Annotated in this window: 52 protein-coding genes (1 of these 52 cut by a window edge); 6 read left to right on the top strand and 46 right to left on the bottom strand. The window is 69.9% G+C overall.

Annotated elements, in window-relative coordinates:
- Positions 1-646 precede the first annotated feature (646 nt).
- The 10 genes from tyrS to argC all read right to left on the bottom strand — a co-directional run bounded on the left by tyrS (position 647) and on the right by argC (position 11,259).
- Entirely contained in the window at positions 647-1,915 is a 1,269-nt protein-coding gene (gene tyrS, locus AB0B96_RS34555; RefSeq protein ID WP_350949190.1) for a tyrosine--tRNA ligase, read from the bottom strand.
- A gap of 141 nt (positions 1,916-2,056) precedes the next feature.
- Positions 2,057-2,689, bottom strand: coding sequence for a DNA-3-methyladenine glycosylase (locus AB0B96_RS34560; RefSeq protein WP_362905608.1), 633 nt, complete (start codon positions 2,687-2,689; stop codon positions 2,057-2,059).
- Positions 2,689-4,086 carry an argininosuccinate lyase gene (gene argH, locus AB0B96_RS34565; RefSeq protein WP_350949196.1) on the bottom strand — a complete coding sequence of 466 codons (1,398 nt, stop codon included), beginning with the start codon at positions 4,084-4,086 and terminating at the stop codon, positions 2,689-2,691. The genes AB0B96_RS34560 and argH overlap by 1 nt, the downstream gene beginning before the upstream one ends.
- A gap of 53 nt (positions 4,087-4,139) precedes the next feature.
- Complete coding sequence (locus AB0B96_RS34570) at positions 4,140-5,348, bottom strand: argininosuccinate synthase (protein ID WP_350949188.1); 1,209 nt, start codon at positions 5,346-5,348, stop codon at positions 4,140-4,142.
- A 67-nt stretch (positions 5,349-5,415) separates the two neighbouring features.
- Positions 5,416-5,922 carry an arginine repressor gene (locus AB0B96_RS34575; RefSeq protein WP_350949187.1) on the bottom strand — a complete coding sequence of 169 codons (507 nt, stop codon included), beginning with the start codon at positions 5,920-5,922 and terminating at the stop codon, positions 5,416-5,418.
- A 5-nt stretch (positions 5,923-5,927) separates the two neighbouring features.
- Entirely contained in the window at positions 5,928-6,929 is a 1,002-nt protein-coding gene (gene argF, locus AB0B96_RS34580; RefSeq protein WP_362905611.1) for an ornithine carbamoyltransferase, read from the bottom strand.
- Positions 6,919-8,070 (bottom strand): acetylornithine transaminase, encoded by a 1,152-nt coding sequence (locus AB0B96_RS34585; protein ID WP_362905701.1) that lies wholly within the window; start codon positions 8,068-8,070, stop codon positions 6,919-6,921. Before AB0B96_RS34585 ends, argF begins: the two co-directional genes overlap by 11 nt.
- Positions 8,071-8,126: 56 nt before the next feature.
- Positions 8,127-9,089: an acetylglutamate kinase gene (gene argB, locus AB0B96_RS34590; RefSeq protein ID WP_350949185.1), complete on the bottom strand. Its 963-nt coding sequence runs from the start codon at positions 9,087-9,089 to the stop codon at positions 8,127-8,129.
- Positions 9,086-10,240, bottom strand: coding sequence for a bifunctional glutamate N-acetyltransferase/amino-acid acetyltransferase ArgJ (gene argJ / locus AB0B96_RS34595; protein ID WP_362905613.1), 1,155 nt, complete (start codon positions 10,238-10,240; stop codon positions 9,086-9,088). Before argJ ends, argB begins: the two co-directional genes overlap by 4 nt.
- Positions 10,237-11,259 (bottom strand): N-acetyl-gamma-glutamyl-phosphate reductase, encoded by a 1,023-nt coding sequence (gene argC / locus AB0B96_RS34600; protein ID WP_362905615.1) that lies wholly within the window; start codon positions 11,257-11,259, stop codon positions 10,237-10,239. Before argC ends, argJ begins: the two co-directional genes overlap by 4 nt.
- A gap of 273 nt (positions 11,260-11,532) precedes the next feature.
- On the opposite strand from argC, the gene AB0B96_RS34605 reads away from it, so the two are divergent.
- The 3 genes from AB0B96_RS34605 to AB0B96_RS34615 all read left to right on the top strand — a co-directional run bounded on the left by AB0B96_RS34605 (position 11,533) and on the right by AB0B96_RS34615 (position 15,339).
- Positions 11,533-13,194, top strand: coding sequence for a class I adenylate-forming enzyme family protein (locus AB0B96_RS34605; RefSeq protein WP_362905617.1), 1,662 nt, complete (start codon positions 11,533-11,535; stop codon positions 13,192-13,194).
- Positions 13,195-13,424: 230 nt separating this feature from the next.
- Positions 13,425-14,678, top strand: coding sequence for an MFS transporter (locus AB0B96_RS34610; protein WP_362905619.1), 1,254 nt, complete (start codon positions 13,425-13,427; stop codon positions 14,676-14,678).
- 82 nt (positions 14,679-14,760) lie between these two features.
- On the top strand, positions 14,761-15,339 hold the full coding sequence (locus AB0B96_RS34615) for a Uma2 family endonuclease (RefSeq protein ID WP_362905703.1): 579 nt from the start codon (positions 14,761-14,763) through the stop codon (positions 15,337-15,339).
- Between the two features lie 112 nt (positions 15,340-15,451).
- On the opposite strand, the gene AB0B96_RS34620 is transcribed toward AB0B96_RS34615, so the two are convergent.
- From AB0B96_RS34620 to AB0B96_RS34700, 17 genes are all read right to left on the bottom strand, one after another.
- A complete protein-coding gene (locus AB0B96_RS34620) occupies positions 15,452-15,697 on the bottom strand; it encodes a hypothetical protein (protein ID WP_362905621.1) in 246 nt (81 codons plus the stop codon).
- A gap of 152 nt (positions 15,698-15,849) precedes the next feature.
- On the bottom strand, positions 15,850-18,420 hold the full coding sequence (locus tag AB0B96_RS34625; RefSeq protein ID WP_362905623.1) for a phenylalanine--tRNA ligase subunit beta: 2,571 nt from the start codon (positions 18,418-18,420) through the stop codon (positions 15,850-15,852).
- A complete protein-coding gene (pheS, locus tag AB0B96_RS34630) occupies positions 18,420-19,469 on the bottom strand; it encodes a phenylalanine--tRNA ligase subunit alpha (protein ID WP_362905705.1) in 1,050 nt (349 codons plus the stop codon). The genes AB0B96_RS34625 and pheS overlap by 1 nt, the downstream gene beginning before the upstream one ends.
- Positions 19,470-19,590: 121 nt before the next feature.
- Positions 19,591-20,673 carry an ATP-binding protein gene (locus AB0B96_RS34635; RefSeq protein WP_350949177.1) on the bottom strand — a complete coding sequence of 361 codons (1,083 nt, stop codon included), beginning with the start codon at positions 20,671-20,673 and terminating at the stop codon, positions 19,591-19,593.
- A gap of 79 nt (positions 20,674-20,752) precedes the next feature.
- Positions 20,753-21,568 (bottom strand): RNA methyltransferase, encoded by an 816-nt coding sequence (locus tag AB0B96_RS34640; RefSeq protein ID WP_350949176.1) that lies wholly within the window; start codon positions 21,566-21,568, stop codon positions 20,753-20,755.
- Between the two features lie 72 nt (positions 21,569-21,640).
- A complete protein-coding gene (rplT, locus tag AB0B96_RS34645) occupies positions 21,641-22,024 on the bottom strand; it encodes a 50S ribosomal protein L20 (RefSeq protein WP_012892552.1) in 384 nt (127 codons plus the stop codon).
- Positions 22,025-22,048: 24 nt separating this feature from the next.
- Positions 22,049-22,243, bottom strand: a complete 195-nt coding sequence (rpmI, locus tag AB0B96_RS34650) for a 50S ribosomal protein L35 (protein WP_362517752.1) — start codon at positions 22,241-22,243, stop codon at positions 22,049-22,051.
- Between the two features lie 130 nt (positions 22,244-22,373).
- Positions 22,374-23,027 (bottom strand): translation initiation factor IF-3, encoded by a 654-nt coding sequence (gene infC, locus AB0B96_RS34655; protein WP_350949193.1) that lies wholly within the window; start codon positions 23,025-23,027, stop codon positions 22,374-22,376.
- A 334-nt stretch (positions 23,028-23,361) separates the two neighbouring features.
- Complete coding sequence (locus AB0B96_RS34660; protein ID WP_362905708.1) at positions 23,362-24,186, bottom strand: shikimate dehydrogenase; 825 nt, start codon at positions 24,184-24,186, stop codon at positions 23,362-23,364.
- A complete protein-coding gene (gene mltG, locus AB0B96_RS34665) occupies positions 24,183-25,355 on the bottom strand; it encodes an endolytic transglycosylase MltG (protein ID WP_350949174.1) in 1,173 nt (390 codons plus the stop codon). Before mltG (AB0B96_RS34665) ends, AB0B96_RS34660 begins: the two co-directional genes overlap by 4 nt.
- Before the next feature lie 163 nt (positions 25,356-25,518).
- On the bottom strand, positions 25,519-26,556 hold the full coding sequence (mltG, locus tag AB0B96_RS34670; protein WP_362905626.1) for an endolytic transglycosylase MltG: 1,038 nt from the start codon (positions 26,554-26,556) through the stop codon (positions 25,519-25,521).
- Entirely contained in the window at positions 26,553-27,053 is a 501-nt protein-coding gene (gene ruvX / locus AB0B96_RS34675; protein ID WP_362905628.1) for a Holliday junction resolvase RuvX, read from the bottom strand. The genes mltG (AB0B96_RS34670) and ruvX overlap by 4 nt, the downstream gene beginning before the upstream one ends.
- A gap of 52 nt (positions 27,054-27,105) precedes the next feature.
- Positions 27,106-29,775 carry an alanine--tRNA ligase gene (alaS, locus tag AB0B96_RS34680; protein ID WP_362905630.1) on the bottom strand — a complete coding sequence of 890 codons (2,670 nt, stop codon included), beginning with the start codon at positions 29,773-29,775 and terminating at the stop codon, positions 27,106-27,108.
- Between the two features lies 1 nt (position 29,776).
- Complete coding sequence (locus AB0B96_RS34685; protein ID WP_350949170.1) at positions 29,777-30,031, bottom strand: hypothetical protein; 255 nt, start codon at positions 30,029-30,031, stop codon at positions 29,777-29,779.
- Positions 30,028-30,420, bottom strand: coding sequence for a DUF948 domain-containing protein (locus AB0B96_RS34690; RefSeq protein ID WP_362905633.1), 393 nt, complete (start codon positions 30,418-30,420; stop codon positions 30,028-30,030). Before AB0B96_RS34690 ends, AB0B96_RS34685 begins: the two co-directional genes overlap by 4 nt.
- Positions 30,421-30,551: 131 nt before the next feature.
- On the bottom strand, positions 30,552-31,862 hold the full coding sequence (locus AB0B96_RS34695) for a replication-associated recombination protein A (protein ID WP_362905635.1): 1,311 nt from the start codon (positions 31,860-31,862) through the stop codon (positions 30,552-30,554).
- A gap of 97 nt (positions 31,863-31,959) precedes the next feature.
- Positions 31,960-32,418 carry a DUF2231 domain-containing protein gene (locus AB0B96_RS34700; protein WP_350949167.1) on the bottom strand — a complete coding sequence of 153 codons (459 nt, stop codon included), beginning with the start codon at positions 32,416-32,418 and terminating at the stop codon, positions 31,960-31,962.
- A gap of 185 nt (positions 32,419-32,603) precedes the next feature.
- On the opposite strand from AB0B96_RS34700, the gene AB0B96_RS34705 reads away from it, so the two are divergent.
- Positions 32,604-33,515: a peptidylprolyl isomerase gene (locus AB0B96_RS34705; RefSeq protein WP_362905638.1), complete on the top strand. Its 912-nt coding sequence runs from the start codon at positions 32,604-32,606 to the stop codon at positions 33,513-33,515.
- Between the two features lie 420 nt (positions 33,516-33,935).
- On the opposite strand, the gene aspS is transcribed toward AB0B96_RS34705, so the two are convergent.
- Genes aspS through AB0B96_RS34720 form a run of 3 tightly spaced genes read right to left on the bottom strand, consistent with a single transcriptional unit; the run spans position 33,936 to position 37,666 of the window.
- Positions 33,936-35,672, bottom strand: a complete 1,737-nt coding sequence (gene aspS / locus AB0B96_RS34710) for an aspartate--tRNA ligase (protein ID WP_362905640.1) — start codon at positions 35,670-35,672, stop codon at positions 33,936-33,938.
- The gene (gene hisS / locus AB0B96_RS34715; protein ID WP_362905642.1) at positions 35,669-36,934 is read right to left on the bottom strand and encodes a histidine--tRNA ligase; all 1,266 of its coding nucleotides are present in this window, start codon (positions 36,932-36,934) and stop codon (positions 35,669-35,671) included. The genes aspS and hisS overlap by 4 nt, the downstream gene beginning before the upstream one ends.
- Positions 36,935-36,937: 3 nt before the next feature.
- On the bottom strand, positions 36,938-37,666 hold the full coding sequence (locus tag AB0B96_RS34720) for an MBL fold metallo-hydrolase (RefSeq protein ID WP_362905644.1): 729 nt from the start codon (positions 37,664-37,666) through the stop codon (positions 36,938-36,940).
- Positions 37,667-37,813: 147 nt separating this feature from the next.
- Between AB0B96_RS34720 and AB0B96_RS34725 the strand changes: the two genes are divergently transcribed.
- Together AB0B96_RS34725 and AB0B96_RS34730 are read left to right on the top strand one after the other, a co-directional pair.
- Positions 37,814-38,671, top strand: coding sequence for a peptidylprolyl isomerase (locus tag AB0B96_RS34725; protein ID WP_362905646.1), 858 nt, complete (start codon positions 37,814-37,816; stop codon positions 38,669-38,671).
- A 65-nt stretch (positions 38,672-38,736) separates the two neighbouring features.
- Positions 38,737-39,966 carry a DUF349 domain-containing protein gene (locus AB0B96_RS34730; protein WP_362905648.1) on the top strand — a complete coding sequence of 410 codons (1,230 nt, stop codon included), beginning with the start codon at positions 38,737-38,739 and terminating at the stop codon, positions 39,964-39,966.
- A 368-nt stretch (positions 39,967-40,334) separates the two neighbouring features.
- Here the strand turns inward: AB0B96_RS34730 and AB0B96_RS34735 are convergent, their stop codons facing one another.
- From AB0B96_RS34735 to AB0B96_RS34810, 16 genes are all read right to left on the bottom strand, one after another.
- Positions 40,335-42,530, bottom strand: coding sequence for a bifunctional (p)ppGpp synthetase/guanosine-3',5'-bis(diphosphate) 3'-pyrophosphohydrolase (locus tag AB0B96_RS34735; protein ID WP_350949159.1), 2,196 nt, complete (start codon positions 42,528-42,530; stop codon positions 40,335-40,337).
- A gap of 238 nt (positions 42,531-42,768) precedes the next feature.
- The gene (locus tag AB0B96_RS34740; RefSeq protein ID WP_350949158.1) at positions 42,769-43,287 is read right to left on the bottom strand and encodes an adenine phosphoribosyltransferase; all 519 of its coding nucleotides are present in this window, start codon (positions 43,285-43,287) and stop codon (positions 42,769-42,771) included.
- Positions 43,288-43,494: 207 nt separating this feature from the next.
- Positions 43,495-44,553 carry a protein translocase subunit SecF gene (gene secF / locus AB0B96_RS34745; protein WP_350949157.1) on the bottom strand — a complete coding sequence of 353 codons (1,059 nt, stop codon included), beginning with the start codon at positions 44,551-44,553 and terminating at the stop codon, positions 43,495-43,497.
- Entirely contained in the window at positions 44,553-46,307 is a 1,755-nt protein-coding gene (gene secD, locus AB0B96_RS34750) for a protein translocase subunit SecD (protein ID WP_362905651.1), read from the bottom strand. The genes secF and secD overlap by 1 nt, the downstream gene beginning before the upstream one ends.
- An 84-nt stretch (positions 46,308-46,391) precedes the next feature.
- Positions 46,392-46,757, bottom strand: a complete 366-nt coding sequence (yajC, locus tag AB0B96_RS34755) for a preprotein translocase subunit YajC (protein ID WP_362905653.1) — start codon at positions 46,755-46,757, stop codon at positions 46,392-46,394.
- Positions 46,758-46,983: 226 nt separating this feature from the next.
- On the bottom strand, positions 46,984-48,042 hold the full coding sequence (gene ruvB, locus AB0B96_RS34760; RefSeq protein WP_362905655.1) for a Holliday junction branch migration DNA helicase RuvB: 1,059 nt from the start codon (positions 48,040-48,042) through the stop codon (positions 46,984-46,986).
- 46 nt (positions 48,043-48,088) lie between these two features.
- Entirely contained in the window at positions 48,089-48,709 is a 621-nt protein-coding gene (gene ruvA, locus AB0B96_RS34765) for a Holliday junction branch migration protein RuvA (RefSeq protein WP_362905657.1), read from the bottom strand.
- On the bottom strand, positions 48,706-49,293 hold the full coding sequence (gene ruvC / locus AB0B96_RS34770; RefSeq protein ID WP_362905710.1) for a crossover junction endodeoxyribonuclease RuvC: 588 nt from the start codon (positions 49,291-49,293) through the stop codon (positions 48,706-48,708). Before ruvC ends, ruvA begins: the two co-directional genes overlap by 4 nt.
- Before the next feature lie 158 nt (positions 49,294-49,451).
- Complete coding sequence (locus tag AB0B96_RS34775; protein ID WP_362905659.1) at positions 49,452-50,729, bottom strand: cation:proton antiporter; 1,278 nt, start codon at positions 50,727-50,729, stop codon at positions 49,452-49,454.
- Between the two features lie 68 nt (positions 50,730-50,797).
- Positions 50,798-51,550 carry a YebC/PmpR family DNA-binding transcriptional regulator gene (locus tag AB0B96_RS34780; RefSeq protein WP_350949151.1) on the bottom strand — a complete coding sequence of 251 codons (753 nt, stop codon included), beginning with the start codon at positions 51,548-51,550 and terminating at the stop codon, positions 50,798-50,800.
- Positions 51,551-51,553: 3 nt separating this feature from the next.
- A complete protein-coding gene (pdxT, locus tag AB0B96_RS34785; RefSeq protein ID WP_362905661.1) occupies positions 51,554-52,144 on the bottom strand; it encodes a pyridoxal 5'-phosphate synthase glutaminase subunit PdxT in 591 nt (196 codons plus the stop codon).
- Positions 52,145-52,443: 299 nt separating this feature from the next.
- Positions 52,444-53,358, bottom strand: coding sequence for a pyridoxal 5'-phosphate synthase lyase subunit PdxS (gene pdxS, locus AB0B96_RS34790; protein WP_350949149.1), 915 nt, complete (start codon positions 53,356-53,358; stop codon positions 52,444-52,446).
- 152 nt (positions 53,359-53,510) lie between these two features.
- On the bottom strand, positions 53,511-54,527 hold the full coding sequence (locus AB0B96_RS34795; protein WP_362905664.1) for a DUF3048 domain-containing protein: 1,017 nt from the start codon (positions 54,525-54,527) through the stop codon (positions 53,511-53,513).
- 107 nt (positions 54,528-54,634) lie between these two features.
- Positions 54,635-55,177 (bottom strand): hypothetical protein, encoded by a 543-nt coding sequence (locus AB0B96_RS34800; protein WP_362905666.1) that lies wholly within the window; start codon positions 55,175-55,177, stop codon positions 54,635-54,637.
- The gene (locus AB0B96_RS34805) at positions 55,174-56,457 is read right to left on the bottom strand and encodes a glycosyltransferase family 4 protein (RefSeq protein WP_362905668.1); all 1,284 of its coding nucleotides are present in this window, start codon (positions 56,455-56,457) and stop codon (positions 55,174-55,176) included. Before AB0B96_RS34805 ends, AB0B96_RS34800 begins: the two co-directional genes overlap by 4 nt.
- Positions 56,454-57,052, bottom strand: partial view of a phosphatidylinositol mannoside acyltransferase gene (locus AB0B96_RS34810; protein ID WP_362905670.1) — the 3' portion only. The gene runs 325 nt beyond the window's last position; 599 of the gene's 924 nt are visible here — the last part of the coding sequence; the start codon falls outside the window, past its right edge; the stop codon is at positions 56,454-56,456. The genes AB0B96_RS34805 and AB0B96_RS34810 overlap by 4 nt, the downstream gene beginning before the upstream one ends.

Below are 57,052 nucleotides of genomic sequence, written 5' to 3' on the forward strand. Positions count from 1 at the left end.
GCGGGTAGGACGGGGTTGTGCTTCATGCACTGGCTTTTAACACACTGTTGAGTTCTCAAGAAACGGACGCGTACACCATCACCCTGACCCGACCAACCGGTCCGGCAGAACTCCGGGGCGTTCCATTTCGTATTTCAACCGTACAAGCCTATCAAGATTGTGTCAAATTGCTGACCGGCAGCCGTATTGTCACAAAACCTGTAAACTCGCTAGGATTCTCTCCGCCTCGCTCTCGAGGCAACCCACTGAACCAACCCTGCCATCCAGGACACAGCGAACTCAACCGGTTTTCCGGTGACCTACGCGGAGTCCGAACGCTCAGGTTCGTTCAGGTGGAGTGGCCCTGGGCCCGTCCGCCGATCGGCGTCCGGCTCGCTCCGGGGCATTGAAAAGATTATGCGCCCTTCGAAGCATCGTCAAATCAGCTGCTCCCAACAAAACCGCAGGTCAGCGCGGTTGCTTAGGAAAACCAGGAGCGTTCGCTACCGGAACGTTACTCAACAAGACGGCCGGTATCCCGGCCGGAGCCGGACGCCGACCACTCGGGATCTTCCGCGTTGACCTGACCAAAGGCCAAAAACCAACAAAGACCGGGACAACACGGAAGATCCACATCACACCAGTGCGCGGATGTGCGGAGGAAAAGTCAGGGCGCGAGGATCTCGACGCCGCCGACGGAACGCTTGCCACGGCGCAGTACCAGGAAGCGTCCGTGGAGCAGATCATCGGCGGACGGCACGTACGCCTCGTCGGTGACCTTGACGTTGTTGAGGTAGGCGCCCCCCTCCTTCACCGCTCGGCGCGCCTCCGACTTCGACTTGACCAGGCCACTCTCGGCGAGCAGGTCGACGAAGGACGCCCCCAAGGTGGGGACCTCCGCACGCGGCACCTCGGCGAGGGCCTCCCCCAGCGTGCGCGCCGGCAGCTCCTGCAGGGAGCCCTGGCCGAACAGGGCCGCCGAGGCGGCGATCACCGCGGCGCACTCGTCGGCGCCGTGCAGCAGCGTGGTGAACTCCTCGGCGAGCGCCCGCTGCGCCTCGCGCCCGGCGGGCCGCTCGGCGGCGGCCTTCTCCAGCCCTTCGATCTCCTCACGGGACCGGAAGCTGTAGATCTTGAGGAATTTCACCACGTCACGGTCGTCCGCGTTCAGCCAGAACTGGTAGAACGCGTACGGGGAGGTCATCTCCGGGTTGAGCCAGACCGCGCCGCCGGCCGTCTTGCCGAATTTGGTCCCGTCGGCCTTGGTGATCAACGGCACGGTGAGGGCGTGCACGTGGCTTCCTGTCACCCGGCGGATGAGGTCGGTTCCCGCCGTGATGTTGCCCCACTGGTCGCTGCCACCGATCTGGAGCGTGCAGCCGTGGCGCCTGTTCAGCTCCAGGTAGTCGTTGGCCTGCAGGATCTGGTAGCTGAACTCGGTGTAGCTGAGCCCTTCTCCGCCCAGTCGGGCCGAGACCGACTCGCGGGCGAGCATCCGGTTGACCGGGAAGTGCTTGCCGACGTCGCGCAGGAAGTCGATCGCGGACATGCCCTCGGTCCAGTCGAGGTTGCTGACGAGGATCCCGGTCTTCTCGTCCGAGAAGTCAAGGAACTTCTCCACCTGGACGCGGATCCGCGCCACCCATTCGGCCACGACGTCGGAGGAGTTGAGCGAGCGCTCGGTGCTCCGTCCGCTGGGGTCGCCGATCAGGCCCGTCGCGCCTCCCACCAGGCCGATGGCCCGGTGGCCCGCCCGCTGGAGGCGGGTGAGGGTGAGCAGCGGGACCAGATTGCCGACGTGCAGGGAGGGTGCGGTCGGGTCGAAGCCGCAATAGACCGTGATCGGACCCTCGGCCATCGCCGCGCGCAGGGCGTCGATGTCGGTGGACTGCGCGATCAGGCCGCGCCAGGCGAGGTCATCCAGAATGTCGGTCACGATCCTTGCTTTCCAATGCTCGAAGGGACATTTAGCGCTCTCGTACACCCTGCCCGATCACGGCACCACCGCGCCACTCGAAACCCTTCTCGCGCCCCAGGACAGTCGGGAGAAAGATCGGCAAGGGAGAGCATGCGCGGCCTACCGCCGGCGCGGGACATGCGGGCGGTGGGGTGAGACCGTGGGCTCGCCGTCGATCCAGAAGCGCCACGGGGTCTCCTTTCCTGACGAGACACCGGTGCGTGGCCCCGACAGGACGGACGACGCCTTGGCAGGTTCGCCCTCGATCACGGAGAGTGATCCCGGGGCGCAGGCGTCGAGCCCGTTGTGCTCGCGGGTGAATCCGAGCGACACCGCCAGTCGCGCCGGCCCCCTGGCGAGATCGACCTCCCTGACGGGCTTGGTGCTTCCCGCGCTCCGGCGGGCCAGGGCGGTCTCCACGCCGGAGATCACCTCTCCGGCCCGCAGCAGCACACCGGAGCCGATCATCTCGGGGAGGCACGTGAGGTTGGCGCAGAAGTGCATACCGTACGTGAAATAGACGTACAGGTGACCCGGTGGGCCGAACATCACCGCGTTACGTGGCGTCCGGCCCCGGTAGGTGTGCGACGCGGGGTCCTCACCCGGCAGCCCGTAGGCCTCTACCTCGGTGAGACGCAACGTGACCTGTCCGTGTACGAGCACCCGTCCCAGCAGGTCGGGGGCGACCTCGTGGGCGGGCCGGTCGAAGAAGCCGCGGGCCAGCGGCGTGTCGGACCGGTCCTCGCCCCGCATCAGCTTCCGCTCGCCCAGGCGGCCTGAGCGTCGACGATCTCCCGCAGCGCGATGAGCTGGTCGCGGACCCGGTCGGGTGCCGTACCGCCGTGCGCCTTGCGGGCCGCCAGAGCGCCGGGCACCGAGAGGACCTCACGGGAGTCGGGTGTGAAGTGCGGTGAGACCTTGGCCAGCTCCTCGTCGGTGAGCTCGCCGAAGTCCTTGTCGTTGACCTGGCACCAGACGACCAGGTGCCCGACCGCCTCATGAGCCTCGCGGAAGGCGACCCCCCTGCGGACCAGCAGCTCGGCCAGGTCGGTGGCGAGCGCGAACCCGTCGGGGGCCGAGGCCTCCAGCTTGGCGGTGTTGACGCGCATGGTCGCGACGAGTCCGGCCATCGCGGGAAGGACCAGCAGCAGGCTGTCGACGGAGTCGAACACCGGCTCCTTGTCCTCCTGCAGGTCGCGGTTGTAGGTCAGCGGCAGGCCCTTGAGGGTCGTCAGCAGCGCCATGAGGTTGCCGATGAGACGACCGCTCTTGCCTCGGGCCAGCTCGGCCACGTCGGGGTTCTTCTTCTGCGGCATGATCGACGAGCCGGTGGAGTAGGCGTCGTCCATCTCGATCCAGCGGAACTCCTGCGAGGCCCACAGGACGATCTCCTCGCCCAGCCGCGACAGGTGCACGCCGATCATCGCCGCGTCGAACAGGAACTCGGCGGCGAAGTCGCGGTCGGCGACCGCGTCCATCGAGTTGGGCGCGGCGGAGTCGAAGCCGAGCTCTCCGGCCACGGCCCGGGGGTCGAGCGGCAGGGAGGATCCGGCCAGCGCCCCCGCTCCCAGCGGGGAGACGGCGGCGCGCCTGTCCCAGTCGCGCAGGCGATCGATGTCGCGGGCGAAGGCGTGCACGTGCGCCAGGAGCTGGTGGCCGAAGGAGACCGGCTGCGCGTGCTGCAGGTGGGTCATACCGGGGGCCGCGGTCTCCGCGTGCTCCTCGGCCTGGCTCATCAGCGCGGTCTCCAGCTCCACCAGCCTGGACACGATGTGCCTGACGTGGTCGCGGAGGTAGAGCCGTAGGTCGGTGGCGACCTGGTCGTTGCGGCTGCGACCGGCCCGGAGCTTGCCTCCGAGCGTGCCGAGGCGTTCCAGCAGGCCGCGCTCCAGTGCGGTGTGGACGTCCTCGTCGGCGACGGTCGGCCGGAACTCGCCCGCCTTGCAGGCGCGCTCCAGGTCGTCCAGGGCGCCGATCATGCGCGCCAGCTCGTCGTCGCTCAGCAGGTTCGCGCGGTGCAGCACCCTGGCGTGCGCGCGCGAGGCCATCAGGTCGTACGGCACCAGCCGCCAGTCGAAGTGCACGCTCACCGAGAGCCTGGTCAGCGCGTCGGCCGGACCTCCTTCGAACCGGCCGCCCCAGAGCCGCATGGGCTTGCCACCATCAGTCACCGTTGTTCTCCCTCCCAGTTCAATCCGCGACCTTAGCCCAATCGGACCGGTCGGGCGTCACGGGCGGAGGCAATCTTGGAGGGCAGGCTCCACAGCTCGACGAATCCCCTGGCGAGGGACTGGTCGAAGGTGTCGCCGGTGTCGTAGGTGGCGAGGTTGAAGTCGTACAGCGACGCCTCGGAGCGGCGCCCGGTCACGGTGGCCCGGCCGCCGTGCAGGGTCATCCTGATCTCGCCGGTGACGTGCTCCTGTGCCTCGGCGATGAAGGTGTCGAGGGCCTTCTTGAGCGGGGAGAACCAGAGGCCGTCGTAGACGAGTTCGCCCCAGCGCTGGTCCACCGACCGCTTGAAGCGGGCGAGGTCGCGTTCGACGGTGACGTTCTCCAGCTCCATGTGGGCGGTGATCAGGGCGATGGCGCCCGGCGCCTCGTAGACCTCTCGGGACTTGATGCCGACGAGCCGGTCCTCGACCATGTCGAGGCGGCCGACGCCCTGGGCGCCCGCGCGGCGGTTGAGCTCCTCGATGATCCGGAACGGGGTGAGATGACGCCCGTCCAGCGCCACGGGGACGCCCTTGACGAAGCTGATGATGACCTCGTCCGCGTCGCGCGGCTGTGCCGGGTCGGCGGTGTAGGCGTAGATGTCCTCGATCGGGCCGTTCCAGATGTCCTCGAGGAAGCCGGTCTCGATTGCCCTGCCCCAGATGTTCTGGTCGATGGAGTACGGGTTCTTGCTGGACGTCTCGATCGGCAGGTTCTTCTTCTCGGCGTAGGCGATCGCCTTGTCCCGGGTCCACGCGTAGTCGCGGGCGGGGGCGATGACCTTGAGTTCGGGGTACAGGGCGGCCAGGCCGGCCTCGAAGCGGACCTGGTCGTTACCCTTGCCGGTGCAGCCGTGCGAGACGTGCGTGCCGCCGAACTCCTTCGCCGCCGCGGCCAGGTGCTTGACGATCAGCGGCCGCGACAGGGCGGAGACCAGGGGGTAGCGGTCCATGTAGAGGGCGTTGGCCTGCAGGGCGGGCACGCAGAAGTCGGTGGCGAACTCCTCGCGGGCGTCCACGACGACGGACTCCACGGCGCCGCAGTCGATGGCGCGCTTGCGGATGACCTCCATGTCCTCGCCGCCCTGGCCGACGTCCACGGCGACCGCGACGACCTCGGCACCGGTCTTCTCGGCGAGGAAGGGAATGGCGACGGAGGTGTCGAGTCCTCCGGAGAATGCGAGTACGACCCGGTCGGTCATGATGGATATCTCCAAGATCTTGTTGGCACAGGAGTCAGATGTTGCCAGGGATGACCGCCTGAGCAGGCTAAATACGTCGGTCGGCGTGCCGCAGCAATCCCTCGGCGACAGCTGCCCCGCCCATCGGGTCGCGGCTGATGACGAGAATCGTGTCGTCTCCCGCGACGGTGCCCAGGATGGACTCCCAGTCGGCGTGGTCGATGGCGGAGGCGAGGAACTGCGCGGCGCCCGGCGGCGTACGGACGATGACCAGGTTGGCGGAGGCCTCGGCGGAGACGAGGAGTTCCTCCGCGAACCTGCTGAGCCTGGCGGCGGGTGACTCTCCGGTGCCGAGCCTGGCGAGCCCTATCCGGCCGCCGCCCTCCCCTGGCAGGGCGTAGACCAGGGAGCCGTCCTCGGCGCGCAGCTTGAGCGCGCCGAGTTCGTCCAGGTCGCGGGAGAGGGTGGCCTGGGTGACCTCGACACCGCTCTCCAGCAGGAGTTTGGCCAGTTCGGGCTGGGATCTGACCGGTTGCCGCTGCAGGAGATCGGCGATCCGTGCCTGGCGGGCGACCTTGGTCATCGGGATCGTCACGCGGATCACCCGCCTCCGGGCGTGTCACCCGCGGGGTCGGCGTTCCGGGACCCGTCGCGGCCCGCCATCGAGACCAGCCAGTACAGCAGGGCCTTCTGGGCGTGCAGCCGGTTTTCCGCCTGGTCCCACACCAGGCTCCGCGGGCCGTCGAGGACCTCGGCGGAGATCTCCAGGTCGCGGTAGGCGGGCAGGCAGTGCAGGACGACGGCGCCGGGGGCGGCCCGGCTCATCAGCGCGGCGTTGACCTGGTACGGCATGAGGTCGGCGATCCGCTGTTCCTTGCCGTCCTGGCCCATGGAGACCCAGGTGTCGGTGGCGATCACGTCCGCGCCCGCGGCGGCCTCGGCCGGGTCGGCGAGGACGGCGACGGATCCGCCGGTCTCGGCGGCGACCTCGCCGGCCCGCCGGAGGATCTCGGCGTCCGGCAGGTATCCGGCGGGGGTGGCGATCCGCACGTGCATGCCCGCGACGGCCCCGCCGAGCAGGTAGGAGTGGGCCATGTTGTTGGCCCCGTCCCCGAAGTAGGCCAGGGTGAGCCCCGCCGTCCTGCCGAAGTGCTCCCGCACGGTTTGCAGGTCGGCGAGGATCTGGCAGGGGTGGAACTCGTCGGTGAGGGCGTTGACCACCGGCACCGAGGACGCCGAGGCCATGGCCTCGATCCTCTCCTGGCCCGAGGTGCGCCACACGATCGCGCCCACCTGGCGTTCCAGGACTCGGGCGGTGTCCTCGATCGACTCGCCCCGGCCCATCTGGGAGGATCCGGCGTCGAGGATGAGGGGGAGCCCGCCGAGCTCGCCGATACCGACCGCGAAGGAGACGCGGGTGCGGGTGGAGTGCTTGTCGAAGAGGACGGCGACGGTCTGCGGGCCCTCGAAGGGGCGGTAGGCGTAGCGGTCCTTCTTCACGGCCTCGGCCAGGTCGAGCACCTGGGCCTGCTCTGCGGGCGAGAGGTCGTCGTCCCTCAGGAAGTGCCTGACGTGCGCCTGTCCGGCGAGGTTACTGGGCATCTGCGGCCTCGTCGAGGATGGCGGGAAGGGCGGCCACGAAGGCCGCGACCTGGGCGGATGTGATCACCAGCGGGGGCGCGAGCCGTACCGCGTCGGGCTGGAGGGCGTTGACCAGGAAGCCCGCGCGCTGCGCGGCGGCCTGGACCTGGGCGGAGCGGTTATCACTCAGCACGACGGCCCGCCACAGCCCCCGGCCGCGGACACCGGCGAGCAGCGGGTGGTCGATCGCGGCGATGCCCTCCACGAGTTCGGCACCGAGGGTGCGGACGTGCTCCAGCAGGCCGTCCCTGTCGATGGTGTCGAGGACGGCGAGCGCGGCGGCGGCGGAGACGGGGTTTCCGCCGAAGGTGGAGCCGTGGTCTCCCTGGGCGAGGACGGTGGCCGCCGCGCCGAAGCCGACGCAGGCGCCGATCGGCATGCCGCCGCCGAGGCCCTTGGCCAGGGTGAGCACGTCGGGCAGGATGCCCTCGTGCTGGTGGGCGAACCAGTGCCCGGTGCGGCCGATCGCCGACTGGATCTCGTCGGCGACGAGCAGCGCGCCGGTGGCGTCGCAGATCTCCCTCGCGGCCGTGAAGTAGCCCTCGGGCGGGGGCACGACGCCCGCTTCGCCCTGGGTGGGTTCGAGGAAGACCGCCGCGCACTCGCCGGTGACCGCGTTCTTGAGCGCGTCCGCGTCACCGTAGGGGACGAAGCGGACATCGATCGAGAACGGGCCGAACTGGTCGCGGATCGAGGGCTTGCCGGTCAGGGCGAGCGCGCCGAGGGTACGGCCGTGGAAGGCGTTCTCCGCGGCCACGAAGTAGGTGCGGCCGTTCGACTTGCCGTACTTGAGGGAGAGCTTCAGCGCGGCCTCGTTGGCCTCGGTACCGGAGTTGCTGAGGAACACCTTGGCCGGGGCTTTGAGCAGGCCGAGCAGACGCTCGGCGAGCAGCACCTCGGGCTCGTGCAGGAAGAGGTTGCTGGTGTGGGCGAGCGTGGCGACCTGACGGGAGACGGCCTCCACCAGCGCGGGATGGGCGTGGCCGAGCGAGCTGACCGCGATGCCGCCGATCAGGTCGAGATACTCGCGGCCGTCGACGTCCCAGACCCTCGCGCCCTCGCCTCGGGCCAGCGCCAACGGGGGCACGCCGTAGTTGGCCATGAAGGCGGCCTCGAAGCGCCTGGCGAGCGCCTCTCCGGCGGGGCTTTCCTGCGTGCTCACTCGTCGTTCCCCTTCAGCTGGGCGGGGGCCTCGGGCCGCCGCCTGACCGGCTCCGGCGCGGCCGCCGCCTCGGCGGCGTCCGGCAGCACCATGGTTCCTATGCCCTCGTCGGTGAAGATCTCCAGCAGCACCGAGTGGGGCACCCTGCCGTCGAGCACGTGGGCCCGTGGCACGCCGCCCTGGACGGCGGTCAGGCACGCCTCCATCTTGGGGATCATGCCGCTGGACAGGCTCGGCAGGAGCTTCTCCAGCTCGGTGGCGGACAGCTGCTCGATGATCTCGTTCTCGTCGGTGCCGGGGCGCCAGTCGCGGTACAGGCCCTCGACGTCGGTCAGGACGATCAGCTTGGAGGCCTGGAGCGCCACGGCGAGCGCGGCGGCGGCGGTGTCGGCGTTGACGTTGTAGACGGTGCCGTCGTCGCTGCGCGCGACCGAGGAGATCACCGGGATCCGTCCGTCGTCCAGCAGCGCCCGCACGGCTCCCGCCTCGACCTTGACGATGTCGCCGACCTGGCCGATGTCGACGCCGACGCCGTCGACGACGGCGTGCTTGCGTACGGCGGTGAACAGGTGGGCGTCCTCGCCCGACATGCCGATCGCGAACGGCCCGTGCCGGTTGATCAGGCCGACCACGTCGCGGTTGACCTGGCCGACGAGGACCATCCTGACGACCTGCATGGCCTCGGGGGTGGTGACCCTGAGCCCCGCGGTGAAGGTGGACTCGATGCCGAGGAGGTCGAGCTGGGCGTTGATCTGCGGCCCTCCCCCGTGCACGATCACCGGCTTGAGCCCGGCGTAGCGCAGGAAGACGACGTCGGCGGCGAACTTCTCGCGAAGGTGCTCCTCGGTCATCGCGTTGCCGCCGTACTTGATGACGACGGTCGCGCCGTGGAAACTCGCGAGCCAGGGCAGGGCCTCGATCAGCGTGGTGGCCTTCGTCAGTGCCTCGGCGCGCCTCATGTGGAGTACGCCGAGTTCTCGTGGACGTACTCCGCGGTGAGGTCGGTGGTGTGGATCGTCGCCGAATGCGGTCCCGCCGACAGGTCGATGGTGATCGTCACCTCGCGCGGGGTGAGGTCGACCTTGGAGCGGTCGTCGCCCGCGGCGCCGCCCCTGCAGATCCAGATGCCGTTCATCGCCACGTTGAGCCTGTCGGGTTCGAACACGGCGTCGGTGGTGCCGACGGCCGACAGCACCCGGCCCCAGTTGGGGTCCTCGCCGTAGATGGCGCACTTGAAGAGGTTGGAGCGGGAAACGGTGCGGCCGACGGTGACCGCGTCGTCCTCGGAGGCGGCTCCGACGACCTCGATGGCGATCGCCTTGGAGGCGCCCTCGGCGTCCATCAGCAGCTGGCGGGCGAGGTCGGCGCAGACGGCGAGAAGCACCTGCTCGAACTCGGCGAGGTCGGGAACGACCCCGGAGGCGCCGCTGGCCAGGAGCAGCACGGTGTCGTTGGTGGACATGCAGCCGTCGGCGTCGAGGCGGTCGAAGGTGACCCGCGTCACCTTACGGAGCACCTCGTCGAGGTGCTCGGCGGGCAGGTCCGCGTCGGTGGTGATCACCGACAGCATGGTGGCGAGGCCGGGGGCGAGCATGCCCGCGCCCTTCGCCATGCCGCCGACCATGTAGCCGCCCTCGCCTTTTCTGAAGGAGATCTTCGAGACGGTGTCGGTGGTGCGGATGGCGTCGGCGGCGGCCAGGCCACCGTCCCTGGCGAGCTGGGAGACCGCGATGTCGACCCCGGCCAGCAGCGAGTCCATCGGCAGCCGCTCACCGATCAGGCCGGTGGAACAGACCGCGATCTCCCCCGCCGAGTCTCCCAGTGCTTCGGCGACCTTCTCCGCGGTGGCGTGGGTGTCCTGGAAGCCGAGCGGCCCGGTGCAGGCGTTGGCGCCGCCGGAGTTGAGGACGACGGCGTGGACCCGGCCTCCGGCCAGCACCTGGGCGGACCACAGGACCGGCGCGGCCTTCACCCGGTTGCTGGTGAAGACCCCGGCCGCGGCGCGCGAGGGGCCGTCGTTGACGATCAGTGCCAGGTCGCGGTCGGCGCTGGACTTGATCCCGGCGTCGACACCCGACGCCCGGAAGCCGAGAGGTGCGGTCACGCTCATGGGGCGACTCCATTGAGAGGTAGGCCGAACTCTTCCGGCAGGCCGAGGGCGAGATTGGCGCTCTGGATCGCGCCTCCGGCCGTGCCCTTGGTGAGGTTGTCGATGGCGACGACGGCGACGACGCGGCCCGCACGCTCGTCCAGGACGACCTGGAGAGCGGCGGTGTTGGCGCCGAGGGTCATCGAGGTCGCGGGCCACTGGCCCTCGGGGAGCAGCCGCAGGAACGGCTCGTCCTTGGTGGCGGTCTCGTACGCCTCGCGCAGGACCGCCGGGGTGAGGCCGGGCCTGGCGGGGGCGGTGCAGGTGGCGAGGATGCCGCGGCTCATCGGTGCCAGCACGGGGGTGAAGGAGACGGTGACCGGCTCACCCGCCAGGGGGGAGAGGTTCTGCTCCATCTCCGGGGTGTGCCGGTGGACGCCGCCGACACCGTACGCGCTGGCGGAGCCCATCACCTCGCTGCCCAGGAGGTTCGGCTTGGGCGCCCTGCCGGCCCCGCTGGTGCCGCTGGCGGCGACCACCACCACGTCGGGGCCGACGAGTCCGGCGGCGAAGGCGGGGAACATGGCCAGGGTGACGGCCGTCGGGTAGCACCCCGGCACGGCGATCCTCCGGGTGGCGCGCAGCTCCTCGCGTCGCCCCGGCAGCTCGGGCAGCCCGTAGGGCCAGGTGCCCGCGTGTACGCCACCGTAGAAGTGCTCCCAGGCGGCGGGGTCGGCGAGCCGGAAGTCGGCGCCGCAGTCGACCACGAGGGTGCCGTCGCCGAGCCGCTCGGCGACGGCGGCCGACTGCCCGTGCGGCAGGGCGAGGAAGACGAGGTCGTGGCCGCCGAGGGTCTCGGGAGTGGTCTCCAGCAGGACCCTGTCGGCCAGCGGGGCCAGGTGTGGCTGGTGGGCGCCGAGGGCGGTGCCCGCGCTTGAGGCCGCCGTCAGCGCGCCGATCTCGATGCCGGGGTGGGACAGCAGCAGGCGCAGGAGCTCACCTCCGGCGTAACCGCTGGCACCCGCGATCGCCGCTCTCATCCGACCCCTCTCGGTTTCTGCATATTCATGCACTACTTCTCATGGACTTACTAGAAAGATTATGCATCTTGAAGGATTGCCATGCAAGCCCGGCGAGGGCGACGGGCTTCCAGGCTCAGAAATACCCCACCCAGGCTGAAAGATCAGAAAATCACGCTTCGCGACTTGTGAATACGGGCACGAGGCCATCGGTCATGTTTCGGCCCTGTTGCACGTACCTACCGGTCGGTATCGTGGCGTTTCCGGCCCCTCGTCCTCCGGGAGTGCGAACGCATGACTGTCACCCATGACCAGCTCCAGGCCCGGCTCACCGCACCGGGGCAGCTTTTCGAGACGGAAGAGATCCTCAGCCACGGCGGGACCGTCAAAACCTGGAAGCACGCGCCCCGCGACTTCCGGGCACTTCTCGAGACGAGCAGGTTCCACGGCGACAAGGTCTTCCTGGCGTACGAGGACGAACGCATCACCTACGAGGAGCACTACCGGCTGGCCGCCACGCTCGCGCGACGCCTGGTGGACGACTACGGCGTGGTCAAGGGCGACCGGGTGGCCATCGCCATGCGCAACTACCCCGAATGGGTGATCGCCTTCTCGGCCGCGCTGGCCGCGGGGGCGATAGCCGTACCGCTCAACGCGTGGTGGACGCCGCAGGAGCTGGAGTACGGGCTTGCCGACTCGGGGGCCAAGGTGCTGATCGCCGACGGAGAACGGGCGGCCGGGCTCGCCGGGCCCGGCCCGGCGCTCATCGTGACCCGCGGCGAGACACCCGAAGGCGCCCGCTCCTTCGAGGACGTGCTGGGCGAGGTGGAGGCGGACGTGACGCTGCCACCGGTCGACCTCTCCCCCGAGGACCCGGCGACGATCTTCTACACCTCCGGCACCACCGGCCGCCCCAAGGGCGCGCTCGGCAGCCACCGCAACCTCGGGCAGTCGCCGATGACCGTCGCCTACGGCATGTACCGGGGCGCGATCAGGGCGGGCAAGGATCCGGGTGAGACCTCGGGGCAGCGGCGGATCACCCTGCTCACCGTGCCGCTCTTCCACGCCACCGGCTGCTTCGCGGTGCTGACCACCACCATGTTCAGCGGGGGTGGCCTGGTGCTGATGTACAAGTGGGACCCGGGCCGCGCGCTGGAGCTGATCGAGCGCGAGCGGATCACCGGTCTCACCGGCGTCCCCACCAACGTGTGGCAGCTCCTGTCGCACCCCGACCTGGGCAAGTACGACATCTCCAGCCTCAGCGGCCTCGGGTACGGCGGCGCCCCCGCCCCGCCGAAACTGCTGGAGCGCATCACCGAGCAGCTGCCCAACCGCTCCTCCTCCAACGGGTACGGCATGACCGAGACCACCGCGCTCGCCATCAGCAACACCGGAGCCGACTACCTGGCCAAACCCGACAGCATCGGCCTGCCGATGGCCGTGGTCGAGGTGCGGATCGCCGACCCGGGTGGCGGCGAGGTGCCGGTCGGCGCGGTCGGCGAACTCTGCCTGCGCGGCCCGAACGTCATCCTGGGCTACTGGAACCGGCCCGAGGCCACCGCGGAGACCATCGTCGACGGGTGGCTGCACACCGGAGACCTTGCCAGGGTGGACGAGGAGGGGTTCGTGTTCATCGTGGACCGGGCCAAGGACATGGTCATCCGCGGCGGCGAGAACGTCTACTGCGCCGAGGTCGAGGCCGCACTGTTCGAACACCCGGCGGTCGAGGACGCCGCGGTGATAGGAATCCCTCACGAGGAACTGGGCGAGGAGGTCGGCGCGGTGCTCCGCCTGTCGTCCCCGGCGAGCGACGAGGAACTGCGGGCCTTCCTGCGCGAGCGGATCGCCCCCTTCAAGATCCCGGTCAGGTTCTGGGTCCGCGAGACGGAGCTCCCCCGCAACCCCGGCGGCAAGATCCTCAAGACCCGCCTGCGCCAGGAGGTCCTCAACCTCTGACACACCGCTCCGTACCCGCAGGACACCCGCAGGAGACCCCGGGGGACCACATGCGGCCGGGCGTCCCGTCCTCATCGCCTTCCCCGCGCCGGAAACGGTTTTCCGATACCCCACCCCGACGGTGACCTGTTCGGAAAATGGTTTGCCCTCGCACAGGTCACCGTCGACACTGACTGCTCGTGCCGGAAAACGCCGATCGACCGATCAAATCCCTGCTTCGCCGTCTGGCGATGGATCTCAGCCCTCTGCGCGACTCGCGTGACTTCCGGCTGCTCTTCGGCTCCGGCGTCATCACGATGTTCGGCACCTTCCTGACACTGGTCGCGGTCCCGCTGCAGATGAAGGAGCTCACCGGCTCCTACCTGGCGGTCGGCCTGGTCAGCGTGGCCGAGTTCGTCCCGATGGTGGTGTGCGGGCTCTGGGGCGGGGCGATCGCCGACGCCCTCGACCGACGCAAGATCATTCTCCTCACCGAGGTGGGCCTCTGCCTCACGGTCGCGATCCTGACCCTCAACGCGCTGCTGCCGAAACCACAGGTCTGGGTGCTGTACGTGGTCGGCGCGCTCTCGGCCGGGCTGGGCAGCCTGCAGCGGCCCAGCCTGGAGGCGCTGCTGCCGCGCGTGGTCAGGCACGACCAGCTGACCGCGGCCGCCGCCCTCAGCGCATTCCGGTGGAACCTGGGCGCCATCGTCGCCCCGGGCCTCAGCGGCCTGATCGCGGCCTGGTTCGGCGTCGCCGCCGCGTACGGCATCAACGTCGTGACTTTCCTTGCCTCCCTGGTCCTGCTCTGGATGGTCCGGGCCCAGCCGCGCTCGGAGGACAGTCCCGAAGCCTCGATCGGTTCCCTGATCGAGGGGGTCCGCTACGCCGTGGGCCGCTCCGACCTGATGGGCACCTATCTGGTCGACATCGCCGCGATGATCTTCGCGTTCTCCACCGCACTGTATCCGTTCCTCGCCGACGAGCTGGGCGCCCCCGAGGCTCTCGGACTCTTCTTCTCCGCCTCCGCCATCGGCTCGCTGATCGCCTCGGTCACCTCCGGATGGACCGCGCACGTGCACCGGCACGGCCTCGGCGTGATCGTCGCGGCGGCCGTATGGGGGGTGGCGGTGGCGCTGGCGGCGCTGATGCCCAACGTCTGGGGCATCTTCGCCTTCCTGGCCGTGGCCGGGGCCGCCGACATGATCAGCGGCGTCTTCCGTTCGACCATCTGGAACCAGACCATCCCCGACGAGTTCCGCGGCCGTCTGGCGGGGATCGAGCTGCTCTCCTACACCAGCGGCCCGATGCTCGGCAACGCCAGGGCCGGCCTGATGGCCCAGCTCGGCGGCACCCGCTTCTCCCTGGGCGCCGGCGGGCTGCTGTGCGTCGGCGCGGTAGCCGCGATGGCCGCACTGCTGCCGAGGTTCCGCACCTACGACGCCCGCACCGACGAGCACGCGGTCAGGGAGCGCGCCCGCCGCGAGGAGGCCGCCCGCGCCTGAGACGGGCACCGGCGAACATCCTCACGGAACGCAATCCCATTGCTACTGTGAGACCATGACGGTCGACGTTCGGAGCCCTGAGATGACGGAGTCCTCACTGCCCGACTGGGCCTTCCCCCCGCCGGAGGGGTTCGTCGCAGAGGATCTCGATCGCATTCCGCAATTGCCCGCACACACAGAGTTAATTGATGGAAGCCTGGTCTTCGTGAGTCCTCAGGCTTCTTTTCACACGCGAGCGGTGGATCTACTGGTCGGCGCCCTTCGCCGCGCCGCGCCCGCCGATCTGCGAGCGCGCCGGGAGATGAGCGTCGTCTTGGGCGAGCAACAGCGGCCCGAGCCCGACATCAGCGTCATCCATGCCTCCGCCGAGCACAGCCCGGAGCAGACCTTCTACCGGGCCGAGGATGTCGTGCTGGCGGTGGAGGTCATCTCCCCCGACTCCAAAAAGCGCGACCGCGACCGCAAGCCGACGCTGTACGCCGAGGCCGGCATCGCGCACTTCTGGCTGGTCGAGAACCAGTCGGGAAAGCCCGCCGTCTATGTCTACGAGCTCGACCCGGTCGCCAGGTCCTACGTTCTCACCGGCATCCACCACGACCGGCTCAAGATCTCGGCACCGTTCGACATCGACATCGACCTGACGGACATCGACCAGCTCTAAGAGGTCTGGCCCCGCGCTCCGTACACCCCCGAGGCGGGCTTCGCCGCACCGGCCGGACACTCCCGCCCTTGGGCGGAGCCCACCGGCCGGGGCCGTGTCTCACACCGGCGCCTCATCCGCTCTCGCACCAGCCCTCGTACCTCTCGGCCAGCGCCTCCAGCCGGGTAAACCCCTCCGGCGACAGCGCGCCGGAAGGGTCTTCGATGACCACCAGCCACTGAGCGTCCTCGGCGTCGTCCTCGCCCGCGAGGGTCTCCCTCACCACCTCGGGCACCCCGATCCCCGGGAACTCCACAGCCACGATCTCGGCGACCTCCTCGGCGTCGTCACGCTCGGCGAACACCAGCAGATGCCTCATCACCCCTCCTCCCGGACAAAGCTCTTCTCCGCTCCGGCAGGCGATCCGCCCCAAGCGACCGGCATACGCCATCACCTCCCAGGAAACGGACATCCCAGCCCGGTACGGCGAAGAGGGGCCCGGGACACGCCCCGAGCCCCCCTGTGAACCGGTCAGGCTCCGCGCTGTCGCGCCCCGGTGCGCTCCCCCGCCAGCGCCACGGCCGCGTCACGGGCCGCGGTGGTCTCCTCCACAGTGAGCGTCCGGTCGGACGCCCGGAAGCGCAGCGAGTAGGCGAGGGACTTTCCGCCCTCGCCGACCTGGGCGCCGGTGTAGACGTCGAACAGCCGGATCGACTCCAGCAGCGGGCCCGCCCCCTCGCGCAGCGCCGCCTCCACCGCGGCCACCGGGGTCGCCGCGTCGACGATGAGCGCGACGTCCTGGCTCGCGACGGGGTAGGCGGAGATCGCCGGAGCCTGCGGCGAACCGGCGGCGAGCGACTCCAGCCGGGTCAGCTCCAGCTCCATCGCGCAGGTGCGCGGCGGCAGGCCGTACGCCTCGACGACGCGCGGGTGCAGCTCACCGGCGTGACCGATGAGCACGTCACCGGCGTACAGCGCGGCGCAACGACCAGGGTGCCAGGGTTCGTGCCGGTCCGCGCGGACCTCAAGGGTGACGCCGGCTTCCGCGGCCACCACGCGGGCCGCCTCGACGGCGTCCGCCCAGCCGGCCGGGCGTCCCTTGCCCCACCAGCCGGACGGCTCGAACTCTCCGGCCAGCACGACCCCGACCCGAAGCGGCTGGGCGGGCAGCGCGGACTCGATCGAGGCGAGCTCCTCCGGGCTCGGCCTGCGGTCGACGCCCAGCACGGGAGCGACGGAGGGCACGTCGGACGAGGGCCGGTAGACCAGACCCGCCTCGAACAGCGCCACGTCGCCGAACCCCCGGCCCACGTTGCGTACCAGCGTCTTGAGCAGGCCGGGCAGCAGGGTCGTCCGCATCAGCGGCTCGTCCTCGCTGAGCGGGTTGGCCAGCCGTACGGCCACACGGCGCGCGTCGTCGGCGGGCAGCTGCAGGTTGTCGAGATCGTGCTCCCCGGTGAAGGGGTAGGCGAGGATCTCGACGTATCCCGCGGCGGCCAGGGCGCGGCCCACCCTGCGGCGCAGGCGCTGGCTCTCACTGAGACCGGCGCCCGCGGGGGCGGCGGGCAGGATCGAGGGCAGGTTCTCGTAGCCCTCCAGCCTGATGACCTCCTCGGCGAGGTCGTTCGGGTCGGTCAGGTCGGGCCGCCACGAGGGTGGGGTGACCGCCAGCATGTCGTCACCGGTGACCGCGAGTTTCGCGGCGATTCCGGCGGAGGCCGGGTCGCCCGTGGCGGCGGTGCCGCCTGCCGTGCCACTCGTCACCGATCCGGTCGCGGTGGCGGAGCTCTCCACCGTGCAGCCGACCTGCTCCAGGCGGCGGATCACCGTCTCGCGGTCGTAGGCGGCGCCCGCGACCCTGCCCGGGTAGCCGCTCGGGACGGCGATGTGGACCGGTTCGACCTCCACCTCGGCGTGGGTGACGCCCGGCTGGATCGTACCGCCGCCGAGCTCGGCCAGCAGCTCCGCCGCACGCCAGGAGGCGTACAGCGGTAGCTCCCTGTCGACGCCCCGCTCGAAGCGCTTGGATGCCTCGCTCACCAGGTTGTGCCGGCGCGACATGCGCGCGGTGCCGCTGGCGGAGAAGTGGGCCGCCTCGATCACGATGTCGGTGGAGGTATCGGAGATCTCGGTGTGCAGGCCGCCCATGGTGCCGGCCATCGAGATCGCGCCCGACCCGTCGGTGATCAGGATGTCGTCCGGGTGGAGCTTTCGGACCACGTGGTCCAGCGTCTCCAGCGTCTCGTCCGGCTCGGCCCTGCGCACCACGATCTCGCCGGTCAGCTTGGCCGCGTCGAAGGCGTGCAGCGGCTGGCCCATCTCCAGCATGACGTAGTTGGTGACGTCGACGGCGAGCGAGACCGGGCGCATACCGGCACGGGAGAGCCGGGCGCGCATCCACAGCGGACTCGGCGCCGACGGGTCGAACCCACGGATCTCACGAAGCACGAAGCGGTCGCAGGCCGACGGGTCGGCGATCGAGGCCGGATAGGACGGGTCCGACGCGGCGGGCGGGGAGACGTCGGCGGGGTCGATGAACGCCGAGTCGAAGGCGGTGGCGGCCTCGCGGGCCACACCCCTGATCGAGAGGGCGTAGCCGATGTCCGGAGTGATCTCCAGCTCGAGCACGTCGTCACGCAGGCCGAGCAGCTCGACCACGTCCGCGCCGATCGGGGTGCCGGCGGGCAGCACGAGGATGCCGGGTGAGGAGTCGGCCATGCCGAGCTCCGCCTCCGAGCAGATCATGCCGTCGGACAGGCGCCCATAGGTCTTGCGCGAGGCGATCTCGAATCCGCCGGGCAGCACGGCGCCGGGCAGCGCGACCGGAACGCGGTCGCCGGCCTCGAAGTTGGTCGCGCCGCAGACGATCTCACGTGGCGCGGCCTCGCCCACCTCGACCTGACAGTGGCGGATGGGCTTCTTGAAACCCTCCAGCGTCTCGAAGGAGATCACCTCGCCCACGACGACGTTCTTGATGTCGTGACCGTAGGAGGTGACGGATTCGAGCTTGAGCCCGGCGGCGGTGAGCTTCTCGGCGATCTCGTGCGCCGTGACGGCGGGGAGATCGACATACTCCCGCAGCCATGAAAGCGGGACCTTCATCAGATCTCCATTCCGAAGGGAAGCGTGAAGCGGACGTCTCCCTCGACCATGTCGCGCATGTCCTCGACGTTGTGACGGAACATCAGGGTGCGCTCGACGCCCATGCCGAAGGCGAAGCCGCTGTAGCGGGCGGGGTCGACGCCGCAGGCGACGAGCACCCGCGGGTTGACCATGCCGCAGCCGCCCCACTCGATCCAGCCCTCCGACTTGCAGGTGCGGCAGTACGGGTTGCCCGGCAGCGCGGAGGCGCCGCGGCAGACGAAGCACTTCAGGTCCATCTCGGCGGAAGGCTCGGTGAACGGGAAGTAGTTGGGCCGGAAGCGGGTGGTGATGCCCTCACCGAACATCACCTCGGCGAACCGGTCGAGGGTGCCCTTGAGGTGGGCCATGGTCAGGCCCTCGTCGATCGCCAGCCCCTCGACCTGATGGAAGACCGGGGTGTGGGTGGCGTCGAGCTCGTCGGTGCGGAACACCTTGCCCGGCGAGATCACGTAGACCGGGAGCTCCCGGGTGAGCAGCGCGCGGATCTGGACGGGAGAGGTCTGGGTGCGCAGCACCTTGCCGGAGTCGACGGACTCCACGAAGAAGGTGTCGTGCTCCGAGCGCGCCGGGTGGTCGGGAGAGATGTTCAGCGCGTCGAAGTTGAACCACTCCCCCTCCAGCTCGGGCCCCTCCGCCACCTCGTAGCCCATCGCGACGAAGGCGTCGGCGATGCGCTCCTGAAGGGTGGTGAGCGGATGCCTGGCGCCGTGGGGGGCGCGGGTGGAGGGCAGCGTGACGTCGACGGTCTCCTCGACGAGGACCCGCTCGTCGCGCTCGGCCTCCAGCTGTGCCTGCCGCTCGGCGAGGGCGTCGGCGACCGCCCGGCGGGCGCCGCCGATGCGCTTGCCCGCCTCGGAGCGGGCCGCCGGAGGCAGTGCGCCGATCTCACGGTTGGCCAGGGCGATCGGCGAGCGGTCACCGGCGTGCGCGAGGCGCACCTGCTTGAGTTCTTCGAGGTCGCGCGCCGCCTTGATGGCGTCGAGCGCTTCGGCCTGCATGCGCGCCATCTCGTCGGCGTGCAGCGGGGTCACCTCGACCGGGTCGTAGTTTGACAAGAGAGAGCTCCGAATCCAGGGCTTGAGCGGCCATGAGTCTAGTCGGGTAAGCCCACCGGGCCGACATTCGCGATCAGGCGAAGTCGGGGGTGCCGGTGGGCACCATAAATCGAAACTCGGCGCCGCCCTCGGGCCCGCGCTGCACGGAGATGGTGCCGCCGTGAGCCTCGATCAGCCCCTTGACGATGAACAGGCCGAGCCCGGTGCCACCCCGGCGGCGGGCGTTGCCCCGCCAGAACTGCCGGAAGACGCGCGTGACCAGCTCGGGCGGGATGCCCTCCCCCTGGTCGCGGACGGACACGCTCACTCCCCATTCACTCGGCTCGACGACTATTGTCACCGTACCGCGCCCGTGCCGCACCGCGTTTTCCATCAGGTTGGCGAGCACCTGATCGATCTTGTCCTGGTCGAGCCAGGTCTCGGGCAGCTCACCGCGCACCTGGAGCACGAAGCGGTCCTCCGGCTCGCCCGCGGCCACCCGGCCCGCGATGATCCTGGAGATCCTGGCCGGTACGTCGACCACCTGGCGGTGGATCTCCAGCCGCCCCGACTCGATGCGCGACACGTCGAGCAACTCGGTGATCAGCCGGGTCACCCGGTCGGCGTCGGCGTTGACGGTCTCCAGCATGACGAGCTTCTGATCGTCGGTGAAGCGGGTCCACTTGGCCAGCAGGGTCGCGGTGAACCCCTTGACGCTGGTCAGCGGGGAGCGGAGCTCGTGGGCGACGGTGGAGACCAGGTCGGCGCGGCTGCGCTCCAGGCGGGCGCGGGCCCCGGCGTCGCGCAACGTGATGACCACCCGGACGACCGCGCCACCCCGCCTGGGCTCGCGCACCAGCCGGGCGGCCACCAGCAGCTCCTGGCCGCCGGAGGTGCGCAGCGGCAGCTCGGGCTGGCGGGCCCTGCTGGACAGGCCGCCGTAGGGGTCGAACCACTTCCACCAGTCGCGCCCGTCGTGGTCGTGGAAGGAGAACACGTCGCGCAGGTGCCGCCCCGCGGCCCGCTCGCGGGTGACGCCGGTCAGGCGGGCCGCGGATCGGTTGACGGTGAGCACGCGGCCGTCACCGTCGGTCACCACGAGGCCGTCGGGAAGCTCGTCGACGTCGATCACAGAAGCGGCCTCGGTGCTCCGCTCACCGGTGTGTTCGCCGTGCACGACCCCGCCTCCTCGACGCTACATCGCCGACAATAGCGGGTTTCTCACGCCGTACGGCAGCCTCGCCGGGCGGGCGGCGTCACCCGGGGCCGGGGCCGGTGCGCTGAGAACGGGCAGATGCGTACAGACAGACCGCGGCGGCGGTCGCGAGGTTCAGGCTCTCCGCCCGCCCGTAGATGGGAACCCGGACGACCTCGTCCGCCAGCTTCAGGATCTCCTCGGGGAGCCCCCACGCCTCGTTACCGAAGATCCAGGCCGTCGGGCCTGACAGGTCCACGTCGTCCAGGGTCTGCCTGCCCGCGCCGTCGGCGGCGAGCACCCGCAGCCCGGCCCCCTTCAGGTGCTCCACCGCCCGCGCCACCGGGACGCCCGTGGTGACGGGAAGGTGGAACAGGCTGCCTGCGCTCGCCCGCACGCACTTGCCGTTGTAGGGGTCGACCGAGGCGTCGGTGAAAAGGACGGAGTCGGCGCCCGCGGCGTCGGCCGTACGCAGCACGGTGCCCGCGTTGCCGGGATCACGGACGTGGGCCAGCACCGCCACCAAGGTGGAGCCGGAGACGACGGAGGTGTCCAGAGGCACGTGCACGAAGCGGCACACGGCCAGCAACCCCTGGGGGGTGACGGTCTGGGCCAGTTCGGCCATCACCTCGCCACTGGCCCGATGGACGGGCACCCCCGCGGCGGTGGCGGCGGCGACGACGTCGGCGTGACGCGACTCGGCCTCGGCCGTGGCGAACAGCTCCACCACGACCCCGTCCAGTGCCAGCGCCTCGCGGACCGCCTGCGGCCCCTCTGCCAGGAAGGAACGGTCGCGGTCCCTGAAGGCCCGCTTCGTCAGCCTCCGCGCGGCCTTGACCCGCGGCGACTTGATGTTGGTCAGCTCAGACCCGGCCATGCCCGTCCCCCAAGAATGCGAATGCGGCCCGCAGCGTCATCGCTGCGGGCCGCACGGTCGTCAGTGCCTCGCTCAGCCGGCGACCGGCGCGTTCACGTCGGCGGGAAGCGCCTTCTTGGCGGCTTCCACCAGCGTCGCGAACGTGGCGGCGTCGTTGACCGCGAGGTCGGCGAGGATCTTGCGGTCGACCTCGATGGAGGCGAGCCGCAGGCCCTGGATGAGCCTGTTGTAGGTGATGCCGTTCTGGCGGGCAGCGGCGTTGATGCGCTGGATCCAGAGACGGCGGAAGGTGCCCTTGCGGTCCTTGCGGTCGCGGTAGGCGTACGTCATCGAGTGGAGCATCTGCTCCTTGGCCTTGCGGTACAGCCTGGATCGCTGACCCCGGTAGCCCTTCGCCCGCTCGAGAACGACCTTGCGCTTCTTCTTGGCGTTGATCGCCCGCTTCACGCGTGCCATGTGTATCTATCTCCCCGGGGGCGGTTACTTAGCGAGCAGCTTCTTGATCTTCTTGGCGTCGGCCTCGGAGAGCACGACCTCGGGCTTGAGACGACGCGTCAAGGTGGACGGCTTGTGCTCGTTGTAGTGCGCACGGTTGGCGCGGCGGCGCACAAGCTTGCCGGAACCCGTGAGCCTGAACCGCTTCTTCGCACCGCTGTGCGTCTTCATCTTCGGCATCTCAGCCGTCTCTCCCTCGATCGTGCCGATGTCCCGGGCCGGTAACCCAAGTCAAGGGCGTGCCTGACTACGAGACCGGACCCGGTCTCGGACTGATCTCGCGACTACCTGACGATCCAGGCTATGCGAGTTACTCCTGCGGAGCCGCCACCGCTCCGTTGACGGACACCTCGTCGTTGACGCGCGTCCCGTCCGCGGCCGATGACGCGTCCCCCGAAGGGTTCTCGTCATGTCGCGCCTTGGCGGCGGCCTTCTCGGCCTTGGCCTCGGCCTTCTTCTTGTGCGGCCCGATCACCATGATCATGTTTCGACCGTCCTGCTTGGGCTGGGACTCGACGAAGCCGAGCTCCGTCACGTCCTCCGCCAGCCGCTGCAGGAGCCGGAAGCCCAGCTCGGGCCGGGACTGCTCCCGCCCGCGGAACATGATGGTGACCTTGACCTTGTCGCCGGCCTTGAGGAACCGCACCACGTGACCCTTCTTGGTCTCGTAGTCGTGCGGATCGATCTTCGGCCGAAGCTTGATCTCCTTGATGATGGTGTACGCCTGGTTACGGCGCGCCTCACGTGCCTTCATCGCGGACTCGTACTTGAACTTGCCGTAGTCCATGAGCTTGCACACTGGCGGGCGAGCCGTTGCCGCGACCTCGACCAGGTCGAGGTCGGATTCTTGAGCCAGCTTCAAGGCGTCGCCGATGGAGACGATGCCCACCTGCTCGCCGTTCGGGCCGACGAGGCGGACCTCGGGCACGCGAATGCGGTCATTGATGCGGGGCTCGGCGCTGATGGGGCCTCCTAGGTTGCGATCCGCGGCCGTCCGGGAGGAGGCCGCAACATGCTCGATCGTGCCGGGAGGTCGTAGAACGCACACCCTGTCGAGGGCGTTCGAACGCAAGATGCCCCGCACGTCACGCATGCGGGGCCACATGAACTCGAAGGCTTCACGCCGTAAGCTCTGCCGGAGGTTTAACCCCGGTTGTGATCCTGACCTGTCAACCTTGCGGCCGACGAGGTGGGAGGATGACCTCCGCTTGCGCGTCCAGCAGGCACGCCGGACCGATCGAGTCGTTACTCTACCACAACAGCTCGCTCACACAGAATCATCCCGGCCCCGCGAGCGATCACTCCGCCGGGGCGGCACGCCTGACGATCTCGGCCTTACCCGCCTCGCGCATCGCCTCCACCGGCACGTCCGCGCGGCCGGTCATCATCTCGACCTGCCGGACCGCCTGGTGCAGGAGCATCGGGAAGCCACCGACGACGATCCCGCCCCGCTCGGCCACGGCCGCGGCCAGGCGGGTGGGCCAGGGCGCGTAGACCACGTCGAAGAGAGCGGGCACGCCCGCCAGCGTCCCGGCAAAGTCGTCGGCCACCCCGGAGGGCAGGGTCGAGACGACCAGGTCGACCTCGGTCGCGGTGTCGAGCTTGTCGAGGGTCCGCACCGACAGGTCCATGCCCAGCCGCTCGGCCACCCGGATGGTCTCCCCCGCCCTGGCGGGGTCGCGGACCACGAGGATCGCCTCGTCCAGGCCCAGTTCGCGCAGGGCGGCGAGCGCGGAGGCCGCCGTCGCCCCGCCGCCCAGGACGGTCGCCGCACGTGGCGGGACCACGCCCGCCTCGGCGAGCGCCTGGACGATGCCGTACACGTCGGTGTTGTCCCCGTGCCGGACACCGTCGCGCAGGATCACGGTGTTGGCCCCGCCCACCTGGAGCGCGAGCTCGGAGACGGTGTCGAGCAGCGGCAGCACGGCCCGCTTGAGCGGCATCGTGAGCGAGAGCCCCGCCCAGTCACCCTCCAGGCCGGCGAGGAGGGCGGGGAGTCCGGCCTCCTCGCACTCGATCGCCTCGTAGCGCCAGTCGTGCAACCCCATGCCCTCGTAGGCGGCGCGGTGCAGGTGAGGGGAGAGCGAGTGGACGATCGGCGACCCCAGGACCGCCGCCCTCAGCACCCGTTCACCTTGTTCCTCTCGTACTCGGCCTTGAGCACGAAGAAGTCGGACTCCGCCGAGGCGAACTTGGTGACGCGCTTCGCCGGGCAGGTGGTCACGAACCAGACCCAGTCGCCCTTGGTGGGGTTGAGCGCGGCCTGGATCGCCTCGTCTCCCGGGTTGGCGATCGGGCCGGGGGGCAGCCCCAGGTGCTTGTAGGTGTTGTAGGGCGATTCGCTCTCAAGGTCCTTGTGGGAGGCCTCGATGTTGTACTTGTTCAGCGCGTACATCACCGTGCTGTCCATCTCCAGCTTGCGGGGCGGGTTGCCGTCGAGCCGGTTGTAGATGACGCGGGCGACCTTGCCCATGTCCTCCTTGGTGCCCGACTCGGCCTGGACGATGCTGGCGATCGTCATGATCTCGTGCGGGGTGTGCCCGAGAGCCTTCGCCTTGCCCCGCAGGTCGTCCTTGTCGGCGGTCTGGTTGAAGCGGTCGACCATCTTGGTCAGGATCTCCGAGGCCGTCATTTTGGGCGTGATCTCGTAGGTGGCCGGGAAGGCGTATCCCTCCAGCTTGCCCCTGGAGTAGGAGGGCAGGCCGAGCTCACGGGTGTTTCTCGCGGCCTGCTGGAACTCCCGCAGGGGCTTGCCCGTCTGCTTGGCGAGCTGCTCAAGGGTGTCGCTCACGCGCAGTCCCTCCTTGAGGGTCACCCTCTCCCGCAGCCGCTTGTCCGGGTCGAGGAGCTTGACGGCCTCGGCGGCCGCCATCTGCTTGCGCATGGTGTATTCGCCCGGTTGCAGGGAGGAGGTCTTGCCCGCGGCGGCGACGGCGTTGACGAATGCCTTCACGCTCTTCACCACCCCCTGCTCCTCCAGGGTCTGGGCGATGTCGGAGGCACTGTCGCCGTCCTTGATCTCCACGACGACCTCACCGGTGCCCTGACCGGCATAGTCGTCGGGGGTCATCACGTCGCGGACCCAGGTGTAGCCGTAGAAGCCGGCGGCGCCGACTCCGCCGATCAGGACGATGATCGCGAGCATGGGGGCGAGGAAGCCGCCCCGGTTGCGGCGTCGCTTCCTGCGGCGGCCCCGGCGGCCCGAGTCGCGACCGGAGGACGCGTTGGAACCTCGGCGCGACCGACCTTCGTCGTCGGAGCCGACCAGGAAGTCCATATCGAGATCGTTCATAGAGGCGCTGGCCAATCTCCCGCTAGAGACGGCCTGGCGTCAAGCGGGTGTGCCGAACCGAAGGAGAACACCCGGGAGGACGTCCCGGTGCTTCGGGAGCCGTCGTCCGATCCGCGAGTGCGGGTCGCCGCCTGGGGCGGAACGGGGGGTATTCCGCCGGGCATCAACGCTTCCCGAGGTGTTTGTTCAGCTCTTCCCGGTATCTCACAAACTCACTCTCTGTGTCAGTGAATTTCGTGATTCTATGCTCCGGATCGGTAGTGACAAACCAGAACCAATCACCTTGATCTGGCTGGAGTGCCGCGATCAATGCCTTCTCCCCGGGGTTCGCGATGGGTCCTGGTGGCAGGCCCGGTTTGAGGTAGGTGTTGTAGGGAGACCTTACCTCGGTATCCCGTTGCGAGACCTCCAGGGTTCTGCGTCCCTGCGCGTACAGCACCGTGGTGTCCATCTGGAGTGGCGTCCGGGCCCTGATCCTGTTGTAGATCACTCTAGCGATCTTCGGGTAGTCCGGATCCCGCCCGCCCTCCGCCTGGACGATGCTCGCCATTGTGACGGCTTCCAAGGGAGACAACCCTTTCTTCTTCGCCCGTTTCCTCAGTTTCAGCTGAGCGGCCATCTGTTTGTAACGTTCCACCATCGCGGTGAGCACACCCGAGGCGGTCGTGGTGGGCTCGATCTCGTAGGTGGCGGGAAACAGGAAGCCCTCGGCGCTTTCCGCGTATCGGGGCAGGCCGAGCGCCCGTTCGTCGGCCGCGGCCCTGGCCAGATCGGCCCGGCGCATGCCGGTCTGGTCGGCGAGCCGGTCGAGCAACTCCGGCAGGCGCAGCCCTTCGGACACGGTGACCGTATGAACGATCCGCGACTCCGGTGCCACCAGCATGCCGAGCGCCGACAGCGCGTCCATGCCCCTGCGGAGCCTGAAGCGCCCCGGGGGCAGGCCGGCCGTCCTGCCCTGCTCCTTCGCCACCGCGACGAACCCCCTGGCACTCGCCACCACCCCGGCGTCGGCGAGCACCAGCCCGATCTGGGCGGCGCTCGCCCCCCGGGGGATCTCGACGACGACCGCCCCCGAGCCGGGACCCTCGAAGTCGGCGGGCACGAGATAGGAGCGGATCACGACGAAGCCGGCCGTCCCCGTGGCGACGGCGAGCGCGGACGTCCCGGCCACCAGCAACCACATCGGCCGCAGGCGGTTCACCGACCGGACCCGCCGCCCGGCCTTTCGACGTCCCCTCCGCCCGGGGTGGATCCGGCGGGAACACCCGGGGGCCTGCCGGTGGCGCGCTCGGCGTCCAAGGCGGCCTGGAGCAGCACGATGGCGGCCGCCTGGTCCACCACGCCACGCTGGTTCTTCGCCTTCACACCGCTGGCCCGCAGCCCCTGCTGGGCGGTGACGGTGGTCAGCCGCTCGTCGAACAGCCGTACCGGTATCGGCGCCAGCCGCAGCGAGATCCGGTTCGCGAAGTCGCGGGCGGCCTCCGCCGCCTGCCCCTCGCGCCCGGAGAGCGACGTCGGCAGGCCGACCACCACCTCGACGACCTCGTACTCGGCCGCGATCTCCGCGAGCCGGTCGAGGTCGCCCTTACCGCGCCGGACGGTCTCCACCGGCGTGGCCAGCAACCCCGAGGGGTCGCTGCGTGCCACACCGATGCGGACCGAGCCGACGTCGACGCCCAGCCGAATGCCGTTTCTCATCGTTTCCGTCCCCACCCCGGTGCCGGACACGGCGCGAGGGCGTCGTTCGCCGTCAGGTGAGCGTCTGCGCGATCGCCTGCTCGACGGCGGCGAGCGCCTCGCCGATCGCCTCGGGGCGCACACCGCCTCCCTGCGCGACGTCGTCCTTGCCGCCACCGCCACCTCCCAGTGCCTTCGCGGCGACGCCGACCAGACGGCCCGCCTTCAGGCCGCGACCGCGTCCCCCCTCGTTCACCGCGGCCACCACGACCGGCCGGTCACCGGGGACACCGGCCACCACGACCACCGCGGCGCGATCGCCGGGGAACCGGCCGCGCACGTCAAGCGCGAGCTTACGCAGATCGTCGGGGGAGGTGCCATCAGGCGCGCGGTGTGTCACGACGGACACTCCGTGCAGATCGTGGGCGTTTTCCGCCATCTCCCCCGCACCGGCGAGCACCTGGGCCGAGCGCAGCGCGCCCAGTTCCTTCTCCGCGGAACGCAACCGGGTGACGATGCCCTCGATGCGCTCGGGCAGCTCCTCCCTGCGGGCCTTGAGCTGCTCCGACAGCTGGGCGACGAGCACGCTCTCCCTGGCCAGGAAGCGGAAGGCGTCGAGACCGACCAGGGCCTCCACCCGGCGCACGCCCGCGCCGATCGAGGCCTCGCCCAGCACCTTGACCAGGCCCAGCTGCCCGGAGCTGGCGACGTGGGTGCCGCCGCAGAGCTCGCGTGAGTATTCGCCGACCTCGACGATGCGGACGGTGTCGCCGTACTTCTCTCCGAACAGGGCGAGGGCGCCCATCGCGCGGGCCTCCGCCTGGGAGGTGTGGAAGGCGTTGACCCGCAGGTCGTTGATGAGAACGGCGTTGACCTCGTCCTCGACGTCGCGCAGCACGCTGGGCGGCACCGCGCCCGCGGCGGTGAAGTCGAAGCGGAAGCGGCCGGGGGAGTTCTCCGAGCCGGCCTGCGCCGCGGTCTCGCCCAGCGCGTTGCGGAAGCCACGGTGCACCAGGTGGGTGGCGGTGTGACTGCGGGAGATCGCCCGGCGCCGCTCGACGTCGATCTCCGCCTGGGCCTGGTCTCCCACCCGGACCTCTCCGGAGCGAACCTTGCCACGGTGCACGACGACGCCGGAGACCGGGGACTGCACGTCCACGATCTCCACCTCGGCCCCACCGGTGCGGATGACGCCCTGGTCGGACAGCTGGCCGCCGCCCTCGGCGTAGAAGGGGGTGCGGTTCAGCACGACCTCGACCGCCGTGCCCGTGCCCGCCGCGGGCACGGAGACGCCGTCGACGAGGAGGCCGACGACCTCGGCCTCGGCCGTCACGTGGTCGTAGCCCAGGAACTCGACCTTGCCGGTCTTCTCCAGGAGCGTGCCGAAGATCGAGATGTCGGCGTTGCCGGTCTTCTTGGAGGCGGCGTCGGCCTTGGCGCGGTCGCGCTGCTCCTTCATCAGGCGGCGGAAGCCCTCCTCGTCGACCTGCAGCCCCTGCTCGGAGGCCATCTCCAGGGTGAGGTCGATCGGGAAGCCGTAGGTGTCGTGGAGCTGGAAGGCCTGGTCGGCCGCGAGCGTGGCCTTCCCCTTGCGCTTGGTCTCCTCGGCCGCCACGTCGAAGATCGCGGTGCCGGTGCGGAGCGTGCCCAGGAAGGACGCCTCCTCGGCGTCGATGACGCCGTGGATCTGCGGGGCGTCGGCCCTGAGCTCGGCGTACTGCTCGCCCATCACGTCGACGGTCACCGCGGTGAGCTCGTGCATGTAACGCTCCTCGCCCGCGCCGAGCAGGCGCAGGTTGCGGATGGCGCGGCGCAGGATGCGGCGCAGCACGTAGCCCCTGCCCTCGTTGGAGGGCAGCACCCCGTCGGCGACGAGCATCACGCCGGTCCTGACGTGGTCGGCGACCACTCGCAGCGACACGTCGGCACGCTCGTCGCGGCCGTAGCGCGTCTTGGTGAGGTCGGCGGCCCTGTCGAGGATCTTGTACGTGGTGTCGATCTCGTAGATGTTGTCGACGCCCTGCAGGATCGCCGCCATGCGCTCCAGGCCCATGCCCGTGTCGACGCTCTTGGCGGGCAGCTCACCGGCGATGTCGAAGTCGATCTTGCTTCGGACCGCGCTGAGCTGGTACTGCATGAAGACGTTGTTCCACACCTCCAGATAGCGGTTCTCGTCGGCGATCGGACCGCCCTCGCGCCCGTACTCGGGACCGCGGTCGTAGTAGATCTCGCTGCACGGGCCGCCGGGTCCTGGCACGCCCATGTGCCAGTAGTTGTCGGCGAGGTCGCGGCGCTGGATGCGCTCCTGCGGCACCCCCACCTTGCGCCAGATCTCGGCGGCCTCGTCGTCGTCGAGGTAGACGGTGGCCCAGAGGCGGTCCTCGGGGAAGCCGAACCCGCCCTCGGACTCGGGCCTGGTCAGCAACTCCCAGGCGAACGGGATCGCCTGCTCCTTGAAGTAGTCGCCGAAGGAGAAGTTGCCGAGCATCTGGAAGAAACTGGCGTGCCTGGTCGTCTTGCCGACCTCGTCGATGTCGAGGGTCCGCACGACCTTCTGCGCGCTGGCGGCCCGCTTGTAGGGCGGCTTCTGCTGGCCCAGGAAGTAGGGCTTGAAGGGCACCATGCCCGCGTTGACCAGAAGCAGTGTCGGGTCCTCGGCGATGAGGCTGGCCGAGGGCACGACGGTGTGCCCACGCTCCTCGAAGAAGCGCAGGAAGCGGCGGGCGATCTCTGCCGACTCCATGTCAGCGGCCATCCTTTACGTTGGAGTGATAGGAGTTTTCCACGCTGTCGAGCCCGAACCGGGAACGCAACTCGATTTCCCGCTCGGCCGCGCCTCGCAGGGCCTCCCCCGCGAGGTCACGTGCCTGCCCCAGGGCGCCGGTGGCGTTGTGCACGGCCCGCCGGGCCAGGTGGTTCGGGTGCAGTGCCTGAAGCTTACGCATGGCCCACACCGCGCCGAACGCGCCCAGCCCCATGTAGAACAGCCTGCGGATCATCGCGGGCGCCTCTCCAGCGCCGGCGCGGCGAGCCTGGCGCGTCTGCGGGCGCCCACTGCCCTGCGGACACCGTGGGTGAGGGCCGCGACCTTGATCATCGGCCCGGTGACCAGGTTCTGGGTGACGTCGCTGACCTTGGCCACGTGCCCGCTGACCTGCTTGACGTCCTTGGTGATGGCCTCGATCGCGACCAGCTGCCGGTTGGTCTCGCCGACCGCGGCCGAGACGTCCTCCAGCAGCGGCACGACGCGGTCGCCCAGCTGGGAGACCATCTTGGTGGTCTCGGTGAGCAGCCGGGCCAGCCTGACCATGACGACGGCCATGAAGGACACCAGGATCGCCCAGGCCATCGCGGCGATCAGCCCCGCGACCTCTCCTGCGGTAAGCATGTGCGGACCCGCTCCCCTCACTGGTTCATAGGTGACCCCGGCCATGGTCGGGCGGATTGGCGAAACCCTATCGTGCCCGACATCGCTCATCCCCGCTCACCGCGCGCTCCGGAGGTGACCCTCGCGGGAGGCTACTCCCCACGGAGGAAGGCGCGAATCCTGGCCCAGCGGTCGGCGAGGCCCGCCTCGGCACCGTGACGGGTGGGCTGGTAGTAGCGCCGGTCCCTGAGCTCCTCGGGGGCGTACTCCTGGCGTACCAGTCCGTGCTCGAACTCGTGGGGGTATCTGTAGCCCCTGCCGTGGCCGAGCTGCTTGGCCCCCGCGTAGTGGGAGTCGCGCAGATGGTTGGGTACGTGGCCGATGTCGCCGCGCCGTACGTCCTCGGAGGCCGCGCCGATGGCGTTGATCACCGCGTTGGACTTGGGGGCCAGCGCGCAGTGGATGACGGCCTGGGCCAGGTTGAGGCGTCCCTCGGGCAGGCCGACGAACTCCACCGCCTGAGCGGCGGCCACCGCGATCTGCAGGCAGGTGGGGTCGGCCATGCCGACGTCCTCCGAGGCGAAGACGACGATCCTGCGGGCGATGAACCGGGGGTCCTCCCCCGCCTCGATCATCCGGGCGAGGTAGTGCAGCGCGGCGTCGGCGTCGGAGCCCCGCATGCTCTTGATGAAACCGCTGATCACGTCGTAGTGCTGGTCGCCCTGCCGGTCGTAGCGCACGGCGGCCTTGTCCACCGCCCGCTCCACCACCTCGACGGTGATCTCGCCGTCGGCGATCAGCGCGGCGGCCTCCAGGTAGGTGAGCGACCTGCGGGCGTCGCCGCCGGCGAGCCGCACCAGGTGCTCGGCGGCCTCGGGTGCGAGGCTCGCCCTCGCGTCCAGGCCGCGCGGGTCGGTGACCGCGCGCTCCAGCACCACCCGGATGTCGTCCTCCGACAGTGACTCCAGGGTGAGCAGCAGCGAGCGCGACAGCAGGGGCGAGATGACGGAGAAGAAGGGGTTCTCGGTGGTGGCGCCGATGAAGGTGACCCAGCGGTTCTCCACGGCTGGCAGCAGGGCGTCCTGCTGCGCCTTGTTGAAGCGGTGCACCTCGTCGACGAACAGGACGGTCTGGCGGCCGGACATGCCCAGCTCGCGCCGGGCCTGCTCGATGGCCGCGCGGACCTCCTTGACACCGGCCGAGACCGCGGAGACCTCCACGAAGCGGCGCTTGGTGACACCCGCCACCACGTAGGCGAGGGTGGTCTTGCCGGTCCCCGGGGGGCCCCAGAGGAACAGCGACATGGGCGCCTCGGCCTCGACGAGGCGGCGCAGCGGCGTGCCGGGACCCAGCAGGTGCCGCTGGCCGATCACCTCGTCCAGGCTCCGGGGGCGCATTCGCACCGCCAGGGGCTCCTGGCCGCGATGGGCCTCCTCCGCCGCCGAGTCGAACAGGCTGTCCACGTCTGAGACAGTACCGCCGCCCGGCGGGGCCTCAGCCCGCGCGGACGGTGGTGCGCCGGACTCCCCGGCGTCATGCGACATCACGGCCCCGGCCGGCTCAGCTCCAGACCGCGACGGCCCCGCTGTGCCCGCTCCGTACCACGTAGTAGATCGTCACGACGGCCAGGACAACGGTGAGCGCCGAGAGCGCCAATTCGGCCGTGCGTCCGAACCTGTCACGGCGCGTGACGTGGACGAGAGCGGCCGAGGCCACCCCGAGGGCGAGGGAGACGAGCAGCAGCGGGACGCTGAGGTTCGCGTGTTCGGTGATGAGCTCGGCGAGCCGTCCCCCCGCGGAGGCGAAGCGGCCCTCCTCCAGCGCCTCCCCGCTCTCCCGCGCCACGAAGACGCTCACCGGCACGACCGGGGCGAGTCCGACCACCGCCCAGGTGAGCACGGGTCGCGTGCGGGGCGCCAGGGCGTACACGGTGGCGAGCACCGCGAGGAGCGGTGTCAAGACCACTGCCGCGTGAACGACCAGGGGGTGAAGAGGCAGGCCGAGGATCTCGTCGAACATGGGGGCGCTCCGGTGGTGCGTGGTTCATCATCTGCAAGTACGGATCCCACCATGAGCGGGTTATGGAGAGCGTGAAGAGGTCTCCCCTTTCTCTCCGTCCCCCTCTGATGAATTCCGCCACTTACGTCCAGCACATCTTGGGGCCGGTACTCTTTTCGCCAGCCCATAACCATGGATCAGCAATCTTGGAGGACATAGCGGTGAGCGCCGAGGACCGCCAGAGCCGGCTGGCTCGGGAACACAAAGAGCGGCAGGCGAAGCGTGCTGCGCAGGCGACCACGTCGTCGAAGCGCAACGCCGTCATCGGAGCGGTCGCCGCGGTGGTCGTCGTCGCGGGGGGATTGTTCGCCGGGGTGACCCTTCTGGGGGGCGACGGTGACGACCCGAAGGTCAACAACGCCGCCGCCACCGGTTCGCCGTCTCCTTCGGAGACACCCACCGCGACGCCCGAGCCGACCCCCACGGCCGCTCCGGCCAACACGAGGTGTACCTACCGCAAGGACACCAGCGGCAGCCCGGTGAAGAACGTGGGTATGCCACCGGCCAGGCCGAACCTGAAGCTGAAGACCATGACGATCGCCACCAACCACGGCAATGTCGTGATCGACCTGGCGACCCAGCAGGCCCCCTGCACGGTCAACTCCTTCGCCTTCCTGGCCAAGAAGCGCTTCTTCAACAACACCAAGTGCCACCGTCTGGCCACCCCGGAGAACTCCGGCGTGAGCCTGCTGCAGTGCGGCGACCCGCAGGCCAAGGCCGACGGGAAGAACCCCACCGACGGCCAGGGCAGCTCGGGATACGTCTACGACAGCGAGAACCTCGACGGCGAGGTCTCCTACGCCAGGGGCACGGTCGCGGTGGCCCAGGCGATGGACGCGATCAACGAGAACGGCAGCCAGTTCTGGATCTCGCTGGGGGACGACACCGAGCAGGTGGAGAAGGCCTACACGCCCTTCGGCGTGGTCTCCCAGGGCATGGAGATCCTCGACGAGATCGCCAAGGGCGGGTGGATCACCAACCCCGACGACATCACCGGTGACGGCGGTTCCAACGCCCCCAAGATCCCGGTGATCATCAAGAGCGTACGGCTCTCCTGACCGGACTCGTGGCGCCTCGCCGCCACAGGACGCCCCGGCGGTCGGACGACCGCCGGGGCGTCCTCGCGTCCCGGCGGTCGTAGCCCCGGCCCCGTCGTCTCCGCTCGCGAGCACGGGCGGCACGCGGCCCACACAGGCCTCAGCGCGACCGCACGCGGACCGCGCCTCTTCCCCCACCCCTAAACGCCATCGGCCGCCCAGGGTGCCTGTGAGGGACGCACAGGGCGGTCTCCTCGACGATCGCCGGTCCGGGAATCGAGGAGAGGAGATCCCCTCTCACATCACCGCTTTCGCCGGGTACCGACACCCCGGCCCTGCCCAGCTGTGCGCGCCACGACAGCGCACGACAGCCGGCAGCGCCATGACAGCGCCATGACAAAGGCCCCCGGAACACCGTCCGGGGGCCTCGTCACATCCGGATCAGGCGCCGGTCTTGGGCCTGCCGTCGACGCCCGCCTCCTTGCGCTGCTCCACCGTGATCGGGGTGGGCGCGCCGGTCAGCGGGTCGAACCCGGAGGCCGTCTTCGGGAAGGCGATGACGTCGCGGATGGAGTCGGTGCCCGCCAGAAGCATGCAGATCCGGTCCCAGCCGTAGGCGATGCCGCCGTGCGGCGGCGGGCCGTACTTGAACGCCTCCAGCAGGAAGCCGAACTTGCTCTCCGCGTCCTCCTTGGAGATGCCCAGCACGTCGAAGACGCGCTGCTGCATCTCGGCCCGGTGGATACGGATCGAGCCGCCGCCGATCTCCATCCCGTTGCAGACCATGTCGTAGGCGTAGGCCAGGGCCTCGCCGGGGTGGTCCTGGAAGGTGTCGGCCCACTCGGGCTTGGGACCGGTGAAGGGGTGGTGGACCGCGGTCCAGCCGCCCTCGCCGTCCTCCTCGAACATGGGGGCGTCGACGATCCACAGGAAGTTCCAGGCCGACTCGTCGATCAGGCCGCAGCGACGGCCGATCTCCAGGCGGGCCGCGCCGAGCAGGTCGCGGGAGGCGGAGGCCGCGCCGGCCGCGAAGAAGATCGCGTCACCGTGCTTCGCGCCGACCTTCGCGGCCAGGCCGGACGCCTCGGTCTCCGACAGGTTCTTGGCGACCGGCCCGCCGAGCGCGCCGTCCTCGCCCACCAGCACGTAGGCCAGGCCCCTGGCTCCGCGTGACTTGGCCCACTCCTGCCAGGCGTCCAGCTCCTTGCGGGTCTGCGAGGCACCGCCGGGCATGACCACGGCGCCCACGTACGGCGCCTGGAACACGCGAAAGGTGGTGTCCGCGAAGAAGTCCGTCATCTCGACGAGCTCCTGGCCGAAGCGCAGGTCCGGCTTGTCGGAGCCGTAGCGCGCCATCGCCTCCCGGTAGGTCATCCGGGGCAGGGGGGTCGGCAGGTCGTAGCCGACCGTCTCCTTCCAGATGCGGCCGATGAGCCGCTCGCCCAGGGCGATCACGTCGTCCTGGTCCACGAAGGACATCTCGACGTCGATCTGGGTGAACTCCGGCTGCCGGTCGGCGCGCAGGTCCTCGTCGCGGTAGCACTTGGCGAGCTGGTAGTAGCGCTCGAGCCCGGCGACCTGCAGAAGCTGCTTGAACAGCTGGGGCGACTGGGGCAGGGCGTACCAGCTGCCCGGCTGGAGCCGGACCGGGACCAGGAAGTCGCGGGCGCCCTCCGGGGTCGAGCGGGTCAGCGTCGGGGTCTCGACGTAGGTGAACCCCTGCTCGTTCATCACCTCGTGGGCCAGGTAGGTGGCCCGGGAGCGGACGCGCATGGCGTGCGCGACCTGCTGGCGGCGGATGTCGAGGTAGCGGTACTTCAGCCGCGCCTCCTCCGAGATGCCCGTGGTGCCCTCGATGGGGAACGGCAGCGGCGCGGACTCACTGAGCACCTCGACCTCGGAGGCGACGACCTCGATCGCGCCGGTCGGCAGCTCGGGGTTCTCGTTGCCCTCGGGGCGGACCCGCACCTCTCCGACGACCTTGACGCAGTATTCGGCGCGCAGCCCGTGGGCGTCGTCCTCCTCGCGGAAGACCACCTGGGCCGAACCCGAGGCGTCACGCAGGTCGATGAAGACCACGCCGCCGTGGTCGCGGCGTCGCGCCACCCACCCGGCGAGCGTCACCCGCTGCCCGGCGTGCTCCTCGCGCAGTGACCCCGCTTCGTGCGTGCGGATCATTTGTCCAGTCTCTCCTTCAACATCGTGACGATCTCAGCGAGCGGTACGGCGGTCTGGTCTCCGCTGGCCAGGTCCTTGACCTGCGCGGTCCCCTCGGCGATGTCCCGATCGCCGAGGATCACCGCGTAGCCGGCCCCCGAGCGGTCGGCGCCCTTCATCGCGCCCTTGACGCCCTTGCCGCCGAACGACATGTCGGCGGCCAGGCCCGCCCGGCGCAGCTCGGTGACGAGCAGGAACATCCGGCGGCGCGCCTCGGTGCCCAGCGGCACACCGTACACCCGCACGCGTGCCTCGGCGCTCTCGTCCCCGAACAGGCCCTCGGCCTCCATCGCCATCACCGTGCGGTCGACGCCCAGCGCCCAGCCGACGCTGGGCAGCGCGGGTCCGCCGAGCATCTCGCTCAGCCCGTCGTAGCGGCCCCCGCCCCCGACCGCAGACTGCGAGCCGAGCCCGTCGTGGACGAACTCGAACGTGGTGCGCGTGTAGTAGTCGAGGCCGCGGACCAGCCGGGGGTCGTCGGTGTAGGCAACGCCCGAGGCGGTCAGCAGCGAGCGGACCTCCTCGTGGTACGCCTTGCACGCCTCGCACAGGTGGTCGACGACCAGCGGCGCCCCGGCCAGCCGGGCCTGCACCTCGGGACGCTTGTCGTCGAGCACGCGCAACGGATTGATCTCGATCCGCTGCCGGGTGGGCTCGTCGAGGTCGAGGCCCCGCAGGAAGTCCTGGAGCGCGGCCCGGTACACGGGACGGCACTCCTTGTCGCCCAGCGTGTTGATCAGCAGCCGGACCCCGGTGAGTCCCAGGGCGGCGTAGCCGTCGACGGCCAGCAGGATCAGCTCGGCGTCGAGCGCCGGATCCTCCGAGCCCAGCGCCTCGGCGCCGACCTGCCAGAAGTGGCGGTAGCGGCCCTTCTGCGCCCGCTCGTAGCGGAACTGGCTGCCCGAGTACCAGAGCTTCACCGGAAGCTGCCCGTTGTGCAGGCCGTGCTGGAGGACCGCCCGCACCACCGACGCGGTGCCCTCGGGGCGCAGCGTGATGGAGCGCCCGCCCTTGTCCTCGAAGGTGTACATCTCCTTGGAGACGATGTCGGTCGACTCGCCGACACCGCGGACGAACAGCGCGGTGTCCTCGAAGACCGGGGTCTCGATGTAGCCGTAACCCGCCCGGCGGGCGGGCTCGGTGAGCGCCTCGCGCACGGCGAGCGCCCGCTCGGAGCGCGGCGGAAGCCAGTCGAAGGTGCCCTTGGGCGCCTGCAAAGTCATTGTCTAAAGTCCCCTGCCGGGGCCGCGGTCGTGCCCGGAGGACGCGGAGTCCGCGCCCGCGGCCGCCCTCGCCTCCGCGAGATACGGGTTGGTGGCACGCTCGTGACCGATCGTGGTCTGTGGTCCGTGGCCGGGCAGGACCACCGTGTCCTCCGGCAGCGGCAGGCACTTGGTCGCCAGGCTGCGCAGGATGGTGGGGTAGTCGCCGCCCGGGAGATCTGTGCGGCCGATGGAGCCGGCGAACAGCAGGTCGCCCGAGAACAGCACGTCCGGGATCTCCTCGGTGCTGGGCAGCCTGAACGTCACCGACCCCCTGGTATGGCCGGGAGTGTGGTCGACGGTGAGCTCCAGGCCGGCGAGCCGCAGCACCTCGCCGTCGGCGAGCTCGCGCACGTCGTCGGGCTCGGTGAAGGTGAGCCCCCCGAACAGCTGCTGCTTCGTCGAGAGCGACAACCCCTTGCCGGGGTCGGAGAGCAGCTCGCGGTCCTCCGGGTGGATCCACGCGGGAACGTCACGCGCGCCGCAGACCGGGGCGACCGACCACATGTGGTCGATGTGACCGTGGGTGACCAGCACCGCGACCGGCTTGAGCCTGTGCTCGCGCAGCAGGTCGTCGAGGGCGCCGACGGCGTTCTGACCGGGATCGACGACCACGCACTCCTCGCCCGCGGCGGGAGCGACGACGTAACAGTTGGTCTGGAAGGACCCTGCGGGAAAGCCGGCGATGAGCATCTGCCTCAGCTGATCTCGTCAAGAATGCGGATGGGAATGTAACCGAAGGGTACCGGTGCGGGTCGGCGGGCTGCGAACCATTACCCATTGGCCGATACGATTCGCCCACCTCATTAAGTACTACTCGGCACTCGGGAGGGCGAAGCGGTGAGCGGCAAGGAGCGCCAGAAGCAGTTGGCGCGCGAGCACTACGAGCGGCAGACGCAGCGACGCGTCGAACGCGAGGCCAGAGCCAAGCGCAACGCGATCATCGGCAGCACCGTGGCCGGTGTGGTCGTGGTGGCGGGCGTGATCGCCGCGACGACCCTGTTCGGGGGCTCCGACACGACGGCCGCGACCACCGACCCGGCCCCGTCGGACAACGCCTCGCCGGCCGCGTCGGAGGCCGCGGGAGCGCAGCCGAAGGCCTTCGACCCGGCCAGCGGCACCTGCGGCTACGTCGCGGACGCCGGCGGCGGTCCGGCCAAGGACGTGGGCCTGCCCCCGGAGAAGGTCGACCTGACGCCCAAGACGATGACCCTCAAGACCAGCCAGGGCGACATCGTCATCGAGGTGTCGGCGGAAAAGACGCCGTGCACGGTCAACTCCTTCGCCTTCCTCGCGAAGAAGAAGTATTTCGAAGGTTCCAAGTGCCACCGGCTGGGTTCCGACCAGTTCCCGATGCTGCAGTGCGGCGACCCGCTGGCCAAGGCCGACGGCAAGAGCCAGACCGACGGCCAGGGTGGTCCCGGTTACCGTTTCGTGAACGAGAACCTGGAGGGCGCGAAGTACACGCGCGGCGTCGTGGCCATGGCCAACAGCGGTCCCGACACCAACGGCAGCCAGTTCTTCATCGTGTTCGGTGACGCCCCGCTGAGCCCGGACTACACACCGTTCGGTACGGTCACCAAGGGTCTGGAGATTCTGGACAAGGTGAACAAGGCGGGTGTCATCACCCCGGGCCCCGACGGTACGGGGGCGCCGAAGGAAACCGTGGAAATCAAAGACGTGACAATGTCCAGCTAGAGCTGACGTAATACATACAAGGGGCGGTAAGTCCCGAAAGGCTGATGAAAGTGCGGGAGGACACGGTGAGCACCGACCCGTGGGGCCGGGTAGACGACGACGGCACCGTCTACGTACGTACGGCTGAGGGAGAGCGGGCCGTCGGGTCCTGGAAGGCCGGCGAACCGGAAGAGGCGCTTGCCTACTTCCATCGCAAGTTCGACGAGCTGGCCGGGCAGGTCGCCCTGCTGGAACAGCGGGTTCGTGGCACCGACCTGCCACCCGCCCAGGCCGAGGCGACGATCGTCAAGCTCCGAGAGGCGATCACCGACGCGCACGCGGTCGGCGACCTCGACGCGCTGCTGAACCGCCTCGGCGTCCTCACGGAGCTGGTCGCCCAGCGCCGTGAGGAGGTGAAGGCGGCTCGCGACGTGGCCAGGGCCGAGGCCAAGGGCGTCAAGGAACGGATCGTCGCCGAGGCCGAGCGCATCGCCGAGGACACGACCCACTGGAAGACCGGTGGTGAGCGGCTGCGCCAGCTGATCGAGGAGTGGAAGGCCGCCGAACGCATCGACCGGGTGACCGAGGCGGCGTTGTGGAAGCGCCTGTCGGCGGCCCGTACGGCCTTCGCCAAGCGGCGCAAGGCCTACTTCGCGGGGCTGGACGAGCAGCGCGAGGGCGTGCGTTCCACCAAGGAGCGCATCGTGGCCGAGGCCGAGACACTGGCCTCGTCCACCGACTGGGGCGCCACCGCGTCGGCCTACCGGGAGCTGATGCAGGAGTGGAAGAGCGCGGGCAGGGCCTCCCGCGAGGTCGAGGACGAGCTCTGGGGCCGCTTCAAGGGTGCCCAGGACCAGTTCTTCCAGGCGCGTTCGGCCGTCTTCGCCGAGCGCGACGCCTCGCTGGCGGCCAACGCCGAGATCAAGGAGCAGCTCCTGGTCGAGGCGGAGAAGATCCTTCCGGTCACCGACGCCCGCGCCGCCCGGGGCGCCCTGCGCAACCTCCTGGAGCGCTGGGAGGCCGCGGGCCCGGTTCCGCGCGAGCAGCGTGACCGCCTGGAGGGTGGCCTGCGCAAGATCGACGAGGCGGTCCGCAAGGCCGAGGAGACGGAGTGGAAGCGCTCCAACCCCGAGGCCAGGGCTCGTGCCCAGAACACGGTCGACCAGCTGCGCAAGTCGATCGCGCAGCTGGAGAGCCGTCTGGTCAAGGCGAGGGACGCGGGTAAGGACAAGGACGTCAAGGACGCCGAGGAGGCCCTGACCGCCCGCCGTTCCTGGCTGACGGAGGCGGAGCGCACGCTCGCCGAGTTCTCCTGACGCCCGGCGCCCTCACCGGCTGACGCGTCCCACGGGGCCGCGAGGAGCCTCCCACCGGGGAGGCTCCTCGCGGCCCCGTCGCCTGTGGTGGGCGGGGGCACGCCGGGTCGGCCGCAGGGCGGGCGAGACGGTTTCGAGGGAACGGAGGCGTCGAGTCCGCGGCCACACTCCACGAGGCGGCCCGAGAGGGCCGCAAGGGACAAGGTGGAACTTGTGCCCGGTTCTCGGATTCCGTGCCCCGTGAGGCCTCCTGGGGCGCCGCAGGCGGCCGGTTCAGGTCGCCTCCCATGAGGCGGCGTGGCGGGAGGAGACGCCGCCACACCTCATGGGGCGATCCGGGAGGAGACAGGGAACGGAGCGGGAGAACCTCAGGAACTCGCGCCGCTGACCCGGTAGACGTCGTAGACGCCCTGGATGTTGCGGACGGCCTTCAGGACGTGGCCCAGGTGCTTGGGGTCGCCCATCTCGAAGGTGAACTTGCTGATCGCCACCCTGTCCCTGGAGGTCGTCACCGACGCCGACAGGATGTTGACGTGCTGGTCGGAGAGGGTGCGGGTCACGTCGGAGAGCAGGCGGGGCCGGTCGAGCGCCTCGACCTGCAGCGCGACCAGGAACACCGAGTCGTCGGCGGCGGACCAGGCGACCTCGACCAGGCGGTCGGGCTCGGACTGCAGCTGGTCCATGTTGGGGCAGTTGGTGCGGTGCACCGACACGCCGTGCCCGCGGGTGACGAAGCCAACGATCTCGTCACCGGGTACGGGCGTGCAACATCGTGAGAGGCGCACCCAGACGTCGGAGTCGCCCGCGACGACCACGCCCGCGCCGCCGCTGCCGCGGGGGCGCCCGCGCAGCTTGGTCGGTACGGAGGTCTCGGCGATGTCGTCCTCGGCGCCCTCCACGCCCCCGACGGACGTCACGAGCTTCTGCACGACCGTCTGCGCGGCCACGTGGCCCTCACCGACGGCCGCGTAGAGCGCGGAGACGTCCGGGTAGCGCAGGTCCCTGGCGAGGGCCAGGAGGGACTCTCCGGACATCAGGCGCTGCAACGGCAGGCCCTGCTTGCGCATCGCGCGGCCGATCGCCTCCTTGCCCGCCTCGATCGCGGTCTCGCGGCGTTCCTTGGAGAACCACTGCCGGATCTTGTTGCGGGCCCGGCCGGACTTGACGAACTTCAGCCAGTCGCGCGAAGGACCCGCGTCCGGCGACTTGGAGGTGAAGATCTCCACGGTGTCGCCGTTGCCCAGGCGTGACTCCAGGGGCACCAGGCGCCCGTTGACCCTCGCCCCGATGCAGCGGTGGCCGACCTCGGTGTGCACGGCGTAGGCGAAGTCGACGGGCGTCGCGTTCTCCGGCAGGGCGATGACCTGGCCCCTGGGGGTGAAGACGTAGACCTCCGAGACCGACAGGTCGAACCTGAGCGACTCCAGGAACTCCCCCGGGTCGGCGGTCTCCTTCTGCCAGTCGAGAAGCTGGCGCAGCCATGCCATGTCGCTGGCGGGCTTCAGCTTCGTCCCGGGAGGCCCCGAGATGGTCATGTCCTCCTTGTACTTCCAGTGCGCCGCCACGCCGTACTCGGCCCTGTGGTGCATACCGTGGGTACGGATCTGCAACTCCACCGGCTTGCCCTCGGGGCCGATGACCGTGGTGTGCAACGACTGGTACATGTTGAACTTGGGCATCGCGATGTAGTCCTTGAACCGGCCGGGGACCGGGTTCCATCGCGCGTGGATCGTGCCGAGCGCCGCGTAGCAGTCGCGGACCGAGTCGACCAGCACCCGGATGCCCACCAGGTCGTAGATGTCGTCGAAGGCGACGTCCCTGGCGATCATCTTCTGGTAGACGGAGTAGTAGTGCTTGGGACGTCCCTTGACGGCCGCGCGGATCTTGGCGTCCCGCAGGTCACCGGAGACCTTCTCGATGACCTCCTGCAGGAACAGGTCCCTGCGCGGGGCCCGCTCCGACACCATCCGGGCGATCTCGTCGTACCGCTTGGGGTAGAGCATGGCGAACGCGAGGTCCTCCAGCTCCCACTTGATGGTGTTCATGCCCAGCCGGTGGGCGAGCGGCGCGAAGATCTCCAGAGTCTCCCGCGACTTCTGGTGCCGCTTGTGCTCGGGCAGGTAACGCATGGTGCGCATGTTGTGCAGCCGGTCGGCGAGCTTGATCACCAGCACCCGGATGTCGCGCGACATCGCCACGACCATCTTGCGCACGGTCTCGGCCTCGGCCGCGGCGCCGAACTTGACCTTGTCGAGCTTGGTGACGCCGTCGACCAGCAGCGCGATGTTGTCGCCGAAGTCCGAACGCAGCTCGTCCAGGCTGTAGGCGGTGTCCTCGACGGTGTCGTGCAGCAGCGCCGCGCACAGCGTCTCGTCGTCGGTGCCGAGCTCGGCCAGGATCGTGGCCACCGCCAGCGGGTGGGTGATGTACGGATCACCGCTCTTACGCTTCTGGTCGCGGTGGTGGTAGGCCGCCACGTCGTAGGAGCGCTCGATGAGCCGCAGGTCCGCCTTCGGGTGGGTCGCGCGGACCGTACGGAACAGCGGCTCCAGAACCGGATTCATACCGCCACCCCATTGCCCCCCAAGACGTGCGAGCCTTCGCCTTACCGCCGGCTTCTCCTCAGCGGCTCCGGACACGGCGGAACCGGCATCGCCTACTGGGACGGCCGTCTCGGGACCGCCACCGTCGGCGGTCACATCGGGGACGACCACATCGCGGGGCACTCAGACTCCTTACGTTCGAGTCCAGATCCCTACAGTGTATCCAGACCGGGTTGTGTGCTTTCGTCCGCGGGGGCGATCAGACGACGACGAGGGAGTGCAGCTCCACGTCGGTCAGACGCTCGCGGCCCTTGAGGAAGGCCAGCTCCATGAGCACGGCGATGGCGACGACGTCGGCGCCCGCCCTGCGGACCAGCTCCACCGTCGCGCACGCCGTACCTCCCGTGGCGAGCACGTCGTCGACGATGAGAACGCGCTCCTGGGGGGCGAAGGCGTCCCGGTGGACCTCGATGACGGCGGAGCCGTACTCCAGATCGTAGGACGCCTCAAGCGTCTCGGAGGGCAGTTTGCCTTTCTTCCGTACCGGGACGAAGCCCGCGCCCGCCCGGACGGCGACCGGGGCCGCCAGGATGAACCCCCGCGCCTCGATACCGACGATCTTGTCCACCTCGTACAGCCCGGCCAGTTCCTCGATCACCGCGGTGAACGCCACCGGGTCGCCGAGCAGGGGGGTGATGTCCTTGAACAGCACCCCGGGCTGCGGGTAGTCGGGCACGTCGCGGATGCGGTCGAGGATCAGGCTGCTCAGTTCGGTCATGGGCGGCGCTCCTGTGGAGGTGTCGGGGCGGAGGACACCGGGACGGCCCGGCGGTGTCCGGAGGGTGTCGCATCGGAAGGACTCTGCGGGCGGGTGTCGCAAGGTCAGGGAAGAGCCGGGGGGCTGGAAGGGGCTGGAAAGGGCTGGAGGGTAAGGAAAACGCCTCCGCTCCCTGCGAGGGGAGCGGAGGCGCGGACGTGCCCGTACTTACTTCTTCTTCCGCTTGCCGGCGGCGGAGTCGGCTCCGCCGGCGACCGTGGCGGCGCCGTTGGAGGCCCCGGCGGCGACCGGCTGACGCACCGTCTTGATCCCGGAACTCCCCCCGTGGGAGGCGATCCTGCGGGCGATCGCCTGGTAGCGCGGCTCGCGCTCCTTGAGCGTGACCAGCAGCGGTGTCGCGACGCACAGCGAGGAGTAGGTGCCGACGAGCATGCCGACGAACAGGGCCAGCGACAGGTCCTTCAACGTTCCGGCACCGAACAGCGTGGTGCCGATGAAGAGGATCGCCGCGACCGGCAGGATCGCCACCAAGGTGGTGTTCAGCGACCTGATCAGCGTGTGGTTCAGCGCGTTGTTTGCGGCCTCGGTGTAGGTCAGCTTGGAGGTCGTGCCGAGCTTGGCGGTGACCTCCTTGATCATGTCGAAGACGACGACGGCGTCGTACAGCGAGTATCCGAGGATCGTGAGGAAGCCCAGCAGGGTCGCCGGGGTGACCTCGAAGTTGGACCAGGCGTAGACACCAGCGGTGATCACCAGGTCGTGCAGCAGCGCCACGACGGCGGCCAGCGCCATCTTCCACTCGAAGGCCATCGTCAGGTACAGGATGATCGCCAACATGAAGACGATCAGTCCGATGATGGCCTTGTTGGCCACCTGACCGCCCCACGAGGCGCCGATGACCTGCAGGTTGACCTGGTCCGCCGGCATCTTGAACTCGGTGGCCACAGCCTTCTGCACCGCGGTGACCTGGTCGGCCGGAAGGCTCTCGGTGGTGACCCGCCAGCCGTTCTGGGTCGTCTGCGCGATGATCTGGTGCGCACCGGCCTCGGTGAACGTGGCGCGCACCTGCTCGATGTTGGCGGTCGGGGCCTTGAAGGAGAAGACGGACCCGCCCTTGAACTCCACGCCCAGGTTGAGGCCGTTGACGATCAGACCGGCGATGGAGACCACCAGCAGGATTGCGGAAAGGGCGTACCAGAGCTTCTGACGGCCGACGAAGTCGACGTCGATTTCGCCCCGGTACAGCCGGCGCGCGATGCCGGACATCAGGCCTCCTGCGGAACGGTCTTGGGTGCGACGGTGGTCTCGCTCATACGCTCGGCGTCGAGCCCGGAGAGCCTGTGCCCCTTGGCGAAGAACTTCAGCTTGGCCAGCATCGCGACGAACGGCTTGGTGAACATGAACACCACCGCGATGTCGATGAGCGTGGTCAGGCCCATGGCGAAGGCGAAGCCGGCCACACCTCCGACCGCCAGGAAGTAGAGCACCACGGCGGCGATGAACATGACGGCGTCGGCGATGAGGATCGTCCGCCGGGCGCGGACCCAGGCGACCTCGATGGCCGTGCGCAGCGAGCGCCGGCCCTCCTTCATCTCGTCGCGGATGCGTTCGAAGTAGACGATGAACGAGTCCGCGGTGATACCGATCGAGACGATCAGTCCGATGACGTGCGGCAGCGAGAGGCGGAAGCCCGCGAACGCGCCGAGCAGCACGACGGACTGGTAGGTCAGGATCGTGGCGACCAGGAGGCTCAGCACCGACACGACGCCCAGACCCCGGTAGTAGAGCATCGAGTAGATCACGACCAGCAGAAGGCCGATCGCGCCCGCGATGAGGCCGCCGCGCAGCTGGTCGGCGCCCAGCGTGGAGGAGACCTCCTCGATGGAGCTCTTCTCGAACTTCAGCGGCAGCGCGCCGTACTTGAGCTGGTTGGCCAGCTCGTCGGCCGTCACCTGGTTGAAGCTGCCGGAGATCTGCGCCCGGCCGCCGGTGATGGGCTCCTGGATGACGGGCGCGGAGATGATCACACCGTCGAGGACCATGGCGACCTGGTTGCGGGGGGCCTGCGAGTTGAAGGCGGTGGTGGTGACCTTCGACCACTGGTCGGGGCCCTGGCCCTTGAAGGAGAGCTGGACGAGCCACTCACCGGTGGTCTGGTCGACGCCGGAGGACGCGGTGTCGATCGAGGTGCCGGTGACGGCCGCCTTCTCCAGCACGAACTTGGTGCCGCCGTCCTGGCTGCAGCCCACGTACTGCTTGTCCGGCGCGTCCTGTGCCCCGCGGCCCGCGTCCTTGGCGCAGTCGAGCGCCTGGAACTGCTTGAGCGCCTCCGGGTCGATCCCGGTGGGGTCGACGCCCGCCATCGGGTCGTCGGCCGCCGTCGGCGGGGTCGTCGGCACGGCGCTGGTCTCGGGCGCGGCACTCGCGTCCGGCTTGGCGGGCTTGTCACCGCTCGGCTCGGCGGAGGGCGCGGCGGTGGCGCCGGGGCTCGGGTTGGTGAGTGCCGACGACAGGGCACGACCGGCCGGAGAGGCGTCCGTGTCGGGCGCGGCGGTCGCGTCGGGCTTCGGAGTCACCGACTCGGCGGGCTTGGGCTCCTTGCGCCCGGATTCGGTGCTCGCAGGGGACGGTGTCGGCGTCGGCGCCTCGGTGGAGAGCTGCCCCGGGGGCGGAGGTGACCCGGCCCCGATCGCCAGCACTTGGCGGAACCTCAGCTCCGCGGTGGTGCCGACCAGCTTGACGACTTCCTCCTGGCCTGCTCCGGGAACGGAGATGACGATGTTGTCACCGGATTTGGCGACCTCGGCGTCGGAGATGCCGCTGCCGTTCACCCGCTCACGGATGATGTTCACGGCGAGGTCGAGGCTCTCCTGCGAGGGAGCGCCCCCGTTCGGCGTGATGGGCTGGAGCGTCACGGTCGTGCCGCCGGCGAGGTCGAGGCCATACTCCGGCGTGTACGCCTTGTTGAGGAGCATCGCCCCGCCCATGGCGAGAATGATCGCCAGAAGCACCAGGAGCATGCGCCCCGGTCTGCTCTGGCCGCTGGTCGGTCGGGCCACTGGTCGTCAGTTCTTTCGGTTATAGGGGGTTGGAGGTGAGGCTACTCACGGCTTCTTGCTCGTCGTGTCGTGGTCTACACCCTGCTGTTCCGCCGTCTCCGCGAAATCGCGGTCGACAGCCTTGACATTCTCCTCCTCCGCGTCGTCGACGGGAACCAGGACACGGCCGATCGCCGCCTTGACCCAGCGGGTCTCCACACCGGGGGCGATCTCCAGGATCACGTCCTCGTTGTCGATGGCCACCACGGTCCCGAAGAGGCCCGTCGTGGTCATGACACCGGTGCCCGGCGTGAGACTGTTCTGCATCTTGAGCTGCTCCTGCTGCCGCTTGCGCTGCGGCCGGATAAGCAGGAAGTAGAACACCACGACCATGAGAGCGATCATGATCAGGCTCGAATAGTTGCCGCCCACAGGGCCGCTCCTTTTCTTGAAGATTGACCGGCGAAAACCGGACGCCACATACGACCACGCCGCTCAGCACGTCAGCCTACACAGCCAGCCAAGGCTCGGAGTTTAGGCGAGCTGTTAAGAGCGGGGCAACGAAGTCACGATTCGGCTCGCAGGGAAGTTCCCATTTCGATACAGTTGTCATCGTTCTGTGATCAATCCCGTACGACTTCCCTACCGACTCCCAACGCTAGATTTGCCCGGCATCATCCTCAAGATCGATGAGAAACGAGGCACCGAAGGCGTCGGGCGGGGGGACCAGACCCAGGTGGGTCCAGGCCGCGGCGGTCGCGACCCGGCCACGGGGGGTCCGGGCGAGGAGTCCCTGCCGCACCAGGAACGGCTCGGCGACCACCTCGACCGTCTCCGGTTCCTCCCCCACGGCCACCGCCAGCGTCGACAGCCCCACCGGCCCGCCGCCGAACTTGCGCAGCAGCGCTCCGAGCACCGCCCGGTCGAGCCGGTCGAGCCCTTCGGCGTCGACCTCGTAGAGGTTGAGCGCGGCGGAGGCGACGTCCCGGGTGACCACCCCCTCGGCGCGCACCTCGGCGAAGTCGCGGACCCGGCGCAGCAGCCGGTTGGCGATGCGGGGGGTGCCCCGGGAACGGCCGGCGATCTCGCGGGCGGCGTCGCCGGGGAGCGCGACGCCCAGCAGACGCGAGGAGCGGTGCAGCACCTCCTCCAGCTCGGCGACCCCGTAGAAGTCCATGTGTGCGACGAAACCGAAGCGATCGCGCAGCGGCGCGGGGAGCATCCCGGCCCGTGTGGTGGCCCCGACCAGGGTGAACGGAGCGATCTCCAGTGGGATCGCGGTCGCCCCCGGCCCCTTGCCCACCACGATGTCGACGCGGAAGTCCTCCATCGCGAGGTAGAGCATCTCCTCGGCGGGCCTCGCCATGCGATGGATCTCGTCGATGAACAGGACCTCGCCCTCCGAGAGCGTCGACAGGATCGCCGCGAGGTCACCGGCCCGCTCCAGCGCGGGCCCGGAGGTGATCCGGATGGGCACGGAGAGCTCGGTCGCGATGATCATGGAGAGGGTCGTCTTGCCCAGTCCGGGACCGCCGCTCATCAGCACGTGATCCGGCGGCCTGTTGCGTCGCAGCGCGCCCTGCAACACCAGTGACAGCTGCTCGCGCACCCGCGCCTGGCCGATGAACTCCTCCAGCCGCTTGGGCCGCAGCGCCGCCTCGATATATCTCTCGTCGCCCTCGGCGTCCGGCGACACCAGATCACGGTCGGAACTCACGCCGCCCCTCCCTCGTCCCGCCGTACGGCGGACTCACCCGCGCCCCTCATCGCACGCTCAGCGCGCGGAGGGCCGCCTTGAGCAGGGGCGCCACCTGGGGGGTGCGGCCCTCGGCCATCTCGGCGTCGGCCTGGGACTCGACGGCGGCGACCGCCTCGTCGGCGTCCCGCGCCGAGTAGCCAAGACCGACCAGCCCCGAGTGGACCTGACCCCGCCAGGCGGGCGCGACGGCTCTGCCGTCGAGCGCGGCGCTGACGGCCTCCTCGGGAGTGCCGAGCTTGTTCTTGAGGTCGACGATGATCCGCTGGGCACCCTTCGGCCCCACCCCGGGGACCCTGGTCAGCGCCTTGACGTCGGCGGAGGCCACGGCCACCCGGAGCGCGTTGGGAGTGTGCACGGCCAGCATCGCGAGGGCGACCTTGGGGCCGACCCCGCTCGCCGTCTGCAGCATCTCGAAGGTGCCGCGCTCGTCCTCGGTGGCGAAGCCGAACAGCGTGAGCGACTCCTCGCGGACCACCAGCGAGGTGGCCAGCCTGGCCTCCTCCCCCGTCCTGAGCGTCGCCAGGGTGCCCGGCGTGCAGTGCACGAGGACTCCCACCCCGCCGACCTCGACGACCGCACCGTCGGGCGCGATCGCGGTCACCTGTCCTCGCACCGAGGCGATCACTTCGCGGTTCCTCTCGGGTGTCCGGCCCTGCCACGACTCCGGAAGTAGGCGGCGGGGGTCGTGCCGGAGGCGCTCGCGGCCTTCGCGGCGGCCTCGGCCAGCCTGCTCTGTGCCCCGCCCCGCCACACGTGGCAGATCGCGAGGGCGAGCGCGTCGGCGGCGTCGGCGGGCTTGGGCATCGCGTCCAGCCTCAGCAGGCGGGTCACCATCGTGCCGACCTGCTGCTTGTCCGCCGTGCCGCTGCCGGTGATCGCGGCCTTGACCTCGGACGGCGTGTGCAGCGCGACCGGCAGGCCCCTGCGGGAGGCGCACAGGATCGCCACGGCGGAGGCCTGGGCGGTGCCCATCACGGTCCTGAGGTTGTGCTGGGCGAAGACCCGCTCCACGGCCACCGCGTCGGGCCGGACCTCGTCGAGCCACTGCTCGATGCCCGCCTCGATCGCCACCAGCCGGGCGCCGATCTCGTCGTCGGCGGGGGTGCGGACGACCCCCACTTTGATCAGGCTCAGCGGTGCGCCGGGCCGCCCCTCGACGGCGCCGAGCCCGCATCGGGTGAGCCCCGGATCAACCCCCATCACCCGCAACTCGGGCAATCGCACCGACACGCCTCCGCTCGCCGAACATCTGTTCGGTGGCAGACTCTACCGCGTGGGAGCATCCCGCGCACGGCTCTCCCCCGGCCCGTCGAGAGGCGGAGCGGCAGGCGCCGGCTCACCGCCTCACCGCCTCCGGGGGATCCGTCTCACGGGTGCTGGGTGGCGGGTTCCGCGTCACGGTCGTTCCCTGCCCGGTCGCGCAGCAGGTCCAGGCGGTTCATCGCCGGCGAGGCCGAGATTCCGTGGATCACCAGGGAGGCCATCGCGGTGAAGGCGACCACGGCCCAGATCTCCTCGGCGGGTACGCCGAAGTCGGCCTGGCCGAGGGCGTAGGCGAGGTAGAACAACGAGCCGATGCCGCGGACGCCGAAGAACGCCGCCACGACGCGCTCGCGCGGCCCCGCCCTGCCTCTCAGCAGGGAGAGCCACCCGACCAGCGGCCGGATGACGAGCAGCAGCGACAGGCCGACCGCGGCTCCCCGCCAGGTGAGCGCGGACAGTCCCCCCACCGCGACGAAGCCTCCGAGCAGCAGGAGCAGCCAGGCGGTGAACAGCCGCTCGATCTGCTCTATGAAGCCGTGCAGCACCCCGTTGTAGCCGTGGCTGCGCTCGGCCGCCCTGATGGTGCAGGCGGTCACGAACACCGCGATGAAGCCGTACCCGTGCACCAGCTCGGTGAGGCCGTAGGCCAGGAACGTCGCGGCCAGCGCCACGAAGCCGTCGCGGTGCTCGGCCAGCCGCAGGTCGGGCTTCTCGGCACGGAAGAACAGCCGCCCCAGCCCTTTGCCGATCAGTAGGCCGCACACCACGCCCGCGACGCACCGGTAGAGCAGGTCCACCAGCGCCCACTCGCCGATCCAGCCGGTCCCCCCGCTGACGGCCAGCGTGATGGCGGCGTACACCAGGGGGAAGGCCAGGCCGTCGTTGAGGCCCGCCTCGGAGGTGAGGGCGAAGCGGACCTCGTCGTCGGCCTTCTCCGAGTCGACGGGCTCGCCGACCTGAACGTCGGAGGCGAGCACCGGGTCGGTCGGCGCGAGGACCGCGCCCAGCAGCAACGCCGCCGCGAGGGGCCAGCCGAGCAGGCCGTACGCGGCGGCGGCCACGGCGAGGACGGTGAGCGGGAGTGTCCACCCGAGCAGGCGCCAGGTCGAGGACCAGCCGCGCCGCCCGAAGGGCCGGTTGATGGCCAGCCCCGCGCCCATGAGCGAGACCAGCACGCAGATCTCGGTGACGTGCTCGACCAGTGTCCGGTGGGCCACCGGATCGGGATCGGGCAGCTCCAGGGGCAGGGCGTAGAGGACCAGACCGACCAGCAGGCAGGCGAGGGGCAGCGAGAAGGGGCGGCGGTTGAGAAGTCGCGGCAGTGTGGCCGCGAGCAGCGCGGCAACGCCCGCCACGGCGAAGATGAGGTCAGGATTGCCCATTGTCCGCGTGATCTGCCCTGGACCACGCGGACAAACCTCACGAGCAGCGCGAGGTCCGAAAAATCGGACTACGCGTCGAGCTTCTCCATGACCTCGTCGGAGACGTCGAAGTTGGCCCAGACGTTCTGCACGTCGTCGCTGTCCTCAAGGGCGTCGATCAGCCTGAAGACCTTGCGGGCGCCCTCCTCGTCCAGCGGGACGTTCAGCGTCGGCATGAAGCTGGACTCGGCCGAGTCGTAGTCGATCCCGGCCTCCTGCAGGGCCTTGCGGACCGGGACGAGGTCGGTGGCCTCCGAGACGACCTCGAACTGGTCGCCCAGGTCGTTGACCTCCTCGGCACCCGCGTCGAGGACCGCGACCAGCACGTCGTCCTCACCCAGCTCGCCCTTGGGGACGAGCACGACACCCTTGCGGTTGAACATGTAGGACACCGAACCCGGGTCGGCCAGCGAGCCGCCGTTGCGGGTCAGCGCGACGCGGACCTCGGAGGCCGCGCGGTTGCGGTTGTCGGTGAGGCACTCGATCAGCACCGCGACGCCGCCGGGGGCGTAACCCTCGTACATAATGGTCTGCCAGTCGGCGCCGCCGGCCTCGAGACCACCGCCGCGCTTACGGGCACGCTCGATGTTGTCGATCGGGACCGAACTCTTGCGCGCCTTGGTGATGGCGTCGTACAGCGTCGGGTTGCCGTCCGGATCGGGTCCGCCCGTCCGAGCCGCGACCTCGATGTTCTTGATGAGCTTGGCGAACAGCTTGCCGCGCTTGGAATCGAGCGCGGCCTTCTTGTGCTTCGTCGTCGCCCATTTGGAGTGGCCGGACATCGCCTAGAGCTCCCTCACCATCTCAGCGAAATATGAATGCACACCGACATCCCCGGTAAGTTCCGGGTGGAAGGACGTGGCGAGCAACGGTCCTTGACGGACCGCGACGATCCTATCCCCAGGTTCGGCCAGTGCCAGCACTTCGACCTCCGAACCCACCGATTCCACCCAGGGTGCGCGGATGAAGACGGCCCGCGTGCTGCCGCGACCGGCGAAGTCGATGTCGGCCTCGAAGGAGTCGACCTGGCGTCCGAAGGCGTTGCGGCGGACGACCATGTCGATGCCTCCGATCGTCTGCTGGCCTTCGATCCCGCCCTCGATCCGGTCGGCCAGCATGATCATCCCGGCGCAGGAGCCGTAGGCGGGCATTCCCGCCTTGATCCGCATCCGGAGTGGTTCGAGCAGCTCGAAGGTCTCGGCGAGTTTCCACATCGTGGTGGACTCGCCACCGGGGATGACGAGGCCGTCGACCGCCTCCAGCTCGCGGGGGCGCCGTACGGCGACCGCTCTCGCGCCCACCGCCTCCAGGGAGCGAGTGTGCTCGCGCACGTCTCCTTGCAGCGCGAACACGCCGATCGTGGGGACGATGGTCACCGATGGTCCTTCCCGTACGGGTGGAGTGCCCCTTCAGCGTATGGCCACCCCTTGGACGGCCCCAAACCGGTTCACGCTCCGACACGGCTCGGAGATCCGGACCGTGACGGCCCGGCCCCGTTCCCCGGTGGCGGCGCCGTGCTCCTCGGGGCGGGATCGCGGGGCACGTGACCACGAGATCGACCCCCTGCGGAGGAAGGGCGACCCCCGTGACGGAGATCGCCCTTTTCCCGGAGTCTCACCGGGCTTCCCGGAGGCTCCCCGCCCCCTGAAGAAAGCCCTGAAAGCCCTCGCCCGCCCTACCAGCCGCGCTCGGCCAGCCGGTGCGGGGCAGGGATGTCGTCGACGTTGATGCCGACCATCGCCTCTCCCAGCCCCCGGGAGACCTTCGCGATGACGTCGGGATCGTCGTGGAAGGTGGTGGCCTTGACGATCGCGGAGGCACGCTCGGCGGGATTGCCGGACTTGAAGATGCCCGAGCCGACGAACACGCCCTCAGCGCCGAGCTGCATCATCATCGCCGCGTCGGCCGGGGTGGCGATGCCGCCGGCGGTGAACAGCACGACCGGCAGCTTGCCGGTCCTGGCGACCTCGGCGACCAGCTCGTACGGCGCCTGGAGCTCCTTGGCCGCGACATAGAGCTCGTCCTCGGGCAGCGAGCCCAGACGCTTGATCTCACCCCTGATCTTGCGCATGTGGGTGGTGGCGTTGGAGACGTCGCCGGTGCCGGCCTCTCCCTTGGAGCGGATCATCGCCGCGCCCTCGGTGAGGCGGCGCAGTGCCTCACCCAGGTTGGTCGCGCCGCAGACGAAGGGCACGGTGAACTGCCACTTGTCGATGTGGTTGGTGTAGTCGGCGGGGGTGAGCACCTCGGACTCGTCGATGTAGTCGACGCCGAGGGACTGGAGCACCTGCGCCTCGACGAAGTGGCCGATGCGGGCCTTGGCCATGACCGGGATCGAGACGGCGGAGATGATGCCGTCGATCATGTCGGGGTCGCTCATCCGGGAGACGCCGCCCTGGGCGCGGATGTCGGCGGGCACCCGCTCAAGGGCCATGACGGCGACGGCACCGGCGTCTTCGGCGATCTTGGCCTGCTCGGCGTTGACGACGTCCATGATGACGCCACCCTTGAGCATCTCTGCCATGCCGCGCTTGACCCGGGCGGTTCCGGTGACGGTCGTCTCGCTGACTTCGGGCGTGCTGCTGGACACGGTCTTCTACCTCACGACGGCTGGCTGCGGACACGGGCCGTCCGAGGACGGCCAGTACGCCTTCCATCGTAGGCGCTGGCGGACTGCCCCCTTACCCGACGCCTTGTCGTCCTTGGATGATCTTCTTGGACAGTATGTACAGGACGTGCGTGTCAGGGGATGACGGGTTTGGCGGAGGCGAGCACGACCCAGACCTGCCCCGGGGCGAAGTTCATCGGCTCGCCCGTCTCGGTGGTGAAGACGGTGCCGTCCTTCTCGTCCGGCCGCGACCAGCGGGCCTTGAACGCCTGCCCGTCACGGAGCACGATCGCCCTGCCCTTGCCCGTGCTGTGCACCAGCGGGGTGTAGCTCTGGTTCTTGTCGTGAAACTGCGAACGCTCCGTCTTGGTGTACTGCACGACGATCGTGGGCGCGCCGAGCTGGCCGCCCTCGGCCGCCATGTCCTTCTTGCCGTCCTGCCAGACCAGCCACTTGCCCGCCGTCTCCGACCAGCCGAAGGTGAAGCGCGCCGCCGGGTACTTCACGCTGTACATCTTGCGCGACACGCCGCCCTCGGGGGCCTCGCCGAAGGTGAACCCGATGTCCTTGGCCTTGCTCGCCTTGGGCGCCCCGGCCAGCAGGTCCTTGGTGTTGGCGAACAGGTTGTAGGGGGCGTAGCGTCCCGGCTGGCGGAAGTACGCGCCCGGCTCCCTGCTGTCGGAGACGTCGAAGAGCGGGGCCTCGGCGATGAAGGGGAGCATCTTGGTCTGCGCGCCCGAGTAGGCGAAGGCCGGTCTGCCGAACTGCGGGACGATGTGCAGGTCGGAGATGCGGGCGCTGCGGACCGGACCGACCTTGGCCGGGATCTTCGAGGAGAAGATCGCCATCAGGCGGGTGAGGCCCGCCTCGACCTGCTCGACGTAGACGATGTCGGCGCTTTTCAGGCCGAGCTGCGGCTTGCCCGCCGAGGTGTTCTCGATCTTCACCGCGAGCACCGCCCGGCGCGCCGCGCCGGGCAGGCCGGTGAAGGGGTGTGTCGGCTCGGGCGTGGGGGTCGGGTCCGCGCTCGGCTCGCCCGCCGCGCCCGCCGGGCTCCCCGGCGAGGCCGGCCCGTCGGAGGAACAGGCCGCGACCGGTGCAAGGACCGCGACTCCCGCCAGCGTGACGGCGATCATCCGGGACACCCGCACGGCTCATCTCCTCAAGTCGGCCACTCGATCACTCAGTCAAGAATCGCCAAGAGCTTACCGGTGTCCGACTTGTCAGATACTCCAGTTTATGTGCGCCTTATTTATCCCTATTCAGCGGCCAGGGCCTTCGGGGGCACGTCGTCGATCTCGAAGAAGGCCGGATACTCGGTGTGCCCCGCCAGCCGCAGCGTGCGGGCCAGCCAGCGGCGCTGCGCCGTCCGGGTGACGCCCACCGCGTTGTTGTAGAACCGGCGGGAGTACAGGACCTTCGCCACCGCGGCGTCCAGCTCCTCGATCAGCTCCGATCCGGCCGGGGTGTCGGCCAGCCGGTCACGGAAGCGCTCCTGGTCGACGACGGCGCGCAGCGCGCGCGACAGGTCGCTCTCGGCGTGCTCGCGCTCCTCGGGACCCGCCGTACGGGCCTCGTGGGCGGCCGCGGCCAGCACCAGGCTCGTCGCCGGGTCCAGCAGCCGGGAGGCCGCCAGCTCCAGGCTGACGGCGGTCCGCCGCACCAGGGCGGCGTCCAGGGACTCGCGGGCCAGCTCCAGCCGGATGTGCAACCGGTCGAGCCGCCCCGCCCGCCAGGAGACGTAGACGGCGAGAAGCACCACGATCGCGCCCGCCACCAGGACCAGCGTGGTCGTCGTCACAGCGCGTCATTCCTCTCGGCCGGCGTACCCGCCGGCTCTCCCCCGGCTCCGACCCCGGTCGGCCCGGCGCCCGCCACCGGGCCTTCCACCGGGCCTTCCGCAGGTCCTGTCACAGTGCCTGTCACGGGGCCCTCCGCAGCGTCTTCCACCGGGCCTGCCACCGCGTCCTCCTCGACCCCGGCCGTGCTCGCCACGGTCTCGTAGACCCGCAGGACGTCGCGGGCGACCGTCGACCAGTCGTACTTGCGCACGGCCTGCCGGGCGGCCTGCGACAGCCTGGCCCGGCGTTCGGGATCGTCGAGCAGCGCGGCGGCCTCGCAGGCGAGCGACGCGGCGTCGCCCGTCTCGAACAACGCTCCCGCCCCGCCGTCGTCGAGCACCTTTCGGAAGGCGGGGATGTCACTCGCCAGGATCGCCGCGCCCGCCGACATCGCCTCGGTCAGCACGATGCCGAAGCTCTCACCGCCCAGGTTGGGCGCGCAGAAGACGTCGACGGTGTGGTAGGCGCGCACCTTGTCCTCCTCGCTCACCATGCCGAGCAGGCCGATCCGGTCGTGGAAGGCGGCCGGAACCCGCTCCAGCACCTCGTCGGCGTCACCGGGCCCCGCCAGCAGCAGGCGCAGCGACGGCCGCTCGGCGGCGAGCAGGGCGAACGCCTCCAGCAGCACCGGCAGGCCCTTGCGCGGCTCGTCCATCCGGCCCAGGAAGCCGATCACCTCGCCCTCGTCCCAGCCGGGGAGCCGCTCACCCTCGGTGTAGCGGCTCACCGTCACCCCGTTGGGGATGAGCACGGCGTCGCCGCCCATGAACTCGACCAGGGTCTTCCTCGCGGCGTCGGAGACGGCGATCCTGCCGCCGATCTTCTCCAGCGCGCTCATGATGACCGGCACCCCCACCGAGAAGGAGCGGGAGTTGCCGTACGAGGCGTGGAAGGTGGCCACGATCGGCCCCCTCGCCACCCAGCAGGCGAGCAGGCCCAGCGAGGGGATCGCCGGTTCGTGCACGTGCAGCACGTCGAAGCGGCCCTCGCGCACCCAGCGGCGCACCCGGTTCGCCGACAGGAATCCGAACGACATCCTGGCCACCGACCCGTTGAAGGGCACCGGGACGGCGCGGCCCGCCGAGATCACGTACGGGGGCAACTCCGCGTTCTCCGCGGCCGGGGAGATCACCGAGACGTGGTGGCCGTCGGCCATGAGCGCCTCCGCCAGGTCGCGGATGTGCACCTGGACGCCGCCCGGCACGTCCCACGTGTAGGGACAGACGATGCCGATCCTCATGCCTGGGCCTTCCTGGGCTCCAGGTCCTCGAGCCAGAGGCGCTGGAGCATGTGCCAGTCCTCGGGGTGCTCGGCGATGCCCTTCTCGAAGACGGTGGCGAGGCTCTGCGCCACGACGGCCACCTTCTCCTGCCTGCTGCCCTCGGCCGGGATCGCGATCTCCTCGTGGAACTGCAGCCCCCAGCCGTTCTCCTCGAAGTAGGGAATCGCCGGGATGAGGGCGGCCCCGGTGTGCACGGCCAGCAGGGCGGGACCGGCGGGCATCCGCGTGGCCGCGCCGAAGAACTGCACCTCGACCCCCTTCGCGGTCAGGTCGCGCTCGGCGGGAAGGGCGACCGGCAGGCCGGCGCGCAGGCGCTGCGCCAGGGTGCCGAAGGTGTGGCCGTCACCGCCGGTGAGCGGCAGCACCTCCATGCCGAGCCCTTCGCGGAAGGCCGTGTACCGGTGGAACAGCGACTCGGGCTTGAGCCGCTCGGCGACCGTGGTGAACGGGTGGCCCGTACCGGCGAACCAGGCGCCCGCCTGGTCCCAGTTGCCCATGTGCGGCAGAGCCAGGACCACGCCACGCCCTCTGGCGAGGTTGTCGTAGACGGGCT

The organism is Streptosporangium sp. NPDC049046 (assembly GCF_040649155.1).
In the GTDB taxonomy this organism is placed as follows: domain Bacteria; phylum Actinomycetota; class Actinomycetes; order Streptosporangiales; family Streptosporangiaceae; genus Streptosporangium.

Bases quoted from the DNA above. Each gene is read 5' to 3' on its own strand.
- secF (WP_350949157.1), bottom strand. From the start codon at position 44,553: ATGTCCGGCATCGCGCGCCGGCTGTACCGGGGCGAAATCGACGTCGAC.
- alaS (WP_362905630.1), bottom strand. From the start codon at position 29,775: ATGGAGTCGGCAGAGATCGCCCGCCGCTTCCTGCGCTTCTTCGAGGAG.
- AB0B96_RS34775 (WP_362905659.1), bottom strand. From the start codon at position 50,729: ATGGGCAATCCTGACCTCATCTTCGCCGTGGCGGGCGTTGCCGCGCTG.
- AB0B96_RS34805 (WP_362905668.1), bottom strand. From the start codon at position 56,457: ATGAGGATCGGCATCGTCTGTCCCTACACGTGGGACGTGCCGGGCGGC.
- AB0B96_RS34740 (WP_350949158.1), bottom strand. From the start codon at position 43,287: ATGACCGAACTGAGCAGCCTGATCCTCGACCGCATCCGCGACGTGCCC.
- AB0B96_RS34700 (WP_350949167.1), bottom strand. From the start codon at position 32,418: ATGTTCGACGAGATCCTCGGCCTGCCTCTTCACCCCCTGGTCGTTCAC.
- AB0B96_RS34570 (WP_350949188.1), bottom strand. From the start codon at position 5,348: ATGACCGACCGGGTCGTACTCGCATTCTCCGGAGGACTCGACACCTCC.
- argJ (WP_362905613.1), bottom strand. From the start codon at position 10,240: ATGAGCGTGACCGCACCTCTCGGCTTCCGGGCGTCGGGTGTCGACGCC.
- rplT (WP_012892552.1), bottom strand. From the start codon at position 22,024: ATGGCACGCGTGAAGCGGGCGATCAACGCCAAGAAGAAGCGCAAGGTC.
- AB0B96_RS34605 (WP_362905617.1), top strand. From the start codon at position 11,533: ATGACTGTCACCCATGACCAGCTCCAGGCCCGGCTCACCGCACCGGGG.
- aspS (WP_362905640.1), bottom strand. From the start codon at position 35,672: ATGATCCGCACGCACGAAGCGGGGTCACTGCGCGAGGAGCACGCCGGG.
- AB0B96_RS34625 (WP_362905623.1), bottom strand. From the start codon at position 18,420: ATGAAGGTCCCGCTTTCATGGCTGCGGGAGTATGTCGATCTCCCCGCC.
- rpmI (WP_362517752.1), bottom strand. From the start codon at position 22,243: ATGCCGAAGATGAAGACGCACAGCGGTGCGAAGAAGCGGTTCAGGCTC.
- argB (WP_350949185.1), bottom strand. From the start codon at position 9,089: ATGAGGCGCGCCGAGGCACTGACGAAGGCCACCACGCTGATCGAGGCC.
- AB0B96_RS34610 (WP_362905619.1), top strand. From the start codon at position 13,425: ATGGATCTCAGCCCTCTGCGCGACTCGCGTGACTTCCGGCTGCTCTTC.
- AB0B96_RS34735 (WP_350949159.1), bottom strand. From the start codon at position 42,530: ATGAATCCGGTTCTGGAGCCGCTGTTCCGTACGGTCCGCGCGACCCAC.
- AB0B96_RS34620 (WP_362905621.1), bottom strand. From the start codon at position 15,697: ATGAGGCATCTGCTGGTGTTCGCCGAGCGTGACGACGCCGAGGAGGTC.
- mltG (WP_350949174.1), bottom strand. From the start codon at position 25,355: ATGAACGATCTCGATATGGACTTCCTGGTCGGCTCCGACGACGAAGGT.
- hisS (WP_362905642.1), bottom strand. From the start codon at position 36,934: ATGACTTTGCAGGCGCCCAAGGGCACCTTCGACTGGCTTCCGCCGCGC.
- AB0B96_RS34585 (WP_362905701.1), bottom strand. From the start codon at position 8,070: ATGGCCAACTACGGCGTGCCCCCGTTGGCGCTGGCCCGAGGCGAGGGC.
- AB0B96_RS34780 (WP_350949151.1), bottom strand. From the start codon at position 51,550: ATGTCCGGCCACTCCAAATGGGCGACGACGAAGCACAAGAAGGCCGCG.
- secD (WP_362905651.1), bottom strand. From the start codon at position 46,307: ATGCTCCTGGTGCTTCTGGCGATCATTCTCGCCATGGGCGGGGCGATG.
- AB0B96_RS34720 (WP_362905644.1), bottom strand. From the start codon at position 37,666: ATGCTCATCGCCGGCTTTCCCGCAGGGTCCTTCCAGACCAACTGTTAC.
- AB0B96_RS34560 (WP_362905608.1), bottom strand. From the start codon at position 2,689: ATGCGGGGCGAGGACCGGTCCGACACGCCGCTGGCCCGCGGCTTCTTC.
- pheS (WP_362905705.1), bottom strand. From the start codon at position 19,469: ATGGCGCGCATGCAGGCCGAAGCGCTCGACGCCATCAAGGCGGCGCGC.
- ruvX (WP_362905628.1), bottom strand. From the start codon at position 27,053: ATGAGAAACGGCATTCGGCTGGGCGTCGACGTCGGCTCGGTCCGCATC.
- AB0B96_RS34640 (WP_350949176.1), bottom strand. From the start codon at position 21,568: ATGGCCGGGTCTGAGCTGACCAACATCAAGTCGCCGCGGGTCAAGGCC.
- AB0B96_RS34615 (WP_362905703.1), top strand. From the start codon at position 14,761: ATGACGGAGTCCTCACTGCCCGACTGGGCCTTCCCCCCGCCGGAGGGG.
- AB0B96_RS34685 (WP_350949170.1), bottom strand. From the start codon at position 30,031: ATGATCCGCAGGCTGTTCTACATGGGGCTGGGCGCGTTCGGCGCGGTG.
- AB0B96_RS34690 (WP_362905633.1), bottom strand. From the start codon at position 30,420: ATGCTTACCGCAGGAGAGGTCGCGGGGCTGATCGCCGCGATGGCCTGG.
- argF (WP_362905611.1), bottom strand. From the start codon at position 6,929: ATGCCCAGTAACCTCGCCGGACAGGCGCACGTCAGGCACTTCCTGAGG.
- argH (WP_350949196.1), bottom strand. From the start codon at position 4,086: ATGCGGCTCTGGGGCGGCCGGTTCGAAGGAGGTCCGGCCGACGCGCTG.
- argC (WP_362905615.1), bottom strand. From the start codon at position 11,259: ATGAGAGCGGCGATCGCGGGTGCCAGCGGTTACGCCGGAGGTGAGCTC.